The organism is Oceanobacillus bengalensis, from assembly GCF_003628445.1.
GTDB classification, from domain to species: domain Bacteria; phylum Bacillota; class Bacilli; order Bacillales; family Amphibacillaceae; genus Oceanobacillus; species Oceanobacillus bengalensis.
Window position 1 is genome coordinate 1 of sequence record NZ_RBZO01000017.1, and the last position, 57,671, is coordinate 57,671.

A 57,671-nucleotide genomic window follows, 5' to 3' on the forward strand; every position below is an offset into this window, starting at 1 on the left:
TTCCATGTTTATATTTACTTGGATGTACACAATATCACCTCTAGAATATTATGTGATTATTCATCCAAATTGTACATTCTTAAACAATCATTTCTGTACATTCTTAGACTAGCATTTATACCCAGAACGTAATTTTATGTTCGATAGCTTTAATAACATCTAGACACTTTACATAGCGGAGGCAGAATGCGTAGACTCCTGCGGGAATAGCACGTGTCTGAAGACCCCACAGGAAGGGCTCTTCTTCCGAGGAGGGCTGAGGCCGTGCCCTAAGGTCCGCGAAGCATTCTGCCGCAGCGAATTGCAGCACATAACATTAATAAGTGTAAGCGAGCGCTAAACTATACTGAATTAAAGAAATCAACACTTTATACAAAATGTCAATTATAAACAAGCAACAAATTATGCGAAAAGAGCCTTATATTTAGAAATTAGACACCTTAAAATTTCACAAAATACTAAAAATAATTTCCAAATTACTGTATACTTAACTTAGACAGATTTAATGAACTCTAGGTGGTGAACAAATGAAGCACATCAAGACATATTACAAATTGAACCATGAAACAACAAAAGAAGAAATTGTAATCGAAGGTCCAATGCCATCCGCGGAACTTAAGAAATTTCATTTTCATGAACAACTTACAGCATTCAGACCAGCTCCTAAGCAATTCGCTGCACTCATGAGTATTGCAGATTTCCCTGAAGGTAGAATTATCATTGCCAGAACGGCAGATACAATTATTGGATATGTCACCTATTTACATCCCGATCCACTTGAACGTTGGTCAGAATTTAATATGGATGACTTAATTGAACTAGGAGCAATTGAAATTATTCCAGAATACCGCGGGGAGAAAGTTGCTTCCACACTTCTTGAATTGTCCATAATGGATGAATTTATGGAAAACTATATCATTATTTCAACTGAATACTACTGGCATTGGGATTTAGCTGGAACAGGATTAAGCATCTGGAATTATCGTAAGGTCATGGAAAAGATGATGGCAGCTGGTGGCCTGCATCCTTCCCCAACAGACGATCCTGAAATTATTTCACATCCTGCCAACTGCCTAATGGTTCGAATTGGTAAAAATGTACCAGAAGCATCTATAAAACAATTTGATATTTTACGTTTTCTGAGTAGAAACAAAAACCGTTCGATGAGGGAGGGATATTAATGCTTGTTGAAGAAATTATGAAAACGGACGTCATTCGTTTATCACCAGACGAAACGATCGGTCAGGCATTGCATTTATTACAGGAACATCGTATTCGTCATATCCCAATTGTTGATGAAGAAAATCACGTGATTGGTATTGTATCAGACCGTGATGTAAGAGATGCGAGCCCATCTATTTTATCGGAGAAATCCGATAGAACAGCATTTGAAAGAAAGATTAGCACAATCATGAGTCATCCTGTTTTAACCGTTCATCCATTAGACTTTGTGGAAGAAATTGCAAAAGTATTCTATGAAAGAGAGATTGCATGCTTACCAGTAATTAATAACAATAAACTCGTTGGAATTGTTACAGAAAAGGATATGTTATATACCTTCATTCAATTGACTGGCACACATGTTCAAAGTTCATTAATTGAAGTAAAGGTCCCAGACATACCTGGTATCATTCCTGAAGTTACAAAAACATTCGCCAAGCGTAGAGTAAATATCGCATCTATTCTAGTTTATCCTTACAAAAAGGATGCATTATATAAAATTCTCGTATTTCGCGTACAAACAATGAATCCCACACCACTCATTCAAGATTTACGTGCAGCAGGATATCAATTAATGTGGCCAAATAATATTCCGGAGCCAAAAGTATGACGAAAGACGCTGCCTTTATTTATACTGATGCATATTTATCCTACCGTTTTAATGATAAACATCCATTCAATCAACAAAGAGTAATTTTAACGAAGGAGCTATTAGAGCTTTCCGATAGATTATCAGAATCCGACATCATTGTCCCCCGCCGTGCGACAGATGAGGAAATTGCACTTATCCATGACCCTATATATATTGATGCAGTAAAAAAAGCAAGTATTGGCAAGTTGGAAGAAAATGATGGTTATGAGTATGGATTAGGAACTGAAGACACTCCTATTTTCAAGAATATGCATGATGCATCTAGCCTATTGGTTGGTGGAACGTTAACAGCTGTAGAAACAGTTCTTAACGGGAAGGCTAACCATGCTTTAAATCTGGGAGGTGGGCTACATCATGGCTTTAAACGGAAAGCTTCTGGATTCTGTATATATAATGATGGGGCAATTGCAATTGCATATATTCGAAAAAAATATAATCTACGTGTCCTATATGTAGATACAGATGCGCACCACGGAGACGGAGTACAATGGGCATTTTATGATGACCCAAATGTTTGTACATTGTCCATTCATGAGACTGGCAGATACTTATTTCCTGGCACTGGAAATGTTAATGAGCGCGGCATCAAAGATGGACATGGATACTCATTCAACCTGCCGATCGATGCATTCACCCAGGATGAGTCATTTATAGAATTATATGAATCCGCTTTCAAAAAAGTAGCAGAATATTTTAAACCAGACATCATTATTACTCAAAATGGAGCAGATGCACACTTTCTCGACCCTTTAACTCATCTTTGTGGTTCAATGAAAATATATGAAAGTATACCACAAATTGCACATGAAATTGCGCATAAACATTGTAATGGAAGATGGGTTGCCTTAGGTGGTGGTGGTTACGATATGTGGAGAGTTGTCCCAAGAGCATGGGCTCAGATTTGGAATGTTATGAAACATAATAATGTTTTAAGCGGAGAATTACCAATCAAATGGGTAAATAAATGGCAAGGTCAATCTCCCGTTTCCCTACCCAAGAATTGGTATGATCAGAAAGAAAGCCTACCAGACATCCCAAGAAAAGCAGAAATTGAAGAAAAGAATAAAAAAGTATTGGAAAATGCAATGAAATATACGCAAATAAAAGCATTCAAATCTGAATGAAGCGATATTTATATAACTTGAATTCCCTATCTTCTTTTTAGAGATAGGATTTTTTTGTTTACATTCTTTTTTCAATTCTTATTTTTGCTCGGAATTATTAGACATACAATCTAATAAAAGATATAATTAACAGGATATAATTGAACTCTTAATGTACCGATGGAGCTTAATGCACCAATGGTTAGTTCATCCAAGGAGTAGATATAGAATTGAATAATAAAGCGGTCATTTTAGGAAATAACTATTATATAGGTCTAAGTACAATGCGTTGCTTAGGAATTCATGGAATTCATACCGTTGCCATGGACTATTCAGACGAAAATAGATATGGTGCAAAATCAAAATATTGTAATGAGAAACATATTGTTCCTCACTATCAAATGGAAACTGAAAAATTTATAGATGCCTTAATAGACTATGCAAAAAAACAAGAACTCAAACCTGTTTTAATACCATGTCATGACTCTTATTTAGAAGTCATCGATGCTCACTTAGACAAGATAAGAGAATATTATCTTATACCACAAACGAAACAAGGGCTATATACAACTGTTATGGATAAGGGAACTTTGCATCAATTAGCAATTGAAAAAGGAATTAAAGTCCCAGAAACAGTAAATGTACATGATGAGAATTTCCATGACAAGGTTGAAAATGTCATTAAGTTCCCTTGTTTGATTAAACCTGTAGATTCACCGACATTTGTTAAAACATTTAGAAGAAAACTATTTAAGGTCCATTCAATGGAAGAATTAGAAGAAAAGATGGAAATGATAAAAGAATCTGGTCTTGAAGTAATCGTGCAACGAATTATCCCTGGATTTGATGACCATATGTATACGTTTGATGCATATTTAAACCAGGATGCCAAAGTGACACACTGGACAACTTGTAATAAATATCGTCAGTTCCCCGTCAATTTCGGGGCTTCAGTTTATACTGTACAAAAACATGTACCAGAGTTATTTGAATTAGGAAGTAAATTCCTAGAAGAAATTAAGTTTAAAGGATTTGCTGAAATTGAATTTAAAAAGGATGCTGAAACTGGCGAATTTTACTTAATTGAAATCAATGCTCGTATTACTAATTTAAATAGCTTATTATACAAAGTTGGCTTGAATTTCCCATATATTACCTATATGGAATTGACAGGAAAAGCCCTTGAACCAAAGGCTATAACAAGAAATACGAATACTGCATTTTGGTATTTATATGAAGATGCGCTAGCTATTAAAGACTACATTAAAACTGGACAACTTAGCCTGATGTCCATAGTAAAAACACTATTTAGACCTAAAGCCTATGCTATTTGGGATTGGAAAGATCCAAAACCAGGATTAGCATTCACATCTACTATGTTGGACAAAGTTTTTAAAAAAGTTGTTAAACGGTAATTTTATTCGCAAGGAGTCGAAATCATGGAATTAACTACAGTTTTGAAAAACGTACAATTTGAACACTTAAAAGGTAATCTAGATATAAATATTCCCACAATTGCCTATGATTCCAGAGAAATCAGGGAAGGTAGCATGTTTGTTGCAATTACTGGTTTTACGGTTGATGGTCATGTATTTATTGATAAAGCAATCGAAAAAGGAGCAAGTGTAATTGTCTTAGAAAAAGATGTACCTATCCATGATAATAAAGTTACCGTTATAAAGGTAGGAAATCCTAGAAATGCACTAGCGAAAATAGCAGCTAACTTCTATAACCACCCAACGGAAAATTTAAACTTAGTTGGAATCACTGGTACAAATGGAAAGACTTCAACTTCTTATCTTTTAAAGTCTATTTATGAAGAAGCGCAAAAGTCAATTGCCTTAATTGGTACGATTGGTACCGTGATAAACAATAAAGTAATCCAAAATAAAAATACTACCCCAGAATCATTGAATTTGCAGCAATTCTTTACTGAAATGGTAGAAGATAAAATTGAGACTTGTATGATGGAAGTATCTTCCCACGCACTCAATTTAGATAGGGTTGCATATAGCCAATTTAATACAGGGATTTTTACCAATTTGACTCCAGATCATCTTGAGCTACACAAAAATATGGAGGAATATTTTAACGCAAAAGCAAAACTATTTGATATGACGAAGCAATTTAATATTATCAATGCTGATGATTATTATGGACAAAAGTTAATAGACATGTGTAAGAATAAACAGGCTAAGCTTATTACATACGGTATTGATAATCAGGCGGATATATACGCTACGGATATCGAATATTCCTTTGACCGCACTTCATTTGTTGTTAACACTCCTAGTGATAGCTTAAGACTAACGGTAAACCTTCCTGGAGATATTTATGTACTAAACAGTCTCGCAGCGATTGCTTGTGCGTACTATAACGGAATTAGCCTACCTATTATTAAAAAGGGCATAGAAAATGTTAAGCAAATTAGTGGGAGATTTGAAGTAATCTATGAAAAAGATGACTTTCGAGTTGTCGTTGATTTCGCCCATACAGAAGATGCCCTACAAAAGACGTTATCGACCGTCCGCCCATATACAAAGGGTAGAATTATCCTCGTATTCGGCGTATATGCAGATTTAAGTGAGAGTGGAACAGAAAAAAGAAATGGAATGGGACGTGTTGCTGCCGAGTATGCAGATTTCTCTATCGTTACATTAGACAACCCTAAGCACAATAATCCATTCACTGTCATTAACGAAACAAAGCAAGCTATTGAACGAAACAGGGGTAATTACAAAGCAATTCCTGACCGTAAAGAAGCAATAGAGTACGCAGTAAATATGAGTACAGACAAAGACATTATTGTCATAGCTGGCAAAGGACATGAAAGAACGCAAATTATTGGAGATACAGAAGTTCCTTTCAATGAAAAGGATATTGTATTGCATGCAATAGAAAGAAAGTACGTTCAGAGCTAACATCATTATAACTAACCAAAAATACTTCGGGGTGTATGAAATATGACTAGTAAGAAATTAGGAGTCATTGGAGGTATGGGGTCATTGGCAACCATTAATTTTTATGAAAGAGTCATTAAGAATACCGTTGCTGCCAACGACCAAGAACACATAGATATGGTCATCCTAAACCATGCCACAATGCCTGACAGAACAAATGCAATCCTTACAGGGAACGGACAATTATTCCTAAATGCAGTAAAAACAGATATCGAACTATTAGAAATGGCTGGCGCCCAAAATATCGCAATTCCATGTAACACGTCTCATTACTATTATAGGGAAATGCAATCCATGACTGACATAAATATTATTAATATGGTCGAAGATACTGCACGCTTTGTACATGATTATTACGGAGAACAGAGTAAAGTTGGAATTCTAGCGACAGATGGAACAATCTCAACAGGAGTGTATAAAGACGCCTGTACAAATTATCAAGTAGAGGCTTTCCATCCAAATACAGATATTCAAGCGAAAGTAATGGATATTATATACCATATTAAAGCAGATGTAGATTATTCCGCTCTCGAGTTGGAAAAAATCATTCAAGATATGATCAAAATAGAAGGATGTAAATGTGTCATATTAGGCTGCACCGAATTATCCACGATTCGATTAAGTAATGAAATGAAAAAGTATTGTATTGACCCTATGGAAATTTTAGCCGAAAACGCAATAACATTATCTGGTAAAAATGTTAAAAATCCAATTGGTAGTGAGCGGGCATATATTTAAAAGATAGACGTGGTTGATCGGTGTGGAGGCAGTCGACTCCTTGAAAAAGAAAGGTACTTTCTCCCATGAAGATGTCACGTTATTGAAGTATTCCTTGGCCTGCGGGAAAAGCACGTATCCGAAGAGCTTGAAGAAGCGTTAAGGTTCAAAGGCTAAAAACGCCACGTCCTGGGACTGCGATTACTCGTCCCACCGCAAACATTTGTGGCAACGCCTTTGTGACCAACATCCTGTTGGTCCGAGGGCCATGCCCTAAGATGCGCGTACTAATCAACACAGCATTAATTTACATTTTTAGCATTATATAACACAGACAAGCTTTTTTAGAAATGTACCAAAAGAAAAGACGACGTGAAATTATTTTTATCACGTCGTCTTTTCTTTTATCATGTACTAGGTTCATCCAATATAATAATTTCAACTCTTCTATTTTTCGTCATATTTGCCTTAGAATCGTTGGGTGCAATTGGCATTGTTTCACCGTATCCTGCAATCGAGAAACGTGATTGATTGATATCTAGCTCATTAACAAGAAAACGAACAACGACACTAGCTCTTGCACCTGAGAGTTCCCAGTTTGAAGGATACCGGTAACTATTCATTGGGTTAGTATCTGTGTGACCTTCAACTTTAATATCATTTTCAATTCTAGATAAAAGCGTCCCAATCCTTTCTAAGAAAGGAATACCTTCATCAAGGATTTCAGCCTCTCCAGGTTCGAATAGAATACTATCCTGTAATACCAATTCTACTCCACGAGTTGTCCTCGTAGCAGATATAACATCATTCAATTTATTCTCATCTAAAAAAGATTCTACATCATTAATAAGCTGTGTTAGAGAATCTATTTCTGTTTCTTCTGTTTCCTCTACTATATCTCCAGTAGCCTCTTCTTCATCCTTCTCATTACTACCTAAATTTAAAGGATCTTCAAATTCATTAGAAAGTTCGTCTTCCTTCTCATGCTCTGAATTATCTGTTGGATTATCCAATGGTACTGCTGAGGGGAAGAAATCAAATATCATTCGATTTTGAAAAGAGTCAGATACTGCATCAAATTTCTCTTGGCTAATCTGTGACATGGAGAAAAGTAATATGAAGAAAACTAATATAAGTGTAACCATATCCGAATACGTAACCATCCATTTAGGTGCACCGCCATTAGTTGATTTCCTTCTTCTAAGCTTCATTGACACTTTCCCCTACGAATGCATCATTTGTTTCTTCCTCTTGAAGTTTTACTTTATGTTCATTAGATAAAAATGCACTTAGTTTTTCTTCTAAAATTCGAGGGTTTTGACCAGCTTGTACACCGATAATCCCTTCGATAATAATTTGTTTCGTGAAAACTTCTTCTTCTGTCTTTGATTCCAATTTACTTGCCATCGGTAAAAATACTAGATTAGCAAGAACAGTCCCATAAAGTGTTGTAAGAAGTGCCACTGCCATACTAGGTCCAAGTGTAGCCGGATCAGAGAGTTGATTTAACATAAGAACTAGTCCAATTAAGGTACCTATCATTCCCCAGGATGGCGCATACTCTCCAGCCTTCTCAAAAAGGGTTCTTCCTTTATAGTGTCTATCTTCCATAGCTGTGATTTCTGCTTCCATTATGTCCTTTATAACTTCTGGCTCAATACCGTCTACAACAAGAAGAACGCCTTTCTTTATGAAAGGATCTTCAATATCTTCTAACTCATTTTCTAATGCAAGAATACCTTCTCTTCGCGCACGTTCAGCAAGCCTGACAAAAAGCTTGATAAGTTCTGGTAACTGCATATCCTTTTGATATAAAGCCTCTTTTATAATCTTTCCAGTTAATTTAATCTGCTCTAATTTAAATGTAATTAACATGGATGCTATTAATCCACCAATTACAATGAAAATCCCTGCTATATCTATAAACGATGTAGCACCAGCAATTCCCCCACTAGTAATAATTGCTATGATAATCATTATAAAACCTAACGTAATGCCGATAGGAGTAAGTAAATCACGTTTTTTCATAAGCTCAGATCTCCCCATACTCATAAGATGATATTAATAGTGGTTTACTATATTAAACGCACTTTCTTTATATCTTATATCGGCATTATTATTATAAAGTTGAATCTCTTATTTCAATTCGATGAGGTAATACAACATTTTTTTCTGCTACTTCTTCCTTATTCATGTATTTAGTAAGTAGGCGCATGGCAACAGCACCGATATCATACATTGGTTGAACAACAGTAGATAAAGTTGGACGAATCATTGTAGCTAGTCTCGTATTATTAAATCCGAATACTTGGAAATCCTCTGGGACTTTGTAGCCCATATCCTGTGCCCCGTGGATGACACCTAAAGCCATTTCATCTGAGACAACGAAGATTGAAGACGGCTTTTCTTGTAGCTCAATAATCTGCTTTACTGCTTCAATCCCTGAATCATAGGAATAATCGCCTTCCACAACTAAGCTCTCATTAAATGAAATATTTGCTTCTTCTAACGCACGCTTATACCCATTAAATTTATAGCGGTTAATACTTGTTTCCTCACTGCCTGTAACAAAAGCCGGTTGATTGGGCTCTTTTTCTATTAAATGTTTTGTCGCTTCATATGCTGCTTCTTCATAATCAATATTAACAGAAGCCATTTCTTTCGTATCATCGTACGTTGCAGCTAATACAACAGGTACATTTGCAGTTTTAAACTGGTTGATATGATCCTCTGTAATGGTCCCACCCATGAAAAGTATTCCATCTACTTGTTTTTCTAACATCGTGTTGATCAACGTTAATTCTTTATCCTTATTTTGATCGGAATTACTTAAAATAACATTGTATTTATACATGGTTGCAATATCTTCAATCCCACGTGCTAATTCTGAGAAGAAAATACTTGAAATATCTGGGATTATTGCCCCTACAGTTGTTGTTTTTTTACTTGCAAGACCTCTTGCTACAGCATTCGGACGATAACCTAATTGTTCTATCGTTGCTAATACTTTCTTTCTAGTTGTTGGTTTTACATTTGGATTTCCATTTACGACACGAGAAACAGTAGCCATTGATACATTTGCTTCTCTTGCCACATCATATATTGTTACAGTCACTTAATTTCCTCCTAAAAACAATCATTAATCGACTTCTAATATATATATCATACTCCACCATGAAAAAAATTACAAAAATTATTGTATATAAATTGTATAGCCTCTAATATTTTTATTCAAAAGAAAAGGCTAATGCATCCTAAGATGATTAGCCTTGTTTCCTATTTTACTTTAATCGGCGTTCCAAGCTTGATAACTCTTCAAAAAATGCATCAAAAGTTGGAATATCCATTTGTTGTGCAGAATCAGAAAGTGCTACAGCTGGATCTGGGTGCACTTCAGCCATAATTCCATCTGCTCCAATAGCAAGAGCTGCCTTCGCTGTAGGAAGTAACAAATCACGTCTACCTGTGGAATGCGTAACATCAACCATTACTGGCAAATGTGTTTCCTGCTTTAAGATAGGAACTGCTGAGATATCTAGTGTATTTCTTGTTGCTGTTTCATACGTTCTAATACCACGTTCACATAAAATAATATTGCCATTTCCACGGGATAGAATATATTCAGCAGCATTAATAAATTCAGAAATTGTTGCTGATAGTCCGCGTTTTAATAGCACTGGTTTATTTACATCACCTGCAGCCTTTAATAATTCAAAGTTTTGCATATTTCTTGCACCAATCTGAATAACATCGAGATAATCAGCGGCAAGTTCCAAATCTTTTGGTGTAACAATCTCACTAATAACCGCTAAATCATACTCGTCCGCTACACGTTTAAGAATTTGTAAGCCTTCTACTCCTAGACCTTGGAAATCATATGGTGAGGTTCTAGGTTTAAATGCTCCACCACGTAAGAGTTTTAGACCTTTACTCTTGACTGTCTCAGCTACTGCAGCTGTCTGCTCATAACTTTCAACAGCACATGGTCCAAATACATGATTGATATTTCCATCACCAATTTTTACGCCTTTAATATCAATTACCGTATTTTCTGGTTTTTTCTTCCGTGAAACAAGTAGCGCTTTTCGATGATCATCTTCCTGTAGTTCAAGTCCCGCCTTAAAAATTTCTTTAAAGATATGATCTATTGTAGAATTTTCAAATGGGCCTTCATTTCTTGAAGTAATTAAATCTAGCATTTCTCGTTCTCTCACTGGGTCAAATTTCTTCATACTTTGCTTATTCTTCACTTGACCAATTTGCTGCACTAGCTCAGCACGTCGATTAATTGATTCTAAAATTTCTAGATTGACATCGTCCAATTGCTTTCTTAATTGTTCAAGTTGATTACTCATCCATATGCGCCCCCTGAGAATTGTGTTTTTATAATTTTTAATAATTAGTGACAATTATAGCTAAATTTCTTTCATTTGTCACCATTAAGTTTATAATATAATAGGTAAGTTTTTCAAAATCCCATGTAAGAGGATGTTCAAAAAGCTGTATTCCATCTTTGTTCCTGAACATGCACCTGAAAGGAGTTTTATCAATGGGAAATCGCATATTTGCTTTAGATATCGGAACTCGTACGGTTACGGGAATCATATTAGAAAAAAACGATGATAAATATAAGATCAATGATTTTTATACTATCGAACATAAAGAAAGATCCATGCTAGATGGTCAGATACATAATGTCGAAAAAGTAGCTGAAGTAATTCTAGAGGTAAAAAAAGAATTGGAGAAACGGACCAATACGCAGCTAAAAAGTGTATGTGTTGCAGCAGCTGGAAGGGCACTCGAGACAATAGAAGCAAAAGCAAATCTACCTTTGAACCAACAACCAATTAACAACCTGGAGACGATTAAGCATTTAGAGCTTAGTGCTGTACAAGCTGCGCAATTGAAATTAACACAACAGGAAACTAATACTCCGAACCATACTAATTATTATTGTGTAGGTTATTCTGTTATCCATTACCAACTAGACCATGAACAAATCGGTTCACTCCTTGATCAACGTGGTGATGAAGCATCTGTCCAAGTAATTGCCACCTTTCTCCCTAAAGTAGTTGTTGAATCACTTCTAGCAGCACTAACAAGAGCTGATTTGGAAATGGAAGCTTTAACACTTGAACCAATAGCAGCAATCCAAGTATTAATACCTGAATCTATGCGGAGGCTCAATGTGGCCCTCGTGGATATAGGTGCAGGAACGAGTGATATTGCAATAACAGATAAAGGTACGGTAGTTGCTTATGGCATGGTTCCTGTAGCAGGAGATGAAATAACGGAATCGTTAAGCGATGAGTACTTACTCGACTTTCCAGTTGCAGAAAAATTGAAGCGAGAAATTGTAAATAATGGTGAAGCAACTTTTAACGATATCTTAGGATTTGAAACAGAAATCACCTATGAAAAATTAGTAGAGGATATGAACGTTCCGATTACACAACTAGCTACAGAAATCTCTAAAGAAATTATGAAATTAAATGGCAAGATACCACGTGCTGTTATGTTAATAGGTGGTGGAAGTTTGACACCAGAATTAACTTCGATACTTGCCGAAACACTTGATTTGCCTGCAAATAGAGTTGCTGTACGAGGTTTAGATGCGATTCAAAATCTTCATCAAGAAGAAAATATACCTAAAGGTCCTGAATTTGTAACACCAATAGGAATAGCAATTGCAGCAAAACAAAACCCTATCCATTACATTTCGGTAAACGTGAACAATCAAGTCATACGATTATTTGAAATGAAACAATTAACGGTTGGCGATTGCCTCATTCAAGTTGGTATTGAAATTAAAAAGAGCTACGGGAAACCTGGTATTGCCTCCATAATAACAGTAAACGGTCAGCAGACAACATTACCAGGAGAACTCGGGAAGGCTCCAAACATCCTATTAAACGGGAACAAAGTTACAGTAGAAACTCCTATCGCTAATGGGGATGAGCTTCTCATAGAAAAAGGCGAAGATGGCAAGCCCCTACCGATAACACTTCACGAGTTGATTGGTGAAGTACCATCTACAATTGTCTATTTAAATGATCATTCCTATACATTACAAATGAAAGTGTATGTAAATGATGTTCTTAAAGATAAAAATTACATCATTCAAGATAATGATAATATTATCTTCAAGCAACCAAGAACTATTAGCGACTTTCTAACAGATGTATATCCAATAAATCAGAATGAATCATTCATCATATGGGTAAACAATAGGAAACTACATCTAAATGCTTTTGAAACACAATTACTTGTTAATGATAAGGATGTATCATGGGACTATTCGCTTAAACAAAATGATCGCATTACATTAACAACGGCAAAGTCCCCAATAATAGAAGATGTTCTTAATCAACTGGGTTTGTCCTATATGCAAACGGCATCCGTTACATTTAATGGAACATTAATTGAAATACAAAAAAACATACTTTCAATAACGAACGAAGGAGTTAAGTTAGATATAGAGAGTAAGGTTACACCGAATGATAAAATTGAGATTCACGAACAAGAGGTAGAACCATTTATATTTCAAGATATATTTCGTTATGTAGATATTGACCTAACTACCGTGTCAGGCGCCTTTCAAATCTATAATAATGATGAGCCCTCTTCTTTTGATGCTTTAATTAATCATGGTGACAAATTAGAAATCCGCTGGAGCGAGTAATTGATCCCTAATAGATGACTGTTTTCTTAAAGATTACTGACTGTTATCAACTATTGATAATTTAATTTGTAGTTTGTATAGATTGTTGATTTCTTTCATTCAGTATTGTGCGAAACACGTCGTTCCGGAAACACACTTCGCTTTCCACGGGCGGCTGGTGAGCCTTCTTCTTGCTAACGCACTACGTAGTCTCACCTAGGCCTTTCCTCCCGTAGGAGTCTTCGTGTGTTTCCTCCACTGAGTTTAAGTTACTAACCATTATCTCCTACAATACGGAAAGTCAAAAAGCATTGTACTACCTTACTAGGCCGGGTGAGTGGAGGGCGGTGACTCCTCGAAAATAAAGAGCCATTTTCTTCGTGCGATGTAACGCTGACGAAGCTTTCCTTGTCCTGCGGGAATAGCACGTGGCCGAAGACCCCGCAGCGGCGTTTTTTCCGCGAGGAGGCTCGGGCCGTGCCCGTGGAAAGCGAAGTATTCTGCCGGAGCGAAAGACAGCGCATAACATTAATAAGTGAAAGCGAGAGCTACAAAATTCTGAATTAAGCTAGTTCGAAGTTTATATCAGTTGCTTATCATTATAATAAACGCAACAAATGCGAGGAGAGCCTAAAAAAACTACAGTCCCAAATTAGGAACTGTAGTTTTTTTATACTTTTGGTGTTTCTTCGATTTTTGCAACATCAGCAGTTTCTTCAGGAGCCGTTTGCTCACTGTTTTGTTTTAGTTTGTCAGACACTGTTTTAGTAATATCTTTCGTCTTTTTAGATACTTCCTTACTCAACTGTGACGTGGTGTCCATTGCTCTCTTCTTTATTTCAGCTGTTGTTGTAAAGGCTTTATCTTTCCAATCCGAGCCTTTTTCTTGTGCAACCTCAGCCCACTCCCCTGCACGATCTTTAACCTGCGAAGCACTTTGGTTAATGTCGGTTCTTAACTCTTTACCTGATTTTGGCGCAAAAATCAATGCAACAGATGCCCCTACAATTGACCCTACTAATGTACCGATGACAAAATCCTTTGTATTAATATGATTATCACTCATGTTACTCCTCCTTCAGAAATTGTAATTTATTTTTTCTTTCTATTACTCATATATTCAACAATTGATGCTCCCCATTTAACAGCTTGTGCAGTTTTTTCTTGGTCTTCTTTGGACGCACGTGAAATTGTGTTGGAGATTTCTTTTACAGATGAACTAAAGTCTTTTAATGAATCACCTATTCCTTTTGCACCCTCGAATAGTGTGTCAAGTTTAGCTGTTTTCTCATTCATATCATCTGCTAATGTATTTGTTTTATTTAACAGGCTCGTTGTTTCCGTTGTTACTCCTTCGACCTGTTTTTCAAGACTTTGCAATGTTTCTGATACATCTGTTAACGTTTGTTTCGTTGCCTTCAAAGTGATAACAACATAAATCACCAATATAACAAAAGCAACTGCAGCGATTAATGCTGAAATGTACAGTATGATTTCCATTTAATAATCGACTCCTCATATAATATGTAATGTAGGAACACCCAATATAGCATGTCCTTATTTATTCCCTAATTCTAACAACTTAAAACAGCCTATGTATTTATGTTATAAGACCAATTTGATGCAATCCCACTTTATTAGTATATATCTTTACAATAACAATTTCGACAAATACCTCTGAAAATCCTTTGAAAAAAGTAAATTCCTTCAACTAAATGAAAATGAAAAGAGCCTGAAACATATCAGACTCTTTTCATTTTTATTGGATCGTATTGTTACTTCGTGTATCTTCATAGGCTTTTTGGAATTTCTGTATATCACCAGCACCCATAAAAATCAATACGCTATCCGTATATTCCCCTAAACCTTCCGTATGCTCTAATTCAAGAATCTCACTGTTGTCTACTAATTTCTGTAAATCATGAATCGTAAGTTTTCCTGCTTCTTCTCTAGCAGAACCGAATATATCACATAAATAAACATAATCTGCACCATTTAAACTATCAGCAAATTCTTGTAAAAAGGTTTTCGTACGAGTAAATGTATGCGGCTGAAAAATTGCAATTACTTGTTTACCTGGATATTTCTTTCTAGCTGATTCAATCGTTGCATTAATCTCTTTAGGATGATGTGCATAATCATCAATTAATATTTGACTTCCTACTTTCTTTTCTGAGAATCTACGTTTTACACCTGAGAAAGTGGAAATGTGTTTAATATCCTTCGCCTTTACGTTTTCATAATGACAAATAGCAATAACAGCTAATGCATTTAAAACCGTATGATTTCCAAACATAGGAATGGTAAACGTATCGTAATACGTATTCCGGACAAAAACATCGAATGTTGTCCCCTCTTCTGATTCCCTCACGTTTTGTGCTTGAAAATCATTTGTATCAGCAAAACCATAGTAAACAACTGGGACTTTAGCTTGTATTTGCTGTAGTTGTTCATCATCACCACAGGCAATAATCCCCTTCTTCACCTGATCTGCCATCGATTGAAATGCATGAAAGACATCATCAATACTTGTAAAGTAATCTGGGTGATCAAAATCAATATTCGTCATAATCGCATAGTCTGGCTGATAGCTAAGGAAATGCCTTCTATATTCGCATGCTTCAAATACAAAGTATTCACTATCAACGTGACCTTTTCCAGTTCCATCTCCTATTAAAAACGAAATCGGAAACGTCTCACTTAGCGTATGCGAAAGTAAGCCAGTCGTTGAGGTCTTCCCATGTGCTCCTGTGACAGCAATACTCGTAAATTGTTTAAGCCATTCACCTAAGAAATCATGGTAACGATAAAACGTGCAACCCAATCTTTTGGCTTCCTCAATTTCGATATGGTCATCAGGAAAGGCATTCCCTGCAATAATCGTATATTCCGCTTTTATATTGTCTTTTGAGAATGGTAGGATTAAGATGTCTTTTTGTTCTAGTGCCTCTTGCGTAAAAAAGCGTTTATCAACATCAGATCCTTGCACCGTTTCTCCAGAATCATCAAGGATTTGTGCAAGAGCACTCATCCCGGTTCCCTTAATACCAATAAAATGGTAAGTTGTCATAAAACGAACCTCCAACATGTTCATAGAAAGAATTTCATTTATCCATAAAGTAAATAATCATGCATTATTATACCAAAATTCACTTTAGAATAAAATAAGAAATTCTTTATCATAAAATTAACCTTTGATTTTTATTCATTTACTGAAAAATATTCTACTTTTTCCAAACGTTCATTCGGCCTATACCTACGTCCCTGTTTTGCTTCTGGCTGACCATTTAGTAATACGAGGTCACCAGTAAATCCAATATTTAGGCTGAGTAAACTTCTACCGACTCCATACATGTCCACTGGAACTCCCTTTTCCTCAAATTCAAGAATTCTATTTTCTGTGAAGCCTCCAGTTGCCATAATTTTGACATGGTGGTATCCTTCTTCATCTAATGCTTTTCTTAAAGCAAAAATCAGTTCAGAATTCACTCCGCGTGGATCAAAGGAACCCATCAAATGGTGGTTTCTTAAGAAATACCTATCTACCATTGTTCTTGATGTATCTAGTCGAACTGATTTTAATTCATCACCAAATTCCCTTGCAACTTTTAATGAATCTGTAATGACATCATTATTATAATCGACTAATGCGGCTAAATCATCATCAGGGTATACTTCATGATATGCTCTTGTTGCAGCGACAACATCTCCATGGAACATCTGGATTAAAGCATGCGGCATGGTTCCCATTCCTTCTTTCCCCCACCACTCGTTCATTGCATGTGTAGCCTGAGCAGTAGAGCCACCGATATATGCTGCATATCCATCACCAGCTTGTGTTGTATAGTGATCATCTCTGTCACCCATAAAGATAACTGGTTTCTGTTTACCTTGAGACTTTGCGGCTTTTACAACATTGTATACATTTGTTGCCACAGATGTTCTTCTTGCTAAAATCCCATCAATAATTCCTTCTAAATATCCAAAGTCTTGGTATGCCCCAGAAATGGTAAGAACTGTTTCAAATGGTTTTATTTTATCCCCATCTTTTAATGAATGAATTTCTAGTTCTTCAGGATTATCTGCAAAGGTATGAAGTAAAGCAATTACTTCATCGGTTCCACAAAGCACAGAATGATTCTTTTGAAAAAATTGCATTGTTACGTAATTATTTGGAACTTTTTCCTCAGCGATCTTCTTTGTCTTTAAAAAATAGACAGCCGAAAACCATCCTTCTTTAATACGAGAATCAAATTTAAATGTTTTATTTGTTAGACGCTTTATTTCACCATTCATTTTTAAGTCTATTTCCTTCGTCATCATATGTATCTCCTTTAACTGTGAAGTACTACAACTTTTAACTATACTAACACAAAATTTACATATCTTCCTGTTTTTGGCTAATTAATACATCTCTAGGTTTGCTGCCATTTTGCCCTGAAATCATTCCCCTATTCTCTAAAGTATCAATTAGACGAGCTGCTCGATTGTACCCAATTTTGAAATGCCTTTGCAAAAGAGACGTACTTGCACTATTTTGGTTTATTACAAATTCAATTACTTCATCTAAAAGTTCGTCTTCATCTTCATCAACATGTACTTGTTCTAACAACTCTTCTTGCACAAATAAATAATTTGGTTCCGCCAAACTTCTTGCATAATTCGTAATCCGTTCTATTTCTTCATCCGATACGAATGGGCCTTGTAACCTGACACTCTTACCAGCCCCATTTTCAACAAAAAGCATATCTCCCTTTCCTAAAAGTTTCTCTGCACCACTTAAATCGATAATTGTTCGGGAATCAACTTGTGATGATACGCTAAATGATATTCTTGTAGGAATATTTGCCTTGATCAAGCCTGTAATGACATCTACAGACGGTCGTTGAGTAGCTAGAATTAAATGAATTCCACAGGCTCTTGCCTTCTGAGCAATTCGGCTAATCGAATATTCTACATCTTGAGGAGAGGTCATCATTAAGTCTGCTAGTTCATCAATTACGATGACAATAAATGGCATTTTTTCATCTGTTCGTGCTTGTTGCAAGATTTTTTTATTATATCCTTCAATATTACGGACACCTTCATGTACAAATTTCTCGTAGCGGTCTTCCATTTCATTAACAGCCCACTTAAGACTCTGCGTTGCAGCCTTAACGTCTGTTATAACTGGTGCAACGAGATGCGGAATGCCATTGTATGGAGCAAGTTCAACCATCTTCGGATCAATAAGCAAAATTTTAACATCCTCATGACTCGCTTTGTATAGAAGACTAATAAGCATCGTATTAATACAAACACTTTTTCCAGATCCTGTCGCACCTGCAATAAGACCATGTGGCATCTTTTGTATATTCGTAACCTTTGGCTGTCCTTCAATGCTTAGCCCAAGTGCAACCGTTAAAGGTGATGTGCTATCCTTAAATTCCTTCGTTTCAAAGATTTCCTGCAAACCTACCATTCGAGCTTTATCATTTGGTATTTCTATTCCAACCGTATTTTTCCCAGGGATAGGTGCTTCAATTCGTATATCTCTAGCTGCCATATTCAGTTTTAAATCATCACTTAGATTCTTTATCTTGCTTACTTTTACCCCCATCTCTGGGTGTACTTCAAATCTAGTCACAGAAGGACCTTGTGTTGCTTTCACAACTTTTGCTCGGACGTTAAAATGCTTTAATGTCTCCTCAAGTAATTGTTGTTGTTCTTCTATCCATACAAGATTGTCATTGTTCTCCATTACTGGATCATTTAATAAATGGTACGGTAGAAAAGTATCCTTCTGTTCAGCTTGTACGATGCTGCTTCTTACATTTTTATGATTACTAGCATGCTTTTCATTATTTTCTTTCTTAATTGTATTCTCTTGTTGCTTCTTCAATTGTTGCTGCTCAGCAAACCTCTGTTTGTCACGCATTGCTTTCTTGTCACTTGGTGTCATAATGACATTGAACGGAAAAACATTTCTTTTTTCAGAAGGGGAAGTCTCCTCCCCTAAAGATGTGGAAGAATCTTCTTCACTTTCAATGGTGTTATTTTCAGATATAACTTCAACTGTATGAGATATCTCATCTTCAAGATTTATAGTTGCTCCCTCTAACTCTTCCATACTATCCACTTCGGTTGTAGTAGCAATTTCATTATAGGAAGCACCTGGATCAACTTCTATACTGTCACTTGCAGCCTTTTCGTAAGTACTTCCCTCTTCTATATGGTTATGTTCCTGCTCTATCTTTCTATGTAAAGTATCGCTTTCTCTAAAGGCTTTACGCTTAAATGCTGGAATTTCTTCCACATTCGTATCCATTTCTCTTTTCTGAAAGCCATAAATTGGTGAAGGTACATCTGTTGCTTGAAAAGGTTTATCTGTTTTTTTATATATTTTTCTATTTTTTTCTTGGGATTCTTCTTCCATGACCTTATGTTGATCCGCAGGCCCTTTATTTATTTGATGCACATTTTTACGGTTCATCGGTTCTCTTGTTTTTCTGTCATCTTTACTGCTTTTTACTGGTTCATCTGGAATTACCGGAAATCGAAATGATTTTTCTTTCGGATACTCGTAACGAATCCTCGCCTGTACGTCTCGCTTTATCGTCTCTCTTGCTGTATTCGGTAATTGATTCGTTTCCACCTCGTCATCATCCGTAAACAAGGTCTTTAATTTATTTATCCATTTTTCCAACATAAAAAAATCACTCTTTCTATTTCCATCAATTGTAATTTCTATTGTAGCATTTTTTACCACATTTTGTAGTGCATTCAGAAATTGTTATCTAGTTGTAGCGTAAATGAAATACCAAGAAAAGCGCAAATGCCCGTTTAGCAACGTGCTTCTAGACCTTTAGTCCCTGGAGAAAGCTAGGAACCACAAACATAAAAAACAACCCTAGCAGTGAGCCAAGGTTGTCCATTTTAAAATTTAAATTCTTCTCCAACTTGCGCATCATCTTCCAACACATAAATACCTTTTTCTTTTGGTGCATTCGGAAGCCCTAGTTCTTTTTGCGAGCAAATCATCCCATTTGATGGGACGCCACGTAATGCAGAGGCTTTAATTTTCAAACCACCTGGCATCATTGCGCCTACTTTTGCAACAACAACCTTTTGGTCCACGTCAACATTTGGCGCACCACATACAATTTGTAACGGTTCTGATTCACCAATATCTACTTTACACACACTTAATTTATCTGCATTTTCATGTTTTTCTTTACTAACAACGTAACCAACAACGAATTTAGGACTTAAGTCAACATTAAGTTCATCACTTACGTTATTTTGTTGAAAGGCCAATTTAATTTCATCTAATCTTTCTTCTGTTAACTTAATTGTACCCGTTTCTTTTAAATCAAAATAACTTGATGCATTAAAAATATTGTAACCCAGGATTGCTCCTTCATTCGAAGTAATCTTCGTAACATCTCCAATTTTTTCATGCATTATTTCATAGCGATTTCCGTCCTGAATTGGAATAATTAATACATCACCAATACCATTTGGATTATAGAATACATCCATTTCTTTCATCCTTCCTTAGTCTTTCACTGGTCGATTCTTTGCTAAAATAAAGATTGGTTCTAGTTTTTTATCCTCATAAATGAATGGTAGAGAAGTAATTGGAATTCTACCTTCAGCAAAAAATTTCATCATCATCTGTGCTAAAATATCATAACCTGTATTATTTTTTACATCAACCATAATTAACACATCTTGATGCGGAACACCTACAGCAAGATCTCCTTTAGCAGCTGCTTTCATTTCTTCTAAGAAAGCTTCATTTAAGATTCGGCTTGCATCATAGCCATCTTGTGTCGCAACAAAGTAAAAATCATTTCCAGCTACCGTATCTTTTTTCGGCTTGGCACTTAGCGAGCGAACATTAAAGCTAGCAATCTCATCGATTCGCTCTTTTGTCCATCCTTCTTTTTCTAGTAGTTCTTCATCAATCAATTGGTAGGATTTCCCAAGGTCAAGCGCGTAAAATATCCGTGTTTCTGCCGTGTGATCCTTGGTAACGAGTCTGACACCTGATTTTGTTTTTGTAGGAAAAGAAGTAGAACGGATGGTAGGATAAATACTCTTTTCCATACCTCTTAGTTGATGTTCTTCATTCATAATTCTAAGCGCTTCATTGACATGGTCAACTAACTCATCAATCGCCACTTCTCCTCGCTCATTGTACTTGGCAATTACGTTCGGCAAGGAAACTTTCATTCCACGCTTCGATTCCTTCCATTCTATCCGAAACGTATCTTTATCTCGGTTAAAGGATGTTCGATATTGGCTATTATTCAGACGTTCCTCAAGCTTCTTTTTCATTTGAATACTGGTCAATTTCATGCATAGCCCTCCCTTCAATTTAAGTTGCAATCAGACTAGGCTCTTTTCTATAGGGTTGTTGCTTTTTCTTAAAAATAAGCTGTGGCATAAAAGGTATAAAATGTGAAGTAAGCACACGCCCGATTCCGCTGCGGCAGTACGCGCACTTCCCAGAACGGTGTGAACTAGCAAATCCCCATACGTTACTTCACAGTTTATATTAGTAGCAACAATTAATATGAAAGGAGCCACAGTATACACGTAGATTCTTATTTTACGCTGATAATCCTTTTATGAAGTCAATAACTTCCTCTTTTGTTTTACGGTCTTTGCTAACAAAACGGCCTACTTCTTTCCCATCTCTGAAGGCTAAGAAACTTGGAATGCCCATAATACCATTATCAACACAGATATCAATGAACTGATCACGATCTATTTTAATAAATGTATAATCAGGAAAAGCAGCTTCTATTTCAGGTAATTCAGGTTCAAGGAAATGGCAATCTCCACACCAATCTGCTGAAAAGAGCGCAATTACGTTTTCATTTTTAGTTAATTCATTATATTGATCTACTGATTCAAGATTTTTCATATTATCAACTCCCTCATTTATCATACCGTTTGTTACCTTCCGTTTCAATCATCCTGATTACTCGAAATGAATTTCGCCATTTTCATCATTTCTTCTGCATCATTGTCTATTTTACCTTTCGTTGTATAGGTCGTGATTTTCACTCCACCTACCCCAACTTGTAACTCATACCCTTCCCCTTCATCTGGAAGAATGCGAATATAACCAAAAAGATTATCATCGCTAAATGATTCTAATGCTAATGCATCATCTGTCTTAGCCGAGCTGAAATGTAACTCACTGTTCGTTTCTTCAATCGCATTGTTAAACAAGATATACGTTTGATCCCCATCTTCCAGTACTAAATTATTTTCATCCCCACTTTGCACTTCAAGGTTATTTGGAATGTACACTGGATTCTCATTTAATTCATCGTTTGGCTCAACAGTTGTTTCATCATGAAACACTTCTTTTGTAATAGTTGTCGCATCATTTATTGCATCATTCTCTGACTTCATGCTACATCCACTAAAAAAAATACCCATGATGATTAAAGCTACTAAGACTCGTATCGATTTTTTCACAATAAGTCCTCCGATATTAGTTCTTTTTTACCACTATTTATGATACTAATAATTTGTACAAAAATCCATTTGTTTGGTATAACAATAATCCAATCTCTTGGAAATTTCCGATAAATTGTTTACTATAAATATTAGGAATAATTTTGGAGGGGATAAGATGGAGTTAACTGTATATTTAGCCGGACAAATCCATGATAATTGGCGTGATGAAGTAAAACAGATAGCAGCAGAAAGAAATTTGCCGCTTTCCTTTGTTGGCCCACAAACAAATCATGATCGTTCTGACAATATTGGCGAAGCTATCCTGGGCGCTCAGCCTAGTGCTTACTATAAGGACAATGCCGCTTCAGATATTAATAATTTCAGAACACAAGTATTGATGCAAAAAGCCGATGTTGTTATTGCTCTTTTTGGCGATCAATACAAGCAATGGAATACCGCGATGGACGCAAGTGCTGCAATCACCATGAATAAGCCTACTATTATTGTGCGTCCAACTGCTTTAATTCATCCATTAAAAGAATTATCTAATAAAGCAAATGTTACTGTTGAAACCGTAGAGCAAGCGCTTGATGTGTTAGCCTACATATATGAATAAATGTAAGCAGCAGCGGTGAAACCGCTGCTCCATTCTTTTACAAACTTTAGATTATTCATTTTTCTACGTTATTCCAATATTCCCACTGACCCCGTAATAGTTTCACTACATGGGTAAACATCTCTTCCCTTGTAATCAAATCATTTGTAAAAATACCAATCGCACCCTCTTTTTTCCGAACCTCCTGCCGCTTCGCATAATTATCCATGATAAGGCCGAGCTCCTTCCCCGTCCTGAGTGCTTCATCAATTTCACTTGGCAATACGATTCTTGCACCACTGGCTGTAAATACCTTCTCATCTTCTGTGACTAATGCACCCCAATTACACAGATATAACCTATCACCAACATACATGACTCCACCTTCAAGCCCAATACCGATAAATCCTTTAGTGGATAATGCACATTGCATCGCTCGATTAATTGCACCCTCTCTTGTTTCTTCATCAGAAAAAGGTTGTGCAGATACTCTTGAAGGAACATCTAAGGAAGCTACATTCGCTTCCTTGAATATATTACTAACTGCATTAATTTTAGTTGGATTTTTTGATCCTATAACAATATTCAACTTTATACCCCTCATGAAAGAGGCTGAGACAGTTTTTTTACTATGGTAAAATCCGAACTATACTTCGAAATTTTCCATTATAATTTAAATTACTTCGGATTCAACTTTAGAAAGTTAACATTCTACGCTTCCTATCCTATAATCGTTCATCTTTGGAGTCGAAAATTTTAGGTATATCCCAGCCTGTCCAAGCCTCTTCAAGTCTTTTATTTCGTTCGAATTTGATCAACGGTATTTTGATCCGTTGCCTTCACAAGTTTAACTAATAGTTCTTTTGCTGCTGCATAATCATCCACATGAATGATTGAAGCAGAAGTGTGAATATAACGGGAGCAAATACCGATGACTGCTGTCGGTACACCGTTTCCAGATACATGGATGCTACCACCATCTGTACCACCATTAGAAATAAAATATTGATAATTGATCTTATTAGATTCAGCTGTATCAAGTACGAATTCTCGCATACCCTTATGTGTGATCATGGAGCGGTCAAAAATTCGAACCAATGCGCCACCACCTAGCTGCCCAAAAGCTGTTTTATCACCTGAGGCATCATTTGCTGGAGATGCATCAAGAACATACGAAATATCTGGCTGAATCATATTTGTTGCCGTTTTTGCTCCACGTAAACCAACTTCTTCTTGTACAGTCGCACCAGAGTATAGTTCATTAGGGAGTGTTTCACCTTGTAGTTCCTTAAGCAGTTCTATTGAAAGGCCACAGCCATAACGATTATCCCATGCTTTTGCCATAATTTTCTTCGGATTTGCCATAGGTTGGAAAGGTGTAACAGGAACAATGGAATCTCCAGGTTTCACACCAATTTCCTCTACATCTGCTCGGTCATCCGCACCAATATCAATCAACATATTTTTTATTTCCATTGGTTTTTGTCTTTGCGCATCTGTTAATAGATGTGGAGGAATTGATCCAATTACTCCAATAATCGGCCCATTATCCGTCATGATTTGTACGCGTTGAGCGAGCATCACTTGATTCCACCATCCACCTAATGGTTGAAAACGAATCATTCCATTGTCGGTAATTTGTGTGACCATAAAGCCAACTTCATCCATATGTCCTGCGACCATTACTTTTGGACCTTTACCTCGTTTTACACCAAAAATACTACCTAAATTATCATGTATCATTTCATCGGAATATTTTTCAAGTTCTTTTCTCATGAAAGCACGGACACGATGTTCATTCCCCGGCGCACCTTGCAACTCTGTTAAATTTTTAAATAGATCAAGCGTTTCTTGATTCATATAATCCCCTCCACGATATTATGTACATTTTTAGTATAACGGAAAGATATGAAAGCGCAAGCGCCCACTAAGCGACGTATGGACTAACCTGAACCATAGAAGATAAAGGAAACATGCCCATTTATGGGGTATGCCGACGTTGGCGTCTGCCCGCTTTTAGTAAGGGCCTTCCTTTTAACTTGAGTCCATTCCTGCTTTAGATTATCATCCGGTGAGGGCAGTCTCGCTAGATGCTCGGTACTGGACCTAGAAAGGGATAAATATCTTTCCACTTACACATCACATTTTCTTTTTAATATGTTATAAGGTATACTGTTCTATAACTAAAAACACTCTAAAATTCATGAGGTGAAAATAAATGAGTAAGCGAAATGTTCTTCTTGCTTTTGCACTTGGTGCAACCATTGGTTACATAGCAAATCAACAAGTACAAACGTATCAAAAAGTATCACCAGAAAAAGCACTCAAAAGAGCGAAAGAAATATTTAAGAAAACTGGACCGATTAGTGGCTCATGGATTTACATGAAAGCAGAAGAAATAGAAAAAGATGGCCTTCTCTTTAATGCCTATCGTGGTGGTATAACGCGGACAATTGATGGTGAAAACAAACAATATGAATTTTGTATTGATGCTGAAACAGGCGGAATTATTTACAGTGAGGAAACCGTCTAAAATGATCATTTCCTAAAAAAATCGGCTTATATGCCGATTTTTTTAGTTATTCATATTCATAGCGAACACGTTCTAACTCATCTACTTTTTCTCCATTTTGATTAAACTTTATTGCACGGTAGTACGCATCATGATAGAACGTATACCAAGCCCTTCGTTTATATCCATAATCCATCCAACTTTCTTTTTCATGAACAGATGTTACTGGATAATCATCGTAGGCAAGTGCCCATAATTTATTTTGATGCGCATGCGTTGGCATAAGATCCGCCATATGAATAAAACAATCATCTGCCTCTTCAAAAATAATGATTGCGTGTCCATCACTATGACCGCCTGTATAGACCATTTTTAATCCTTTAACAATTTCAATTTCTTCTGCAAAGGTTTCCACCTGTTCCTCAACTGGTTGCCAATTACTTTCCCAATATGTATTTACTGACCTTATATTTGGGTTTCGCATTTCATTCCATTCAATCGCAGTTGTGTAAATCGTGGCATTCTTAAACACTGGCTCGTAAACCTCTTCAGCTATTTTCTTCGTCAATCCACTTGCATGATCAAAATGTAAATGTGTCATTAACAACGCATCAATGTCGTCTACTGTAAGGTCTAATTCTGCTAAAGTTTCTTCTAAGAATGACTCCTCACGAACACCAAAATTACGAATTTGTTTATCCGTAAACTTATCCTTGCCGATTCCTGATTCAATTAAGAGATTCTTTCCATCGACCTGTAAAAGTATAGGATCTGTTCGTAATTCAATTTGGTTCTTCTCATTATGTGGATACTTCTTTCCCCATAATGCCTTTGGTACTACACCAAACATTGCACCACCATCGAGAAAATTCACTCCACCTTTTAACCATGTCAACGTTGCTCTTCCTACTTGTAGTTTTTCCATCAACCCATCTCCCTTCCATGATTTTAGTGTAACTAAATTTGGAATTTTCCACAAATAATAACTTGCAGTATGTATTAACAAAAGGCTCTGTTCCTTTTTTTATTACTATTCATTCACTTCGGCAGAACACTTTGTGAAACTTTTTCGTTTCCTTACGCAGAGGAACCCTGCTCTGAAGCGTTAGCAAGGCGCACCCCTTTTAGTCCATTCATAGCTATTCCCCCATCATATATAATAATTGACCATTTTATATTAATTAAAATACTTTTAATTCAATAAAAACACATCAATAATATAACCACCTGTCAATAGCTATATTCCTAAAAAATGTCTCAAAAATTCTAAAAATTAAAGGAATTTCCAAGCCTAATGTAGAATGTATAAGCAAGGAGGGAGTGCCATGGAAGGTAATAAGGAAATAAACGAGAAAGCATATACTACAAGTGAGATTGCAGCGATGTTGGATATGGGGGTAACGACAGTAAGAAAGTATGCACAACATCTTGAGAAGGCTGGATACGAGTTTTTTAAAACAAAGCATAATGCTAGATTGTTTGTTGAACAGGATATTACTGCATTAACATATATGAAAGACTTACGCAATAAAACCAATATTACTGTAGACCAAGTTACTAAGGTTGTTATTGATAAGATTGGAATAAGTAGTTCAGAACAAATATTGCCTGCCGATGCAACTTCCTTACCAGTGTACCAAGAAAATGCAGGAAGGCATCAGAACAAGCACCACGAGGAACTTAAAGAACTTATCTATAGACAGAACAATTTAATAGAAGAACTCATCCAAAGACTCGATAAACACCAAGAGTCGATAAACGAAAGGTTAAATGAACGTGATAAATCATTGATGCGAACGATCAATGAACGATTAGAAGCACAGAAACAAATTGCAGCAACACTTGAAGATAATAAAGAGAAGGAGCAAAGAACTGTCTTTCAGAAGCTTTTTAAAAAAGTATAAGAGGTTGTTCAAAAAGTCCGGTGAAAGTGACACATCGAGCAAGGGGAAATTCTGTCATGCGACGAACGTCGAAGTCACCACCTCAAGCGTGAGCACGTCGGCTGGCTATTCCGCTACTCAAGCTTTCATTGCATACATTCAACCCGTTAGATCTACGCCACCTTGAACTTCTCTGTCCTTTTTATCCTCCTTTTGAATACGAAGTAAAATGAAGGTCCACTTCATTCTCCCGATGCATATACGGTACGGACATTAGACAAAAGGGTGACATTCCATCGAGAATCTTTCATTTTTATTGTCAGGACCCATTATACTCACGCACCGAAGGAAATTCTTTACATATATAGACAATTAATCATCAGATATAAACCAGTTATTGCTGTATAACGAAAAGGAAAAGAAAAGTATTTTAAATGATGTTGTTCTCTAATGGATTCTTGCCTTTTCCGGAAATTTAGTTGTGCAATAATAAAGGAGAAATCAATTTTATTCATAGCAAAACCACCTATTCTAAAAAAACAGGTGGTTCTCCAGTTCTTTTTATTAAACTTCAACAGATTCTTTTAAAGAACTTCCAACTAGCTTCGTAAGATCTATGACACGATTGGAATATCCCCATTCATTATCGTACCATGCTAGTACTTTAATCTTATTTCCATCCATAACCATCGTTGACAACCCATCAATAATTGATGAATAAGGTGTTGTTGTATAATCAATGGATACTAACGGCTCCTCGCTATATTGAATAATCCCCTTAAGTTCATGCTCAGCTGCCAGCTTAAATGCGTCATTTACCTGATCCATTGTTACTGTTTTTTCCACATCTACTACAAGGTCAACCAGCGACACATTTGGAGTTGGAACACGTAATGCCATTCCATGTAATCTTCCTTTTAAGTGTGGTAACACTTCACCTAATGCTTTGGCTGCACCTGTTGATGTCGGAATAATCGATTGGGTACATCCTCTTGCACGACGCAAGTCTTTATGTGGATTATCAAGATTCTTTTGGTCGTTTGTAAACGCATGTACTGTCGTCATTAATCCGTTTACAATTGAAAAGTTCTCATCTAATACTTTTACAACGGGTGCCAGACAGTTTGTTGTACAGGATGCATTTGAGATCACATCATCAACTTCAGGCTGGTAGGTTCTATCATTTACACCCATTACAATTGTTTTATCAACCTGTTTACCTGGTGCTGTGATTACAACTTTTTTTACGCCTGCCTGGATATGTAATCCAGCACTTTCTTTCGTTTTAAATTTACCTGTCGCTTCTATAACTACATCTATGTTAAGCTTTTTCCATGGTAATTTTTCTGGTTCTCTTGCATTTACAATTTCTATAAATTTCCCATTCACTTTTAATCCATTATGAAATGGTTCCACTTCACCATTAAAAATCCCATGAACACTATCATATTTTATTAAATGAGCGAGGGTTTCTGATGGATAGCTTGCATTAATTGCAACAACTTCAATCGCATCATCTACAATTGCTTGACGAAAAACCATTCGTCCAATTCTCCCAAAACCATTAATAGAAATACGTGTTTTAACCATACGATTCCCATTCCTCTCATATATGCTATACTTTAAATCCCCTTTATATTAAATAGTATAACACATTGAAAGCTAATTGTGATTCTTTTTTTATAAAATGGTGCATATTTTTTCCATTAAAATAAAAATTGATTTGCAAAATATTGTTCCCCATTAGAGGAATAGAATTTTCCTTATTTCATATTTGATATAAAATGAGCAGTAACTTGAGATAATGCTCTTCCTAACGTTCCGGCAATACACTTCGCTTTCCGTGGGCGGCTGGTGAGCCTACTTCGTGCTAACGCACTACGTAGTCTCACCTAGGCCTGTCCTCCCACAGGAGTCTACGTGTATTGCCTCCACTGAGTTTGTGCTATTCAACGTTCTAACGTGATTACTGTTAACATAATTGTTGATTGGAGCGGAGGGCAGCCAGTCGACTCCTGCGGGAAAAGCACGTGTCTGAAGACTCCAGAAGAAGCGCTCTTTGCTTCTTTGGAGGCTGAGGCCGTGCCCGCGGAAAGCGTACTGGCTGCCCGGAGCGGAAATCAACAAAGCACTTACGTCGCATTTTATATCAACAACGAACAAACATTACAATAAAATCCTCAAATAAAAACAGGACTACTTTAGTAAGTAATCCTGTTTAAAAGTTAGTATAAGCAATCCTCTAAAGCACGTTCCACGCTTTTAGAATCTTCTCTAATTGCTCATAAGATTCCTGTTTAGTGCCATTATTGTTAATCACTGCGTCAGCAAGTTCTGCTTTTCCCTTAACGGATAGCTGTGAATTAATTCGTTGTTTGGCCTCTTCTACTGTAAACCCATCACGATCTATTAACCGCTTAAGCTGCACTGTTTCATCAACAGAAACAACAATTATTTTATCAACAAAATGTGTTAATTTACTTTCAAATAATAATGGGATATCGAGTACTACACATTTTTCACCATTATTAATGAAGGCATCTCTTCTTTCCAACATTCTTTTTCTGACGGCTGGATGTGTGATTGCATTCAATTTTTCCAATTTCTCTTTATTTGCAAAAACAATAGAACCTAATTTCTTACGGTCTAGCGTTTTGTCCTCTCGTAAAATTTCATCGCCAAACTCTTCTACAATTTGCGTGTAGGCAGCTTCACCAGGATAAACGACTTCTCTTGCTACCTTGTCCGCATCAACAACAGGTATGTTAAAATCATCAAACATCAACGAAACAGTGCTTTTTCCACTTGCTATACTCCCAGTCAATCCAATGATTAAAGCCATTTTGTTCACCTCTTATTCCCCTGACATATTGGACAAACATGCGTTCCTCGACCCGCTACTTTCATTTTTATTATAGGGCTACCACATTGTGTGCATGCCTTATTTTCCCTGCCATATACAAATAATTCTTGTTGAAACATGCCCATTTCACCTTGCGAGTTAACATAGGATCTAATGGTTGTTCCACCTTGCTTAACAGCATCCCTCAGTGTGTGAATAGCTTGTTCCTGGACTTTTTCAACTTCTTTTTTCGTTAATTTGTTTGCTTGTTTTGTTGGGTGAACACCCGCTTTAAAAAGCGTTTCATCCACATATATATTCCCTAAACCAGTTACAACCGTTTGATCAAGTAATACAGCTTTAATTGTTCGTTCTGTTTTCTTAAATTTGCTATACAAGTAATCGAGAGTAAACGCCTCATCAAAAGGTTCTGGACCTAATTTATTTAATGGAGGATACTTCATTTCTTCTCCAATAGAATAAACATGCATCGTCCCAAACTTTCGAACATCGTTATAGCGTAACTCCATCTCGTCGGTAAAGGAAAATATAACATGTGTATGCTTAGGAACAGATTCAACCCCCTCAACAACACGATACTTCCCTTCCATACGTAGGTGGGAAATTAATACGTAATCATCCAAGTAAAATAGTAAGAATTTCCCTCTCCTCCCAATGTCCCGAATACTTTGTCCTTTCAGTATTTGTTTAAAGTGTTCGACATCATCAGGCTCTTTGATTATTTTTGGCCAGTAAACGTTAACTTCTTTAATTGTCTTTCCTTTAACAAGTGGAAGCAATGTCTTTCGTATCGTTTCAACCTCTGGTAATTCTGGCATTTGTTCTTTCTCCTTATTTAGCGTCAAACCAGCTTTCACCGTAGTTATATTCAACCTTTAAAGGAACAATTAATTCAACGGTGTTTTCCATCATAGCTGGTACAATTTCTTTTAGCTTTTCAATTTCATCTTTAGGTGCTTCGAGAATTAATTCATCATGTACTTGTAAAAGTATTCGTGCTTGCATATTTTCCTCTTTTAACTTTATATCCAAATCTATCATTGCCTTTTTAATGATATCGGCAGCTGTTCCCTGAATTGGGGTATTCATAGCCGTACGCTCCGCAAAGCTTCTCAAATTAAAATTTCGATTCGTGATATCTGGTAAGTAACGTCTTCGATTCATTAATGTTGTCACATACCCATTTTGCTTTGCTTCTTGTACAATTTCTTCCATATAGGTCTTCACACCATCATAAATATCAAAGTAGCGATCAATAAATTGCTTCGCCTCTTTACGAGTTATGCCAATATTTTGCGACAGTCCATAATCACTGATTCCATAGACAATCCCGAAGTTAACTGCTTTGGCTTGGCGACGCATATTATCTGTAACTTCCTCTTCTTTCTCTACATGAAACACATTCATCGCTGTTTGTGTATGAATATCCTGACCAGAACGGAATGCCTCAATCAATTTTTCATCCTTTGCAATGTGTGCTAATACACGGAGTTCAATTTGGGAATAATCAGCAGCAAACATAATCCAATCCTTCTCTGATGGAACAAAAGCTTTACGAATTGCTCGACCTTCTTCAATGCGAATAGGAATATTTTGCAGATTAGGATCAACCGAACTTAATCTCCCTGTTTGTGTTAATGCTTGATTATACCTTGTGTGTACTTTCTGTGTATCCTTATGAATAACTTTTAGTAAACCAACAATATAAGTTGACTGCAATTTTCCTAGCTGTCTATATAATAGTAGCTTTGAAATGATTTCATGCTCGTCTTTTAACTGCTCAAGCACATCTGCAGCTGTTGAATATCCTGTTTTTGTTTTCTTAATAACCGGAAGCTCTAATTTTTCAAATAAAATTGGTCCCAATTGTTTTGGTGAATTTATATTAAAAGTTTCACCAGCTAGTTCATATATTTCATTTTCTAAACGGGAAAGCCGTTCTTTTAAATCATTGCCCATTTGCTCGAGTCTTTCTTTATTTACTACTACACCTTGATGCTCCATTTCACCCAAGATTAGGGCAAGCGGCATTTCTAATTCTTTTAACAAAACATATTGCTCATTTTCTTTAAGTTTTTCTATCATTTCATCCATCGTTTCATGAAGAAAATTAGTCTTTCGAATAATATGTTCTTCCAGTTCAGACTTATCAGGAGCCTTTCGTTTTGCTCCTTTTCCGTATACATCCTCATCTGATAATACATCTCTTTTTCCCATTTGCTTAGCAATCACGGGAATATCATGACTATTTTCGGAAGGATTCAATAAATAGGAAGCTAGTAACATATCGAATGTTATGCCCTTCATATGTATACCAGACCTCAGCAAAGCGACTAATGTCTTTTTCGCATCAAAGACTGCTTTGTACTGAGCAGGATTTTCAGCCCATTCTTTAAAAACTGCTGATTCCGAAGCAATATCGAGTGGGATTAAAAATCTGCCCTTCTCATTTACGAGGCCGAGTCCTAAGATGTCCTCTGCATGGTAATTATCACCAAGCATTTCAACAACGAAACTATCATTTCCAGTAAACATCTCTGCTTTCACTTCATCTACTAACGTATATTCTATTTCCGCAAGCTCTAATGTTTCTTCCTCTACCGTTATACCTTCAAGTTTATTTAGAAGGGATGCGAAGCCTAGTTCTTTAAATACCTGAGCTACCTTTTCGGATTCGTATCCCACGTAGCTCACATCTTCTACCTTCACTTCAATAGGTGAGCTCCGATTAATCGTTGCAAGCTCTTTACTCATAAACGCATCATCTTTATGGGCAATTAATTTTTCTTTCATTTTCTTGCCACTAACTTCTTCAACGTGCGCATACATATTTTCTAAGGTTTCATACTGCTTGAGTAGTTTTGTTGCTGTTTTTTCACCGACTCCAGGAACACCTGGAATATTATCTGATTTATCACCCATCAAAGCTTTCAAATCAATGATCTGTTCAGGAGTTATTTCCATTTTTTCTTTTAGATAGGTAGGGGTATATTTTTCAACCTCACTAATTCCCTTACGCGTGACACTAACCGTTACATTGTCTGATACAAGCTGAAGCATATCCTTATCTCCTGAAATTACGGTCACCTCAACCCCCTCTTCATTACCTTCTTTAGAGAGTGTTCCGATAATATCATCTGCTTCATATTGCTCCAATTGGTAATGCTTAATGTCAAATGCATCCAGTAACTCTTTTAATACAGGAAATTGCTCTGACAACTCTGGTGGCGTTTTTTGTCTCCCACCCTTATATTCCTTAAATGTCTTATGGCGAAAGGTAGTTTTCCCTGCATCAAACGCTACAAGCAAATGGGTTGGTTTTTCCTCTTCAAGGATGCGAAGAAGCATTGTTGTAAAGCCATATACTGCATTTGTATAAACCCCTTTGTCATTATTGAGTAATGGCAGGGCGAAAAACGCGCGATAAATAATGCTATTTCCATCAATTAAAACTAATTTATTCGACATAGGTTTGTCCTCCAATTCCAAATTACACTTACATCCATTTTATCACTCTCTTTGAATAAAGAGAAAAGATAAGGAACATTCTCCTAAATGGAGGATAGTCCTTATCTTGGTAAATAAACATGAACATTCGTTCCTTCGTTTACTTCACTATCAATTGTAATTTTCCCTTCATGAACCTCTACAATATGTTTAACAATGGCTAAACCAAGACCTGTACCACCAGTATTTCTACTACGAGCTTTATCCACTCGGTAAAATCGCTCAAAAATACGTGGAAGAGCCTTCTGTTCTATACCAATTCCTGTATCAGAAACCTTTATGTGTACATAATCAGCCGTTGATGTAACAGTCAATGTTATCTTTCCATTTTCAGGTGTATAATGCATGGCATTGTCCAATAAATTTATAAAGATTTGCTTAAGTTTCTCTTTATCTGCTTTCAATTCGAGCTTGTCTTCAATGGAAACGGTGAGATTTAATTTTTTCTTTCTTGCTTTCAGTAAAAAAGTAGGAACAATTTCATCAGCTAATTCTGATACATCAATTTTATTTAGTACGAGCTGAAAGTTTTCTTCTTCTAACCTGGACAACGTAAGTAAATCTTCTATTAATAATTGCATTCTGTCGCTTTCTTTGTAAATTATTTTGAGAAATTCTTTCGCATTTTCCCTATCATTTATTCCATCCTCAAGAAGCGTTTCTGCAAATCCTTTAATAGAGGTAATCGGTGTCCTTAATTCATGAGAAACATTCGCAACAAAATCTTTACGCATGATTTCAAGTTTCTTTAATTCTGTAATATCGTGAATTACGATAACTGCACCCTTTAAACGATCCTTCTCATTAAAAATAGGTACCCCTATAATTTCAAAATAGTGTTTTTCAATTCCGATATAATGCGAGAATTCCGATTTTATATTTTTTTCATATAAGAATGTATTTTGCACTGTTTTATGAAATATTTCATGCTCTAATACGTCATAGTAGATGTATCCATTATATTCTTTCGAGGTTTTTCCAAACATCGTAATAAACTTTCGATTCACAAGGTGGATATAGCCTTTTTCATCAATTAAAACCAGTCCATTTTGCGTATTATCAATGATGGTCGATAATTGTTCCGACTGTGCCTGTTCCTGAATTGATATTTCACGTAAATTTCTTGATAGCGTATTTATTTTATAACTCAATTTTCCAATATAGTCGTTAGTAGAATGATTAAAGCGTGCTTGATAATTCCCATTACCGATTTCATTAATTACTTCCGTAGCTTTCTTTACGGGTTTCATATAACTTGTATAGATAAACTGCAGAATTACAAGGAAAAGAATAAGATCAAATAAAAGAACAGCAATTAATATGATAAAGTTCTCCACTATTGTAGATAATACGATTCCAGTGAACAGCATTAAGAAGGAAATGATATAAGTGAAGTTTATTAATGGCTTTTTGAACAAGTCCCTCATTGAGAAGGTTCCTCCAATTTATACCCTAATCCTCTAACCGTTTTAATATAAATCGGCTTTTTAGAATTTGGTTCAATTTTTTCACGTAAATGGCTTATATGCACATCAACAATTCGTGTATCTCCAACAAAATCATAATCCCAAACACCACTTAGTAATTGATCCCTCGAAATCACTTTCCCTTTATTTAACGCAAGATAATTAAGTAATTCAAATTCTTTACGTGTAAACACAATTGTATTTCCATTTAATTCAGCTTCATAGCGTTCTGGAAAAATCGTTATCTCTCCAATTCTAATTGATTGAAAATTGGTAGGAGTCGATTTCTGTGTTCTCCTAAGAATCGCCTTTATTCTTGCAATAACTTCTTTCGGACTAAATGGTTTTGTTAAATAGTCGTCCGCACCTAATTCTAAGCCAAGTACTTTATCAAATTCATCATCTTTTGCTGTTAACATTAGAATTGGTGTTTCTATTTTATTCGTTCGTAAATGTTTGCAAACTTCCATTCCATCCATTTCAGGTAGCATTAAATCTAAAACGATTAGATCATACTCATTTGCCTCACACTTTTTTACTGCTTCTAGCCCATCATAAGCAACATCCGTTTGATATCCTGCTTTTTCAATATTATAGTTCAATAGAGTAACAATTGATTTTTCATCATCTACAATTAGTATCTTCTGAGCCATATAAATACCCCCCACATATAAATCACTTCTCTATATATTATTATCTTATCATTGAATGAGTAGGAAAAGAAAAGAATCTACCATTTGTAAATGAAATTTTACACAAATTATAAATTTCTTTCGTATAGTTTGTTGGTATTGATGTAAATAGTGGACTTATTTGATTCATTATTTTGTGAAGCACATCGTTCCGGAAACACACTTCGCGCACCTTAAGGCGGCTGATGAGCCCCCTTCGTGCTGACGCACCACGATGTCTCATCTAGGCCTCCCCTCCTGCAGGAGTCTACGTGTGTTTCCTCCACTGAGTTTAAGTTACAAACCATTATCTCCTGCGATATGGAAAGTCAAAAAGCATTGTACTACCTCACTAGTCCGGGTGAGTGGAGGGCGGTGACTCCTACGGGAATAGCACGTGTCCGAAGACCCCGCAGCGGCGTTTTTTCCGCGAGGAGGGCTGAGGCTGTGCCCGTGGAAAGCATCCGCCCGGAGCGATCCCGGACGGCGAGATTTGCTCCTATTTAAGATAATCTAAATTAAGTTAGTTCGAAGTTTATATAAATTATTAATCAATTATCAACAATAAAGCAACAAGCTATTTAAAGATCAGTCTAGATAAAAAAGCCCTATATGAATAAATCATATAGAACCTTCACTGAATGATTAGGATAATACATGCAGTACATTTTTCACAGATTCAGCCGATTTGTCTAATGCTGCTTTTTCTTCTTCTGTCAGGTCTAGCTGAACAATCTCTTCAATACCGTTGCCACCGAGAATGGTAGGTACACCTAGGTAAATATCGTTATATCCATATTCCCCTTCAAGGTAGGCAATTGCCGGAATCACACGGCGCTGGTCTTTAAGAATCGCTTCTGCCATTACAGTTAATGAAGCTGCAGGTGCATAGTATGCTGAGCCATTACCTAATAGGTTTACAATTTCTCCGCCACCAGTCCGAGTACGTGCAACAATTTCATCCAGTCTTTCTTTAGAAATTAGTTTGTCTAATGGAATGCCGCCAGCATTAGAATAGCGGATGAGAGGAACCATATCATCCCCATGACCACCTAAGACGAAACCATGTATATCTTTAACAGAAAGATTTAATTCTTCTGCTACAAATGCACAAAAGCGGGCAGTATCTAATACACCCGATTGACCAATAACACGTTCTTTAGGGAATCCAGATTCCTTGTAAACTGTATAAGTCATTGCATCAACTGGATTTGTTAATACCACAATTGTTGTATCTGGTGAATATTTCACAATATTCTGTGTTACTGTTTTCATGATTTTAGCATTTGTATTAACAAGATCATCACGGCTCATACCAGGTTTCCTTGCTATACCAGCAGTTATAATAACTAGGTCAGAGTCCTTTGTATCTTCATAGTTAGATGTACCTGTAATTTTGGCATCAAAGCCCCAGACAGGTGCAGCTTCTGCCATATCAAGTGCTTTGCCAATTGTCGCGTTTTCCATATTTGGAATGTCTACTAACACAACATCACCAAGTTCTTTTTGGGCTACCATTAATGCTGTAGTTGCTCCTGTAAATCCAGATCCTATAACTGAAATTTTATTCCTCTTTAACCCCATTAAAATTATCCCCTTTATGAGCATGTTTTGAAGACAGTTATCTTCGTATATAAATAGGTAAATCAAATAAATTGATTTACCTATTATCTAACACTTATTTATGAGTAAACATTTACCCCATATTTTTTATTAATTCATCAGCAAATGCAGAACATTTCACTTCTGTTGCACCATCCATTAAACGTGCAAAATCATATGTTACAACTTTGGATGCAATGGTTTTATCCATAGATTCAGTAATTAAATCTGCCGCTTCTCTCCATCCTAGATGTTCAAGCATAAGTACTGCTGAAAGAATAACGGAAGATGGATTTACCTTATCTAGACCAGCATACTTAGGAGCAGTACCGTGTGTCGCTTCGAAAATAGCATGTCCAGTGTCATAATTGATGTTTGCCCCTGGTGCAATACCAATCCCACCCACTTGTGCAGCTAAAGCGTCAGAGATATAATCTCCATTAAGGTTCATAGTTGCTACTACATCAAATTCTTTCGGACGAGTAAGAATTTGTTGTAAGAAAATATCTGCAATAGAGTCTTTAACTAGAATTTTCCCTTCTGCTAATGCTGCATCTTGTGCTTTGTTTGCTGCATCTTTTCCTTCTTTTTCAACGATACGATCGTATTCAGCCCAAGTGAATACTTTATCACCAAACTCAGCTTCAGCTACTTCATATCCCCAATTCTTAAAAGCACCTTCTGTAAATTTCATAATGTTACCTTTATGTACAAGCGTAACACTCTTACGTCCTTCATCAATTGCATATTGGATAGCAGAGCGTACCAGACGACTAGTCCCTTCTTCAGAAACTGGTTTCACACCGATACCTGAAGTTTCTGGGAAGCGAATATTCTTAACACCCATTTCTTCTTTTAAGAAATTAATTACTTTCTTCACTTCATCTGAACCTTTTTGCCATTCAATGCCAGCATAAATATCTTCAGTGTTTTCACGGAAGATAACCATATCAACATCTTCTGGACGTTTAACTGGTGATGGAACACCTTCAAAATAACGAACAGGACGTAAACAAGTAAATAAATCAAGTTCTTGACGTAATGCCACGTTTAAAGAACGAATTCCTCCACCAATTGGAGTAGTTAAAGGCCCTTTAATAGCAATTTTGTATTCATTAATCTTATCCAATGTATCTTTTGGTAACCATTCACCAGTTTTATTATAAGCCTTCTCACCAGCGTATACTTCTAACCATTCAATCTTTTTTGTTCCGTTATAGGCTTTTTCTACAGCAGCTTCAATCACTCTACTAGAAGCAGCCCAAATATCAGGACCTGTCCCGTCTCCTTCAATAAACGGAATAACTGGGTTATTTGGTACTTTCATTTCCCCATTTTCTACGATAATTTTTTCTCCTTGTGACATAAACAAATACCTCCTAATTGTTATACAAGGCAAATAGCTGGTATAACACAGCTATTTGCTCTTTTCTTGATTGATTTATATAAAATTATATAAAACGCTAAAAGAATAGTAATTATCCACGTTGTGCAATTGGAATGTATTGTTGCTTGTCTGGTCCAATATATCCAGCACGTGGACGAATTAAACGATTGTTTTCATATTGTTCTAGAATATGAGCTAACCATCCTGATGTACGGCTCACTGCAAAGATTGGTGTAAACATATCGTAATCAATTCCTAAGCTGTGATACACAGATGCACTATAGAAATCTACGTTTGCTGGTAGTCCTTTGTTTTCTTTAACATATGCTTCAATCTTAACAGACATGTTATACCATTTTTCTTGCCCCGTAATTTTCGTTAACTGTCTTGACATTTCTTTTAAATGTTTGGCACGAGGATCTCCATTACGATATACGCGGTGGCCCATCCCCATCACTTTTTCTTTATTTCCCAGTTTCTTTTCTATATATGGAATTGCATTTTCTTCTTCGCCAATTTCTAAAAGCATTTTCATAACGTTTTCATTTGCTCCACCATGAAGTGGACCTTTTAATGCGCCAATAGCTGAAGTAATTCCAGAATAAACATCAGATAATGTAGCAACACATACCCTAGCAGTAAATGTTGAAGCATTAAGTTCATGATCTGCATGTAATACCAAAGCTTTATCGATTGCTTCTATTTCAATTTCGTTTGCTTCTTTTCCATTAAACATATAAAGGAAGTTTTCCGCATAACTTAAATCCGCTTTAGGCTTGACAGGTTCTAAACCTTTTCGAATTCTGGAGAAAGCAGCTACGATTGTTGCGATCTTCGCTTGAATTTTTAGTGCCTTCCGTCTATTCGCTTCTGTTTCCATCACATCTGCTTCATCATCGTAAAGACCTAAAAGCGATACAGCTGTACGCAATGCTGCCATCGGGTGCACTTTTGTTAAATCATAAGATTTCAAGTGACTATACACAGCTTCTGGAACTTCCATGTTGTTAGCAATCTCTTTCTTAAAAGCATCTAATTCCTTTTGATTCGGTAGTTTAAGATTCCATAACAAGTAGACTACTTCTTCAAAACACGTATTTTCAGCCAAATCATCGATAGCATAACCAACATATGTTAATTGATCATCAATAATAGAACTAATTGATGTTTCAGATGCTACTACCCCTTCTAGCCCTTTAGTTGATGTTGTCATAAGAAACCTCTCCTTTTTCTATATATTGTTATTAAGAAACAACATTACGACAATATTTATAAGTTGTATTCTATTTCCGCTATCCCCACATAGCAGAATATATATAACTAACAATCTTTTAATCTATAACATTATAGGAAATTTATAAATATTGCCTTCCCCTGTTTCAATTATAAAGTATTATACGTGTTATGTGAAATGAAAACGTTTAATTTTTTAAAATTAAAATAAAAAGTTGTTTATAATACAGTTTGGTCTCGCTATATTATAAGGAATGAATCTGAGGGTTTTCTTCCATTTACTTCTATTCTTGTTCATTACATCATATGTAATTAATAAGCAATAATTCGTACAGGCTTTGGGGGAACCAATATGTCAAATAAATATTTAATGATTAGTTTTCGTTTTGTAATCGTAGTCCTATTCATTCTATCAAGCTATTATTTCTTATCTTACAGCTTAACCTACATTTATCCGTTAATTATAGCTATCATTCTAGCAACAATAATGAATCCTAGTGTGTCTTTCTTACAAAGGAGATTCAGAATACCCCGCGGTTTAGCCACATTTCTTGTCATTATAACTATTTTTATCATGTTAATGGGGACTCTATTTATCATTATTTCAGAACTATATCAGGGCACCGTATATTTAGCAGAAAAGGTCCCAATCTATTTCCATCAATTTTTATACTTTCTCGAATCCATTTTTAATACATTTATCCTTCCGGCTTACGAGAAGATTTTATCGATTTTTCTAACCTTAAATCCTGAACAGCAATTAACAATAAAAGATACGATTAATAATCTGACCAACTATCTATCATCAACAGGGACGAGGCTCCTACAGGATACATTAGAATTTATAACAAAATTTCTATCTACACTGCCTAATTCTGTTACCGTTCTTATTTTCATCATATTTGCTGCCTTTTTAATTACTGCTGATTGGGATCATTTAAAACAACAATATAAGAAACTAATACCTACAAACATCAATGCTTCAACAAGTAATGTAGCTAATCATCTAAAGAAATCGTTCGTTGGTTTTGTAAAGGCACAGTGTATCCTAATCTTTATATCGGGATGTCTCATTTTCATTGGCTTATATTTACTACAAATTGAACACGCTTTAACAATTGCCGTTTTTGCTACGCTCGTAGACTTAATCCCATTAATTGGGACGGGTATTATTTTTGTACCGTGGATAATTTATTTATTTCTTGTGGGGAATTATACTCTTACTATCGGTTTGACAATACTGTATATGATTGTCGTTGTTGTTCGTCAAGTGATAGAACCAAAAGTCCTCTCGTCTAATATAGGAATACACCCTTTATTAGCACTTGTTGGATACTTTTTTGGATTTCAACTGTGGGGAGTACTTGGAATAATCATTGCACCAGCAATATTAATTTTAATAAGTGTACTTCATCAATCTGGTATTTTCAAATGGGTATTAAACTTTATTAAGGGATAACAATGTCTACCATTTACGATAAATAATTGAACCATTATCTATTTTACGTTTAATATATGTTGAAATGACATGCTTAAGTGGTTTCCTTGTAAGGGGTAAGACAAGAATAAATCCTATTGTATCGGTAATGAATCCTGGAGATAGTAAAAATATACCTCCAATTAAAATGCAAATACCATCAATAATATGTTCGGTTGGAGCTTGTCCTTTATTTATAGATATTCTAGCACGTTTCCACGTGTCCATACCTTGATATTTCGCAATTGTAATGCCGATAATCCCAGTGAATAATATAAGCAAAACAACCCACCATGGACCAATAATCCCACCAATCCACAGAAATACACCAATTTCCGATGCAGGTACTATTAATAAAGCTAATAAGAGCCATCGCATATATCTTACATCCTCTCATCAATTATAATAACATTCTTATAATTAATTTTAAAAGAAAAATCGGCCAATATGCCGATTTTTCTTTCACATCTCAAGTTTAAATTTATAAAACCTTTGCATGCCCATTATAAATGTCGCCACTTGTTCCATCAATTGTCACATCTTGGCCGTCTGATAATAGTTCAAAAATATTATTTACGCCAACGATAACCGGAATCCCTAAGCTAAGTCCTACAACAGCAGCATGTGAAGTCAAACCACCCTCTTGCGTCACAAGGCCACCTGCTTTTTCAATTGCTGGCATCATGTCACGATCTGTACCATATGTTACAAGGATGTCTCCTTCTTCTACTTTTTCATTTGCTTCAGCTGCATTTTTTGCGGTAACGACTTTTCCATATGCACTATGTTTACCAATACCTTGGCCTTTAACAATTACATCACCGATAATATGAACTTTTAGTAAGTTCGTTGTTCCACTTTCTCCAACTGGAACACCTGCAGTAATAATGACACGGCTCCCTCTTTGACATAAACCATTTTCTAGCCCACTGTCTACTGCAATATCCAACATTTCATCTGTAGATTGCGCTACCTTCCCCATAACTGCATGAACGCCCCAAACCAATGCTAGTTGACGATTCACTTGATCAGAGAATGTTACTGCAAGAATCGAAGCTTTTGGTCGATATTTCGATATCATTCTCGCTGTAAATCCACTTTCAGTCGGTGTAATAATTGTGTCAATATTTAAGTTCATTGCTGTATGAGAAACGGATTGCGTAATTGCTTCAGTGATTGTCATATCAACATTTTTAGAGCGCTCATCTAAAATCGCTTTATGATCGAGTGCTGATTCTGCTTTTAATGCAATATTATTCATCGTCATTACTGATTCAACAGGATAGCTACCAGCAGCGGTCTCACCTGAAAGCATAATTGCGTCCGTTCCGTCAAATATAGCATTCGCTACGTCAGATGCTTCTGCTCTTGTCGGACGTGGATTACGTTGCATCGAATCAAGCATTTGTGTAGCAGTTATTACTGGTTTTCCAGCATTATTACATTTCTTTATTAATGCTTTTTGCACAAGCGGAACATCTTCAGCTGGGATTTCAACACCGAGATCTCCTCTTGCAACCATCAAACCATCACTAACCTCTATGATGCTATCGATATTATCGACACCTTCTTGGTTTTCAATCTTAGGAATAATTTTAATTTGTACCGCATTATTCTTTTCAAGAACTTCTCTAATTTCTAATACATCTGAAGCTCTACGAACGAAAGATGCTGCAATGAAATCTACATCTTGCTCGATTCCAAATTCTATATCAGAGCGATCTTTATCGGTAATACCCGGTAAGTTAACAGATACGTTTGGTACGTTTACACCCTTTTTATTTTTAATTGTTCCACTATTTAATGCTGTCGTTTTAATTTCTCCAGCGGCTTTATCAACTGAAACAACTTCTAATTCAATAAGACCATCATCTAATAATATTTTAGAGCCTGCATGTACATCATTAATTAATCCATCATATGTTACAGAGAAGCGTTCAGCTGTTCCCTCTACTTCTTGCATCATGACAGAAACAGTACTTCCTTGGATAATTTCGTCCTGACCATTTACGAAATTGTTCGTTCTAATTTCTGGACCTTTGGTGTCTAGAAGTAGTGCAACAGTTTTTCCTTTGTTCTCTGCTGCTTTACGAATATTTTTTATTCGTGCACCATGTTCTTCATAATCCCCGTGGGAAAAATTTAACCTAGCAACATTCATTCCAGCATCAATTAGTTTTTCTAACGTTTCAATTGATTCTGAAGCAGGACCAATTGTACAAACGATCTTTGTATTTCTCATAGTTTTCTATTTCCTCCTCAGGGTGAATCGATTATATCGATAATTCTTTAGATAAATTATACATATCTTCGTTAATATGATGTTTTAGTGAAAGTATTTCATTAATATCATAATCAACGAGTTTATTATTTTGAATACCAACCATTCTACCTGCATTACCATTTATTAATAGTTCTACAGCTTTTGCTCCTAGTCGACTAGCAAGCACACGGTCTTGTGCTGTTGGAGAACCTCCACGTTGAATATAACCTAAAACCGTCACACGTGTTTCTAGGTTTGTTTCTTTCTTAATACGTTCACCATATTCGAACCCACTGCCAACACCTTCTGCTAAGACAATGATACTATGTTTCTTCCCACGCTGATGCCCACGCACCAATCGGTCACAAACATCCTGAAACGGTTCTTCCTTCTCTGGGATAATAATACTCTCTGCACCACCCGAGAGTCCAGCCCATAAGGCAAGATCCCCTGCATTTCTTCCCATTGTTTCAATAATATATGTACGTTCATGAGAAGTTGCAGTATCGCGAACTCTATCAATCGCCTCGATAACCGTATTTAGAGCCGTATCAAAACCTATTGTAAAATCTGTACCTGCAATATCATTATCTATCGTACCAGGAACACCGATACATGGAAATCCTTTCTCGGTTAGCTTTTTAGCACCACGAAAACTTCCATCTCCGCCAATCACAATTAATCCTTCTATCCCGTGTTTCTTCATTTGTTCGATAGCTCTCTGCTGACCTTCGTCTGTTTTAAACTCTTCACTTCTTGCAGAATATAAAATGGTACCACCGCGTTGAATAATGTCCCCAACAGATCCTAAATCCATTTTCGACATATTCCCTTCCATCAACCCTTGGTAACCATACTTCACACCATAAACTTCTACATCATGATATATTGCTTTTCTAACAACAGCGCGAATCGCAGGATTCATACCAGGAGCATCTCCGCCACTCGTTAATACGCCTATTCGTTTAACCATTTTATTCACCTCAATAGATACATTATTTTGATTATTATAAAACTGTATCAAACATAACGAACAAACTGTACTATATCAATATATATAGTAAAACCCTACATTCTAAAGATAAGATAAAACAGTTTAAATATCAATCATTACCACAGAAAAAAGTCGAAAATAGTAATATTCAGAACTAAAAGCGTTTCCAAATTAGAAATGTGCAAGTGATATCAACTACTAACAAAATTTTATATCACCTAAGCAATAAGTAAAGGCTGACAATATACATTATCAACCTTTACTTAAATGAGATTACAGCAATTTGTAATCTCCTATTCTTTTGTATTTTTCCCATCTTTTCTCAAGTAATTCTCCCGAAGAAAATTCTGATAAGTATGTCAGGGATTCTGTGAGCACTTTATCAATCATTTGTGCTTGTCCCTCCACATTTTTATGTGCTCCTCCTTTTGGTTCTGGAATTACTTGATCAACGACGCCTAATTCTTTTAAATCAGCCGCAGTAATCTTCATTGACTCTGCCGCTTTTTTTGCTAAATTTGCATCCTTCCATAGGATAGAGGCTGCTCCTTCTGGCGATATAACCGAATAGGTAGCATTCTCTAGCATATGAATATGGTCACCCACACCCAACGCTAACGCTCCGCCACTACCTCCTTCTCCAATAACGATACAGACAACGGGAACAGTTAGACCTGCCATTTCCATCAGATTTCTAGCAATTGCTTCACTTTGTCCTCGTTCTTCTGCAGCCTTACCTGGATACGCACCTTTGGTATCAATAAAACAAACAATCGGACGACCGAATTTCTCCGCCTGTTTCATGTGTCTAAGTGCCTTCCTATACCCTTCAGGATGTGGCATACCGAAGTTTCTACGAATATTCTCTTTCGTATCTTTCCCTCTTTGATGACCAATAACTGTAATTGGTTTGTCTTTATAAAAGGCAATTCCAGATACAATCGCTGCATCATCACCAAAGGCACGATCACCGTGAAATTCGATAAAGTTAGTAAACAGCTTTTCGATATAATCTAACGTTGTAGGTCGCTCAGAATGTCTAGCCATTTGTACGCGATCCCAAGGCTTCAAGTGACCGTATATATCATTTTCCAACTCAATTAATCTATTTTCAAGTGTTGAAATTTCCTCTGTTAAATCAATATCACTATCTTCCGTGAATTTCTTTAACTCTACAATCTTTTCTTTTAAATTAACAATCGGCTTTTCGAAGTCTAATACTTGCTTCATGTCTTATTTCCACCTTTCTGATGCATGATGAGCAATGTTGTTAAAAGTTCTTTCATATCATGCCGGTGGACAATCTTATCTAATTGACCGTGTTCCATTAGAAATTCAGAGGTTTGAAAATCATCGGGAAGTTTCTCTCGAATGGTTTGCTCTATTATTCTTCTCCCAGCAAATCCTATTAAAGCTTTTGGTTCAGCAAAATTATAATCACCAATTGATGCGAAGCTAGCTGACACTCCACCTGTAGTTGGGTGTGTCATAACAGAAACCATCAAGCCACCTTCATTACTAAATCGCTTAATCGCTACAGACGTTTTAGCCATTTGCATTAAACTTAGTACACCTTCTTGCATTCTAGCGCCACCAGAAGCTGTATATATAATAAAAGGTAATGATTCTTTTCTAGCTCTCTCTACTGCATTTGCTATTTTTTCTCCAACCGCACTCCCCATACTTCCCATACGAAAAAAAGAATCCATAACGGCGAATGCTGTATCTTGACCATTGATTTGACCACGGCCGGTTACAACACCTTCATTCAATCCCGTCTTTTCACGGTCTTTTGCTATTTTTTGCTCATATTCTGGGAAATCTAATGGGTTTGATGAGGTGATTTGTTCATCCCATTCCTCGAAGGTTTCTTCATCAAATAAACTTTCAATACGCTCCCACGCCGTTAGGGGGTGATGATGATTACAATTTGGGCAAACATTTAATGCTTTTTTCAATTCTTTCCGATAGTATATTTTTTTGCATCCGGTACATTTTTGCATTAACCCCTGTGGGACATCAATTTTACTCTGTTCACTAGGAATGGTTGCATATTTCTTGCGCTTGGTGAATATGTCTTTCAGCTGCAAGCTAACTCCTCCTTCACTTTCACAACCTATACGAAAATTAGGTAATGCACTTTATCAATCATATCAAAATAAAATAAAAAATGTTGTCAAAATAAGTCGACAGCATAATAGAAAATAGAGAGTAGAGAGTAAAGATACAATAATCTATCTTCAGATAGGTTGAATCCTATTTCCTCTTAAAACGCTTCATAAACAAGTCTTCAATGGTTGAATAAGTTTTGTTTTCATAGATTTGTATTAATTCTATATATAATGATTTATCATACACTTGCTCATCTAGTGTAGATGAGAATTCCTCCATCAATGACCAAATTCTTTCTAAAAGGATAATATCTGCTTTCATAAAAAGATGGCGAAAGAAAGAACGGTGCTTATCTTTAAGAAGACTAGAGGGATTATGAATAATCTCCTCTAGTTTTAGAATATCTGTATCCGTAATATGAAGAAATGCTGCTTTTGCAGCTTCCTTTTCAATAATATGCTTGGACAAAATCAGATTACCCTTTATTTCCTTTTCTCTTAAAATAAAGGAAGCTAAAATTTCAACTGACTGTAACGAACGATAGGAACTAAGGAATGTCCCTTCGCCAGGACTTGTCTCAATTATCCCTAACAATTCCAACGCTCTTAGCGCTTCACGAATAGATGACCTACTAGCTTGTAGTTTCTCTGCCAGTTCCCTTTCGGAGGGAAGTTTATCTCCAGGATTCAGGTGATGGATTTCTATATAGGAACGAATTTGTTGCAATACTCCTTGATAAACTTTCTGATTACGCAAAGTCACAGCCACTATTCACTCCCTAAGACCATTAGTTCTCTTCGATATTCGTTAATTTTCTCGTTTTCTCAGCAACTTCCTCTGGATCAATTTTCACTCTTGCGACGCCAGAATCCATTGCTGCCTTTGCTACACTTTTAGCAACAATCGGCGCAACACGAGCATCAAAAGGTGCTGGAATTACATAATCATCATGCAATTCATTATCTGAGATTAATGAAGCAATTGCCTCTGCTGCAGCAACTTTCATTTTCTCATTTATACGAGTAGCCCTAACATCTAGAGCACCTCTGAATATTCCCGGAAAAGCCAAAACATTATTCACTTGATTCGGAAAGTCAGAACGTCCGGTACCAATTACTCTCGCCCCAGCTTCCTTCGCATCTTCTGGCATAATCTCTGGATCAGGATTTGCCATTGCAAAAATAATCGCATCATCACTCATTTTCTTAACCATCTCTTTAGACAGAGCATTAGCGACGGAAACACCAATAAATACATCTGCACCTTCAAGTACTTCATCAAGTGAGCCAGCAATTTTATTTCGATTTGTAAATGCGGCAACTTCATCTTTTACAGGATTCATCCCTTTTGGTCTACCCTCATAAATAGCACCTTTAGAATCACACATAATCATATCGTGAACACCGAAACTTTTTAGAAGTTTAATAATCGCGATTCCTGCTGCCCCTGCACCACTCATTACGACTTTTATGTTAGAAAATGTCTTTCCAACAAGTTTTAGAGCATTGATTAAACCAGCAACCGTAACAATTGCCGTTCCATGTTGATCATCATGAAAAATAGGTATATTTGTTTCGTTTTTTAAGCGTTCTTCAATAATAAAACAATTCGGAGCGGCAATATCTTCTAAATTAACGCCACCAAAATTCGGTTCCATCAATTTAACTGTTCGGACGATTTCATCTACATCATGTGTTGCTAAACAAATAGGAAAAGAATCTACTCCAGCGAATGTTTTAAATAACACCGCTTTTCCTTCCATTACAGGGAGCGCTGCTTCAGGTCCGATATTTCCTAAACCTAATACAGCGGAACCATCACTTACGACTGCTACCATGTTTCCTTTCATCGTATAATCATAAACTGTTTCTTTGCGATCAAAGATTTCTTTACATGGCTCTGCAACACCTGGTGAATATGCTAGACTTAAATCATTTGCATTTCTCACCGGTACTTTTGATTGAACGGATAATTTCCCCTTATTAACCTTATGCATATGTAGCGCTTCGTCTTTAAAGCTAGCCATATCGTTATTTTCGCCCCTTTATAATGATAAAAATAGAATAATTTACAATGATATATGGATATATTTAGGTGGTCAGACCACCTATAATGCTACCATTATAACAGATGAATCGTATCTGTAAAGTATTGTAACCAAATAGTTTATGTCTACCTTACCTTTTCATACCCGAATTATCAACCAGTTGGCAAAGCATTACTTTTTTTATTGCAGCATATTTTCATCTTCCAAATTTTTATCAATCACAACAAATAATATGAAAAGAATCTACATAATAAAAATAAGCCACCTCCTCAAAGTTATGGGAGATGGCTTATCTCTATACCTATTCTGTTACGACTAGCTTACCAGCAGCGCCTTTTTGTACATGATTAAATTGGTGAGTAACAAATTTATAAGTTCCTGCTTCTTTGACTGTAAATTCTACTACGGCTCCTCCACTAGCTGGAAGGCCAACCGTTTGCATTCCTTCCATATGGTTTGCTGGGTGTCCGTCTATATACACATCATCAAAAACTGTTCCAATTACATGGAAGCTACTTACTTCATTTGGTCCGACGTTATTAATGTAGAAACGGATTTTTTCTCCGACTTTAGCTTCTAGTGGTTCATCAATAAGTGCTCCAACTGTTCCATTTGTATTAACTTGTCCTTCATGTAATGCTTTTGCTGAGAAAACCACTTGTGAAGGTTCCTCATTTGTCATATCATTTAAGTCATTGTACTTATACCATTCGTTTTGAACAATTACAAATTCCCTATCTACTTCATCATCGGTTGGGTAACCATCTTGTGGCGTGACAATAATGACGCCATGCATACCATTCGCAATGTGAGAAAGAACTGGATCCGTACCGCAGTGATACATAAATACACCAGGACTAGAAGCTTTGTATACAAATGTACCTTCCTCATTAGGAGCAACATCAGCAAAGGCTTTATCAGGTGCAGCGTGTACAGCATGGAAGTCCATACTATGCGGAATAGACGGGTCCATATTATCTAAGGTAAAGTGAATAGTGTCTCCTTCTTCTACAACCACTACTGGTCCAGGTGCTTCTCCGTTAAATGTCCAAGCTTTATAATTGTTATCTTTATCAATTTCAATATCAGTTATTTGTGATGTCATCCTAACAAATACATCTGAACCTTCACGATTTATTTCAAGAGGAACAGGTTCTTGATTTAAATCTTTGTGCGCTGGAATAACTTCGACAGTTGCTTCCTCTGCACTAACCGTCTGTACGTCTTTGTCAGGTTCCACTTCTTCATTCCCACAAGCAGATAACACCAATGCAGTACTAACTAAGCCAACTCCAATAAGTTTTTTTAGCATAACGCTCACCTCATCTTTTTATTAGATAAGGTGTACCACTCAGGTATATATCTTTTCGCCAGTTTGTATGAATGGATTACCTTATCTTTGACTTAAGTATATAATTGTCACTTTGCCCAAAATGTGATTTCTATCACTTATTTACCTTTGTATGTGAACACTTTTTGTCGATGTAAATCATTATATTTACACTGTTTATATGGTAAAAACATTGTTTTTCTATCTTACAATTCACAATCTTTATGTTCAATTATTTACAAGTTTTCCACTAATTGATATGCCTGTTTTCGTTCACATTATTGACACATTTGTATCTTTATGTTAAGTTTATAATATTAAGAAAATTAAACACATATAGAGAGGATGAAATGAATGATTCAAGTTAATGTAACAGTAGATTATGAAGGGCAATTTTATCAAACGAACGTCCTCACAAGCCGAGATACGGAACCGGACGAAATTTTGCAGCTGGCCTTTAGTCAAATAAAAAGACAGTGGGAAGTTCCTGAAAATTAACCTTCCCTCTTCCTATCATTCCACATTTCAACGTGGTATTCAGGGCCCCACATAAATATCCCCCTTTTCTTTCTTCCCAACCTCCTTTTTTAATTTTTTAAGATAATCTAGTAAAGTAGAGCAAATTTTGTTATTATATACTCTGGATAATATTTATTAGAATTTTTTGTTTGTTTTGTGAATATTTTCACTAACTAAATAAACATGCTACGTCTCCTATGTAGAATGGTAATAAGATTTTTGTAAATAGTAAGAGTAAATGTTCAATCCCTAACAAGTTTATAATCCGGAGGTGATATTTTGAAAGCAAATGAAGGAAAATGGGCGTTAGCGATACTTTTTATCATTATCCTTGCCTATGTGCTCCCATATACCATATTTACAAATGTTGCAAAATGGTATGGTAGCTTCTTATTGTGGATTGTGTTGGCACTTATTGTTTTTATTATTAATTATTTTTTAACAAAAGATTGGGGTAAAGAAGAATGAATACATCATTCGTTTGGTGGGCAATCGCTATATATACAATGGTTGCTTTAATTATTGCATTTCTCGCGCGTTCGGGAAAACAAACAAGTATGAATAGTTATTTTCTAGGTGATCGTAAGTTAAATGGTTTTGTTTCAGCCCTTAGCTATAGTGCAACAACATATAGTGCATTTATGTTAGTTGGTCTAGCTGGTCTTACATATAATGGTGGTATTGGCGCACTTGGATTTGAACTCATATATTTAATGGGCGTATCATTGGTTGCCTTTTTCGGACCACGCTTTTGGAAAGTCGGAAAGAAATTCGGGTATGTAACACCTTCTGAGATGCTTGGTGATCGCTACAGTAATAAAACCGTTGCAATTATTGTTTCTCTGTCTAGTTGTATTTTTCTAATCCCTTATAGCGCTGTCCAGCTATCTGGAGTTGGTTATTTATTACAAGGGGTCACTAATAATGCAATCCCCTTCACAACAGGGGTGATTATAGCAACCGTATTGGCTATTTTATTCTCTTATATAGCAGGTATACGCTCTGTTGCTTGGACAGACTCACTACAAGCTTTATTTATGATAATAACTTCCACTATCGTAGTTATTATATTAATTAATGGATTGGGTGGTTTTAACGGATTTTTCAATACATTACAAACCGAGCAACCAGAGAAATTATCCGTTCCAGGAAATGGCTTCTGGAGCTTTATTAACTTCTTAGGAATGACAATCCCATGGTTTTTCTTTAGCCTCTCTAATCCACAAGTTAGCCAAAGATTGTACATGCCCGCTTCTTTGAAAAGCTTAAGGAGTATGTTAATAGGATTTATGGTTTTTGGTCTTGTTTATACCATTGTAGCCGTAATTTGGGGATTCTCTGCGTCAATTATGTTTCCCAATCTAGATAATGCTGATCTTGCTACACCACTTGTATTGCAATCTGATCTCATCCCTCCCATTTTAGGAGTGATTGTCATGGTTGGTATTATGGCAGCAGCAATTTCAACCATCGATTCTATTTTACTTACATTGTCATCATTATTCGCTCGCGATGTGTATGGGAATTTCAATAAAAAAGCAACTGATAGAATGCAGCTTCATGTTGGAAAAATCGTTATTCCAATTATTGCTATTTTATCTTATTTATTCGCTTTAATGGAAGTCAATTTAATTGCCGTTTTATCTGTAGCATCTTCAGCAGGTTTATTAGTTGTTGTACCAGCAATTATCGGAACTTTCTTTTGGAGACGTGGTACAGCTGCCGGAGTAATAACAAGTGTTGTTGTAAGTGGTTTGTTCGTAATTATAATCGAATTTACCCAAACAGAACCGCTTGGACTTTCATCGGGGTTATGGGGAATTCTCCTTTCAACATTTCTATTTATCACAGTAAGCTTGCTTACTAAAGCCCCTAAAAAAGTACCAAAAGAATTTTTTTCATAAAGCTGCCTACCACCCCTGTGATTAGCGATATTTGCCTAACGTCACTTTTTCGTTAAATAATGAAGCAGGTTAAAGTACTAAAATGTGGTAAACTAAAGGTACCAATTCTAGAAAGGAGGTACACAGAATCAGGGATTATGTGATTCTGTTACTACAAATATGGAAATTAACATTACGGAAAGTGCAAATAAATGGTTTCATGAAGAGATGGACCTTGAAGAAGGTGATGGCATCCGCTTTCTAGGAAAACTCTACGGGAAAACGGAGGTACACGACAACTTCTCAGTAGGACTACGCATTGACGAACCACAGGATGTACTTGCTGAAAAGAAAATTAATGGTATTACTTATTTTATTGAAAAAATGGATGATTGGTTTTTCAGCGGATATGATTTCGAAGTCGATTACGATGAAGAAACCGAAGACATTAAATATAAGTTCATTAAACAATAACAAATTCATGCTATTATAACAATACAAAAAGCACCCGCTATTCAATAAGCTGGTGCTTTTCTGTCTATACTATATCTAAAACATTGCAAAATCACATTAATATGATGATAGCCATCTAAACAATGTTGTTTATAAAATGTAGCAGATTTCGTGTGAAATACTAATATGTCGTCCTCTAACAAATTAAACAATGCTTAAATAAAAATAAGATGGTAAACTGTTCTCTATCATTTAAAAGAAGGTGAATAATATTCAGGATATAGCATTAATTAGTATAGTAGTGATTGTTGTTTTAGGTATTTTTTCACAATGGATAGCTTGGCGTATACAATGGCCATCCATTGTCATTATGTCAATTGCTGGGTTATTAATCGGTCCTCTTTTGGGATTAATCAACCCTAAGGAAGCACTCGGTGACCTTTATAGTCCACTGATTTCATTATCTGTTGCTGTCATCTTGTTCGAAGGCAGTACAAGCTTAGATATTCGTGAAGTTAAAGGGATATCTAAGTCCGTGTTTAGGGTTGTAACATTTGGTGCTTTTATCGCGTGGATTGGTGGATCATTAGCAGCTCATTATATTGCTGGATTAAGTCTTGAGATAGCCTTTATTATTGGTGGACTCTTTGTTGTTACAGGTCCAACAGTAATTATTCCGCTACTCCGCCAAGCAAAATTAAAACCAAGGACAGCCGCAGTTTTAAAATGGGAAGGGATTATTGTCGATCCTGTTGGTCCATTGCTAGCTTTATTTGCCTATGAAATCATTAAATTCTCGAAAGATCCAACATTTCAAGTAAGTGAATTATTGTTATTTTTTGGTGGAGCAATTCTCGCAGTCATAGTTGGTTATTTAATCGGTTTGGTAGTAAGCATTCTTGTTAGTAGGGGACTATTTCCAGAGTACTTAAAATCACCGATCATTATATCGTTTGTGCTTTTATGCTTCGGAATTGCAGAAGTTATGATGCATGAAACTGGAATGCTTGCAGTAACCGTTATGGGGTTAACCCTTGCACGCACAAAAAAATATGTTCATTCCATCGGAAGTATTGGTCACTTTGTTGAAAATATTTCTGTATTTCTTACATCAACTATCTTTATTCTACTTACTTCATCCTTAACACGCGAGACCATTGCAGATGTATTTAGCTGGCCAATTATTAGCTTTGTGATTGCAATGCTATTTCTTGTAAGACCACTTTCTATCTGGATATCAACAATTGGAACGGAATTGTCAAATCAAGAAAAAACATTAATTGGCTGGATTGCTCCTAGAGGGATTGTCGCATTAACTGTTTCTGGGTATTTTGCTGAATTACTTTTAGAAGATGGATATGCAGGCGCTTCAATATTGACCGCTTTAACGTTTGCACTGGTGTTCATCACTGTTTGCGCGCATGGATTTTCAATTGGACCTGTCGCTAAGAAATTAGGCCTTGCAAATACGGAAAAACCAGGTGTATTAATTGTCGGAGCTAGTAGTTTCGCAATTGCATTAGCCAATCAACTAAAAAAAATGGGTACTCCCGTTTTAATTAGCGATCAATCATCTGATAGATTAAAACAGGCTGATAACTTCCATATTGATACGTACCAAGGAGAGATTCTTGCGGAGCATTCCGAATTTGATATTGATTTCACTCCTTATGATACGATTCTCGTAATGACTGGGGATGCTGCCTATAATGCGCTTGTTTGTCAAACCTATGTGCCAGAATTTGGATACAACAATACATTTGCACTCCCTGTTCGAACAGAAAGTCTCAAAGAGGTAAAAAGCTCCCTAAAAGCTAATATGCTATTTGGAGAAGAAGAACCATTTAGAGAACTAAATAGAAAAGTAAACATCGGGTATTCAATAAAAACAATTGAAATAAATAAAAAAGAAACATTAAGCAAAGATAAGATGCAACTTTCAGTTACACCCTTATATATCCTGAAAAGGAATGGCAACATTGTATTTGTAACCATAGGTAACAAGCTTAGCATGGAACCAGGAGACAAGCTAGTAATTCTCTCGAAATAAATGCGCCTGTCACTTATAGAAATTTGGAATTCGAACAAGTAACATATAATAAATATGATAAAATAATTAGAAATGAGGCTAATCCTGTCTTTTCGGTGACAGCCTTTGTTGCACTTAGGTAAGGAAGTTTTATACTATCCTACCTACCAAAAATAGGAGGCAAACATAATGTTTAAGAAGTTTATGAAACAAATAAAGCACCTCTCAAGTGGAAGTAGCGAAAGGAAACATCGTCGTTACAATAAAAGTAGCGGTAGACCAAGACGTAGCTACTACGATGATAGCAGCAGTAGGCGTAGGCCATACGGTAGTAGTAGCGGAAAACACAAGCACCATCCAATGAGTGGAAGCAGACGCTATAAGAAGAGAGGTTGGGGGAGTAGTAGCAGCTAATCAATTGCTTCTAAGGCCGCTGTTAAGTCACCACATATTTCTGTTATATTAGAATAAGGCTCGTCAATGCTTAAGAGCCTTTTCAATAAACAAGTCGTTTCTTTCGTTATCGAAAGTTCTTCCGTCCATGGAAGGGCTTTTTTCTTTGTAGTTGAAAAAGTTGTGTAAAGCAAAAAGAGCAAAATATCGCCTAAATCATAGAAATCCTGTAAGATCATTTTATTCGCTGCACGCACGTCACTTTGCATTCTTGCTAGTCCAAAATCGATTAAAAAGACTTCATTGTGATGTAATAATATATTCGGTAGTCGCAAATCAAGGTGATATATCCCCTGACTATGGAGATTTTCTATCAGTTCTAGCAATTTAGAGAATAACAGTAAAGAATCTTTCTCACTATATTTTTCCTTATTTGTAAAAATAACTTTATCCAGATTGTATCCTTCAATATGATTCATTACAAAAAAGTAGTTTCCTTCTTCAGAAAAGTTATCGTAAAGTGTTGGCATATTTCTATGTTGCAGGTGGCTAAGTATATTTACTTCCTGCTGAAACAAGTCTACTTCTTCACTTTTATTCCGTTTACTTGGACGAAGTTGCTTTAAGATTCTTCTCTCATTTTCCTGTAAATCATTACAAAGATATACAATTCCATAACTACCTTTTCCTATCAACTTTACAACTACGTATCGTTCATGAATAATCGTATTCTTTGTTAAAGGTTTATCTACAATAAATTGGTAGATTTTTCGTAATACCCTCATATCGTCACCTGCTTCTTGAAATTCAATACTAAAAATATCTAGTTTTCTAAAATAGCTACAAACTCTGATCGAGTAAGTTTTTTTAAGTCACTGGGCTTCAATTCTACTTGCATGCCTCTTTTCCCAGCTGAGATAACGATTGTATCCATTATTTCTGCTTGTGAGTCCACAAAAGTTAGGAATTGTTTTTTCATTCCAAGAGGTGAACAGCCACCACGAATATACCCAGTTGTTTTTTCCAAATCTTTCATTGCAAGCATCTCTATCTTTTTATTCCCACTTACCTTTGCAAGTGCTTTTAAATCTAATTCATCAGAGGCTGGTATACAGGCGACCATTGTACCAGTTTTGTCCCCGACAGTTACTAGTGTTTTATAGATTTTTTCAAGTGGCATTCCTACCTTTTCAGCGGCAGTTTTAGCATCTAAATGGTCCTCACTCCATGGATACTCATGAATATTATAAGGAATATTCTCTTTATCAAGCAGACGAATTGCATTGGTCTTTTGAACTTTTTTCTTTTTCATTTACATAACCCACTCTTCTGACTTATTGTGACTCCATTCTACCACAATTGAGGTGCCTGTCACTTGTCAGAAATTGTCGAAAAAAGAATAGTGACAGTGAACCTAAAAAGAGGCACAATGCTGTGCCTCTCCTTAAGGAATTTCTATTTTTCCTGTTCGATAAGTTCTAGAGCCTTATCAAACTCTTCTTCTATTTCTTTATTTGGTTTATAAGTTATCAAACTTACAATTACTGTTACAATTAGGGCTAATACGAAACCTGGTACGATTTCATATAAGTAGCCCGACAATGTTTCATTATTACCCCAAACAAATACAGTTACAGCACCAACGATCATTCCCCATAGTGCACCTGTGCCAGTAACTT

54 protein-coding genes (1 of these 54 running past the window's edge) are annotated in these 57,671 nt (G+C 36.1%); 17 read left to right on the top strand and 37 right to left on the bottom strand.

All coding sequences use genetic code 11. The annotated features are described in order from the left end of the window. Positions 1 to 527 precede the first annotated feature (527 nt). The 6 genes from D8M05_RS11480 (at position 528) to cuyB (ending at position 6,674) form a co-directional block, all read left to right on the top strand. On the top strand, positions 528 to 1,181 hold the full coding sequence (locus D8M05_RS11480; RefSeq protein WP_121131903.1) for a GNAT family N-acetyltransferase: 654 nt from the start codon (positions 528 to 530) through the stop codon (positions 1,179 to 1,181). Then, positions 1,181 to 1,831 (top strand): acetoin utilization AcuB family protein, encoded by a 651-nt coding sequence (locus D8M05_RS11485; RefSeq protein WP_121131904.1) that lies wholly within the window; start codon positions 1,181 to 1,183, stop codon positions 1,829 to 1,831. The genes D8M05_RS11480 and D8M05_RS11485 overlap by 1 nt, the downstream gene beginning before the upstream one ends. Then, on the top strand, positions 1,828 to 2,997 hold the full coding sequence (locus tag D8M05_RS11490) for an acetoin utilization protein AcuC (protein WP_121131906.1): 1,170 nt from the start codon (positions 1,828 to 1,830) through the stop codon (positions 2,995 to 2,997). The genes D8M05_RS11485 and D8M05_RS11490 overlap by 4 nt, the downstream gene beginning before the upstream one ends. A gap of 209 nt (positions 2,998 to 3,206) precedes the next feature. Further along, the gene (locus tag D8M05_RS11495; RefSeq protein ID WP_121131908.1) at positions 3,207 to 4,391 is read left to right on the top strand and encodes a carboxylate--amine ligase; all 1,185 of its coding nucleotides are present in this window, start codon (positions 3,207 to 3,209) and stop codon (positions 4,389 to 4,391) included. Positions 4,392 to 4,415: 24 nt separating this feature from the next. Further along, entirely contained in the window at positions 4,416 to 5,897 is a 1,482-nt protein-coding gene (locus D8M05_RS11500; protein ID WP_121131910.1) for a UDP-N-acetylmuramoyl-L-alanyl-D-glutamate--2,6-diaminopimelate ligase, read from the top strand. A 42-nt stretch (positions 5,898 to 5,939) separates the two neighbouring features. Beyond that, entirely contained in the window at positions 5,940 to 6,674 is a 735-nt protein-coding gene (cuyB, locus tag D8M05_RS11505) for a cysteate racemase (RefSeq protein ID WP_121131912.1), read from the top strand. 386 nt (positions 6,675 to 7,060) lie between these two features. Here the strand turns inward: cuyB and motS are convergent, their stop codons facing one another. The 4 genes from motS to D8M05_RS11525 form a co-directional block, all read right to left on the bottom strand. After that, complete coding sequence (gene motS / locus D8M05_RS11510) at positions 7,061 to 7,864, bottom strand: flagellar motor protein MotS (RefSeq protein WP_121131914.1); 804 nt, start codon at positions 7,862 to 7,864, stop codon at positions 7,061 to 7,063. After that, on the bottom strand, positions 7,854 to 8,681 hold the full coding sequence (motP, locus tag D8M05_RS11515; RefSeq protein WP_121131915.1) for a flagellar motor protein MotP: 828 nt from the start codon (positions 8,679 to 8,681) through the stop codon (positions 7,854 to 7,856). Before motP ends, motS begins: the two co-directional genes overlap by 11 nt. Positions 8,682 to 8,772: 91 nt before the next feature. Next, on the bottom strand, positions 8,773 to 9,768 hold the full coding sequence (gene ccpA / locus D8M05_RS11520; RefSeq protein WP_121131917.1) for a catabolite control protein A: 996 nt from the start codon (positions 9,766 to 9,768) through the stop codon (positions 8,773 to 8,775). Positions 9,769 to 9,934: 166 nt separating this feature from the next. Then, a complete protein-coding gene (locus D8M05_RS11525) occupies positions 9,935 to 11,008 on the bottom strand; it encodes a bifunctional 3-deoxy-7-phosphoheptulonate synthase/chorismate mutase (RefSeq protein ID WP_121131919.1) in 1,074 nt (357 codons plus the stop codon). A gap of 194 nt (positions 11,009 to 11,202) precedes the next feature. Between D8M05_RS11525 and D8M05_RS11530 the strand changes: the two genes are divergently transcribed. Beyond that, positions 11,203 to 13,335: a cell division protein FtsA gene (locus D8M05_RS11530; protein ID WP_121131921.1), complete on the top strand. Its 2,133-nt coding sequence runs from the start codon at positions 11,203 to 11,205 to the stop codon at positions 13,333 to 13,335. Between the two features lie 649 nt (positions 13,336 to 13,984). On the opposite strand, the gene D8M05_RS11535 is transcribed toward D8M05_RS11530, so the two are convergent. The 9 genes from D8M05_RS11535 to D8M05_RS11575 all read right to left on the bottom strand — a co-directional run bounded on the left by D8M05_RS11535 (position 13,985) and on the right by D8M05_RS11575 (position 22,791). Further along, positions 13,985 to 14,380 carry a YtxH domain-containing protein gene (locus tag D8M05_RS11535; RefSeq protein ID WP_121131923.1) on the bottom strand — a complete coding sequence of 132 codons (396 nt, stop codon included), beginning with the start codon at positions 14,378 to 14,380 and terminating at the stop codon, positions 13,985 to 13,987. Between the two features lie 26 nt (positions 14,381 to 14,406). Then, positions 14,407 to 14,814, bottom strand: coding sequence for a DUF948 domain-containing protein (locus D8M05_RS11540; protein ID WP_121131925.1), 408 nt, complete (start codon positions 14,812 to 14,814; stop codon positions 14,407 to 14,409). Positions 14,815 to 15,073: 259 nt separating this feature from the next. After that, a complete protein-coding gene (gene murC, locus D8M05_RS11545) occupies positions 15,074 to 16,384 on the bottom strand; it encodes a UDP-N-acetylmuramate--L-alanine ligase (protein ID WP_121131927.1) in 1,311 nt (436 codons plus the stop codon). Positions 16,385 to 16,515: 131 nt separating this feature from the next. Next, positions 16,516 to 17,634: a nicotinate phosphoribosyltransferase gene (locus D8M05_RS11550; RefSeq protein WP_121131929.1), complete on the bottom strand. Its 1,119-nt coding sequence runs from the start codon at positions 17,632 to 17,634 to the stop codon at positions 16,516 to 16,518. A 58-nt stretch (positions 17,635 to 17,692) separates the two neighbouring features. Beyond that, positions 17,693 to 20,002, bottom strand: coding sequence for a DNA translocase FtsK (locus tag D8M05_RS11555; RefSeq protein ID WP_121131931.1), 2,310 nt, complete (start codon positions 20,000 to 20,002; stop codon positions 17,693 to 17,695). A 227-nt stretch (positions 20,003 to 20,229) separates the two neighbouring features. Then, positions 20,230 to 20,835 (bottom strand): YtpR family tRNA-binding protein, encoded by a 606-nt coding sequence (gene ytpR, locus D8M05_RS11560; RefSeq protein WP_121131933.1) that lies wholly within the window; start codon positions 20,833 to 20,835, stop codon positions 20,230 to 20,232. 15 nt (positions 20,836 to 20,850) lie between these two features. After that, complete coding sequence (locus D8M05_RS11565; protein ID WP_121131935.1) at positions 20,851 to 21,657, bottom strand: DUF1444 domain-containing protein; 807 nt, start codon at positions 21,655 to 21,657, stop codon at positions 20,851 to 20,853. 253 nt (positions 21,658 to 21,910) lie between these two features. Further along, entirely contained in the window at positions 21,911 to 22,228 is a 318-nt protein-coding gene (locus D8M05_RS11570; RefSeq protein ID WP_121132036.1) for a thioredoxin family protein, read from the bottom strand. A gap of 44 nt (positions 22,229 to 22,272) precedes the next feature. Beyond that, positions 22,273 to 22,791 carry a hypothetical protein gene (locus tag D8M05_RS11575; protein WP_121131937.1) on the bottom strand — a complete coding sequence of 173 codons (519 nt, stop codon included), beginning with the start codon at positions 22,789 to 22,791 and terminating at the stop codon, positions 22,273 to 22,275. Between the two features lie 157 nt (positions 22,792 to 22,948). Between D8M05_RS11575 and D8M05_RS11580 the strand changes: the two genes are divergently transcribed. After that, positions 22,949 to 23,389 (top strand): YtoQ family protein, encoded by a 441-nt coding sequence (locus tag D8M05_RS11580; protein WP_121131939.1) that lies wholly within the window; start codon positions 22,949 to 22,951, stop codon positions 23,387 to 23,389. 55 nt (positions 23,390 to 23,444) lie between these two features. Here D8M05_RS11580 and D8M05_RS11585 read toward each other — a convergent pair whose 3' ends face one another. Both D8M05_RS11585 and D8M05_RS11590 read right to left on the bottom strand, forming a co-directional pair. Next, positions 23,445 to 23,957 (bottom strand): DUF84 family protein, encoded by a 513-nt coding sequence (locus D8M05_RS11585; RefSeq protein ID WP_121131941.1) that lies wholly within the window; start codon positions 23,955 to 23,957, stop codon positions 23,445 to 23,447. A gap of 206 nt (positions 23,958 to 24,163) precedes the next feature. Continuing rightward, positions 24,164 to 25,228 carry a M42 family metallopeptidase gene (locus D8M05_RS11590; RefSeq protein ID WP_121131943.1) on the bottom strand — a complete coding sequence of 355 codons (1,065 nt, stop codon included), beginning with the start codon at positions 25,226 to 25,228 and terminating at the stop codon, positions 24,164 to 24,166. A gap of 358 nt (positions 25,229 to 25,586) precedes the next feature. On the opposite strand from D8M05_RS11590, the gene D8M05_RS11595 reads away from it, so the two are divergent. Beyond that, positions 25,587 to 25,901 (top strand): PepSY domain-containing protein, encoded by a 315-nt coding sequence (locus D8M05_RS11595; RefSeq protein ID WP_121131945.1) that lies wholly within the window; start codon positions 25,587 to 25,589, stop codon positions 25,899 to 25,901. Between the two features lie 46 nt (positions 25,902 to 25,947). Here the strand turns inward: D8M05_RS11595 and D8M05_RS11600 are convergent, their stop codons facing one another. Next, the gene (locus tag D8M05_RS11600; RefSeq protein ID WP_121132038.1) at positions 25,948 to 26,805 is read right to left on the bottom strand and encodes a YtnP family quorum-quenching lactonase; all 858 of its coding nucleotides are present in this window, start codon (positions 26,803 to 26,805) and stop codon (positions 25,948 to 25,950) included. A gap of 400 nt (positions 26,806 to 27,205) precedes the next feature. Between D8M05_RS11600 and D8M05_RS11605 the strand changes: the two genes are divergently transcribed. After that, positions 27,206 to 27,784 (top strand): MerR family transcriptional regulator, encoded by a 579-nt coding sequence (locus D8M05_RS11605; protein ID WP_121131947.1) that lies wholly within the window; start codon positions 27,206 to 27,208, stop codon positions 27,782 to 27,784. A gap of 335 nt (positions 27,785 to 28,119) precedes the next feature. Here D8M05_RS11605 and D8M05_RS20215 read toward each other — a convergent pair whose 3' ends face one another. The 10 genes from D8M05_RS20215 to citZ all read right to left on the bottom strand — a co-directional run bounded on the left by D8M05_RS20215 (position 28,120) and on the right by citZ (position 40,472). After that, positions 28,120 to 28,278, bottom strand: coding sequence for a hypothetical protein (locus tag D8M05_RS20215; protein ID WP_183072780.1), 159 nt, complete (start codon positions 28,276 to 28,278; stop codon positions 28,120 to 28,122). 49 nt (positions 28,279 to 28,327) lie between these two features. Next, positions 28,328 to 29,353, bottom strand: coding sequence for a glyceraldehyde-3-phosphate dehydrogenase (locus tag D8M05_RS11610; protein ID WP_121131949.1), 1,026 nt, complete (start codon positions 29,351 to 29,353; stop codon positions 28,328 to 28,330). 652 nt (positions 29,354 to 30,005) lie between these two features. After that, positions 30,006 to 30,605: a dephospho-CoA kinase gene (gene coaE / locus D8M05_RS11615; protein WP_121131951.1), complete on the bottom strand. Its 600-nt coding sequence runs from the start codon at positions 30,603 to 30,605 to the stop codon at positions 30,006 to 30,008. Between the two features lie 5 nt (positions 30,606 to 30,610). Then, a complete protein-coding gene (gene mutM / locus D8M05_RS11620; RefSeq protein ID WP_121131953.1) occupies positions 30,611 to 31,444 on the bottom strand; it encodes a DNA-formamidopyrimidine glycosylase in 834 nt (277 codons plus the stop codon). 13 nt (positions 31,445 to 31,457) lie between these two features. Further along, positions 31,458 to 34,094: a DNA polymerase I gene (polA, locus tag D8M05_RS11625; protein ID WP_121131955.1), complete on the bottom strand. Its 2,637-nt coding sequence runs from the start codon at positions 34,092 to 34,094 to the stop codon at positions 31,458 to 31,460. A 101-nt stretch (positions 34,095 to 34,195) separates the two neighbouring features. Continuing rightward, positions 34,196 to 35,560 carry a two-component system histidine kinase PnpS gene (gene pnpS, locus D8M05_RS11630; RefSeq protein ID WP_121131957.1) on the bottom strand — a complete coding sequence of 455 codons (1,365 nt, stop codon included), beginning with the start codon at positions 35,558 to 35,560 and terminating at the stop codon, positions 34,196 to 34,198. Continuing rightward, a complete protein-coding gene (locus D8M05_RS11635; RefSeq protein ID WP_121131958.1) occupies positions 35,557 to 36,252 on the bottom strand; it encodes a response regulator transcription factor in 696 nt (231 codons plus the stop codon). Before D8M05_RS11635 ends, pnpS begins: the two co-directional genes overlap by 4 nt. A gap of 663 nt (positions 36,253 to 36,915) precedes the next feature. Beyond that, positions 36,916 to 37,854 carry a malate dehydrogenase gene (mdh, locus tag D8M05_RS11640; protein ID WP_121131960.1) on the bottom strand — a complete coding sequence of 313 codons (939 nt, stop codon included), beginning with the start codon at positions 37,852 to 37,854 and terminating at the stop codon, positions 36,916 to 36,918. A 112-nt stretch (positions 37,855 to 37,966) separates the two neighbouring features. Beyond that, positions 37,967 to 39,238: an NADP-dependent isocitrate dehydrogenase gene (gene icd, locus D8M05_RS11645; protein WP_121131962.1), complete on the bottom strand. Its 1,272-nt coding sequence runs from the start codon at positions 39,236 to 39,238 to the stop codon at positions 37,967 to 37,969. 112 nt (positions 39,239 to 39,350) lie between these two features. Continuing rightward, positions 39,351 to 40,472 (bottom strand): citrate synthase, encoded by a 1,122-nt coding sequence (gene citZ, locus D8M05_RS11650; protein ID WP_121131964.1) that lies wholly within the window; start codon positions 40,470 to 40,472, stop codon positions 39,351 to 39,353. Between the two features lie 372 nt (positions 40,473 to 40,844). Here citZ and ytvI point away from each other — a divergent pair, with 372 nt between their 5' ends. Then, positions 40,845 to 41,951, top strand: a complete 1,107-nt coding sequence (gene ytvI, locus D8M05_RS11655; RefSeq protein ID WP_121131966.1) for a sporulation integral membrane protein YtvI — start codon at positions 40,845 to 40,847, stop codon at positions 41,949 to 41,951. A 6-nt stretch (positions 41,952 to 41,957) separates the two neighbouring features. Here the strand turns inward: ytvI and D8M05_RS11660 are convergent, their stop codons facing one another. From D8M05_RS11660 to D8M05_RS11695, 8 genes are all read right to left on the bottom strand, one after another. Then, entirely contained in the window at positions 41,958 to 42,347 is a 390-nt protein-coding gene (locus D8M05_RS11660) for an FxsA family protein (RefSeq protein ID WP_121131968.1), read from the bottom strand. 103 nt (positions 42,348 to 42,450) lie between these two features. Beyond that, a complete protein-coding gene (gene pyk / locus D8M05_RS11665) occupies positions 42,451 to 44,211 on the bottom strand; it encodes a pyruvate kinase (protein WP_121131970.1) in 1,761 nt (586 codons plus the stop codon). A gap of 31 nt (positions 44,212 to 44,242) precedes the next feature. After that, positions 44,243 to 45,205 carry a 6-phosphofructokinase gene (gene pfkA, locus D8M05_RS11670; RefSeq protein WP_121131972.1) on the bottom strand — a complete coding sequence of 321 codons (963 nt, stop codon included), beginning with the start codon at positions 45,203 to 45,205 and terminating at the stop codon, positions 44,243 to 44,245. Between the two features lie 294 nt (positions 45,206 to 45,499). Then, on the bottom strand, positions 45,500 to 46,456 hold the full coding sequence (gene accA, locus D8M05_RS11675) for an acetyl-CoA carboxylase carboxyl transferase subunit alpha (RefSeq protein ID WP_121131974.1): 957 nt from the start codon (positions 46,454 to 46,456) through the stop codon (positions 45,500 to 45,502). Beyond that, positions 46,453 to 47,316 (bottom strand): acetyl-CoA carboxylase, carboxyltransferase subunit beta, encoded by an 864-nt coding sequence (gene accD / locus D8M05_RS11680; RefSeq protein ID WP_121131976.1) that lies wholly within the window; start codon positions 47,314 to 47,316, stop codon positions 46,453 to 46,455. The genes accA and accD overlap by 4 nt, the downstream gene beginning before the upstream one ends. 166 nt (positions 47,317 to 47,482) lie before the next feature. After that, positions 47,483 to 48,106: a FadR/GntR family transcriptional regulator gene (locus tag D8M05_RS11685; RefSeq protein ID WP_245985320.1), complete on the bottom strand. Its 624-nt coding sequence runs from the start codon at positions 48,104 to 48,106 to the stop codon at positions 47,483 to 47,485. A 19-nt stretch (positions 48,107 to 48,125) separates the two neighbouring features. Continuing rightward, complete coding sequence (ystJ, locus tag D8M05_RS11690) at positions 48,126 to 49,364, bottom strand: NADP-dependent malic enzyme (RefSeq protein WP_121131978.1); 1,239 nt, start codon at positions 49,362 to 49,364, stop codon at positions 48,126 to 48,128. Positions 49,365 to 49,686: 322 nt separating this feature from the next. Next, positions 49,687 to 50,697: a multicopper oxidase domain-containing protein gene (locus tag D8M05_RS11695; RefSeq protein ID WP_121131980.1), complete on the bottom strand. Its 1,011-nt coding sequence runs from the start codon at positions 50,695 to 50,697 to the stop codon at positions 49,687 to 49,689. Positions 50,698 to 51,069: 372 nt separating this feature from the next. Between D8M05_RS11695 and D8M05_RS11700 the strand changes: the two genes are divergently transcribed. From D8M05_RS11700 to D8M05_RS20755, 6 genes are all read left to right on the top strand, one after another. Continuing rightward, the gene (locus D8M05_RS11700; protein ID WP_121131982.1) at positions 51,070 to 51,213 is read left to right on the top strand and encodes a BA3454 family stress response protein; all 144 of its coding nucleotides are present in this window, start codon (positions 51,070 to 51,072) and stop codon (positions 51,211 to 51,213) included. Between the two features lie 300 nt (positions 51,214 to 51,513). Beyond that, a complete protein-coding gene (locus tag D8M05_RS11705) occupies positions 51,514 to 51,702 on the top strand; it encodes a hypothetical protein (protein ID WP_121131984.1) in 189 nt (62 codons plus the stop codon). Next, positions 51,699 to 53,138 carry a sodium:solute symporter family protein gene (locus D8M05_RS11710; RefSeq protein ID WP_121131986.1) on the top strand — a complete coding sequence of 480 codons (1,440 nt, stop codon included), beginning with the start codon at positions 51,699 to 51,701 and terminating at the stop codon, positions 53,136 to 53,138. Before D8M05_RS11705 ends, D8M05_RS11710 begins: the two co-directional genes overlap by 4 nt. 159 nt (positions 53,139 to 53,297) lie before the next feature. Continuing rightward, positions 53,298 to 53,591, top strand: coding sequence for a HesB/YadR/YfhF family protein (locus D8M05_RS11715; protein ID WP_121131987.1), 294 nt, complete (start codon positions 53,298 to 53,300; stop codon positions 53,589 to 53,591). Positions 53,592 to 53,841: 250 nt separating this feature from the next. Beyond that, positions 53,842 to 55,620, top strand: coding sequence for a cation:proton antiporter (locus D8M05_RS11720; RefSeq protein WP_121132042.1), 1,779 nt, complete (start codon positions 53,842 to 53,844; stop codon positions 55,618 to 55,620). Positions 55,621 to 55,828: 208 nt separating this feature from the next. Continuing rightward, a complete protein-coding gene (locus D8M05_RS20755; protein ID WP_281271910.1) occupies positions 55,829 to 55,963 on the top strand; it encodes a hypothetical protein in 135 nt (44 codons plus the stop codon). Between the two features lie 46 nt (positions 55,964 to 56,009). Here the strand turns inward: D8M05_RS20755 and D8M05_RS11730 are convergent, their stop codons facing one another. The 3 genes from D8M05_RS11730 to putP all read right to left on the bottom strand — a co-directional run. Further along, positions 56,010 to 56,777, bottom strand: coding sequence for a serine/threonine protein kinase (locus D8M05_RS11730; protein WP_121131991.1), 768 nt, complete (start codon positions 56,775 to 56,777; stop codon positions 56,010 to 56,012). A gap of 38 nt (positions 56,778 to 56,815) precedes the next feature. After that, positions 56,816 to 57,304 carry a Cys-tRNA(Pro) deacylase gene (ybaK, locus tag D8M05_RS11735; RefSeq protein WP_121131993.1) on the bottom strand — a complete coding sequence of 163 codons (489 nt, stop codon included), beginning with the start codon at positions 57,302 to 57,304 and terminating at the stop codon, positions 56,816 to 56,818. 143 nt (positions 57,305 to 57,447) lie between these two features. Then, positions 57,448 to 57,671: the 3' portion of a sodium/proline symporter PutP gene (gene putP / locus D8M05_RS11740; RefSeq protein WP_121131995.1), read on the bottom strand. The gene runs 1,261 nt beyond the window's last position; the window shows 224 of its 1,485 coding nt (coding positions 1,262–1,485); the start codon falls outside the window, past its right edge; it ends in the stop codon at positions 57,448 to 57,450.

What these genes read in the sequence shown, in the direction of transcription:
- D8M05_RS11715 (WP_121131987.1), top strand. Translation starts at nt 53,298, where the DNA reads ATGGAAATTAACATTACGGAAAGTGCAAATAAATGGTTTCATGAAGAG.
- mutM (WP_121131953.1), bottom strand. Translation starts at nt 31,444, where the DNA reads ATGCCAGAATTACCAGAGGTTGAAACGATACGAAAGACATTGCTTCCA.
- D8M05_RS11730 (WP_121131991.1), bottom strand. Translation starts at nt 56,777, where the DNA reads ATGAGGGTATTACGAAAAATCTACCAATTTATTGTAGATAAACCTTTA.
- D8M05_RS11590 (WP_121131943.1), bottom strand. Translation starts at nt 25,228, where the DNA reads ATGAATCAAGAAACGCTTGATCTATTTAAAAATTTAACAGAGTTGCAA.
- D8M05_RS11635 (WP_121131958.1), bottom strand. Translation starts at nt 36,252, where the DNA reads ATGGCTCAGAAGATACTAATTGTAGATGATGAAAAATCAATTGTTACT.
- icd (WP_121131962.1), bottom strand. Translation starts at nt 39,238, where the DNA reads ATGTCACAAGGAGAAAAAATTATCGTAGAAAATGGGGAAATGAAAGTA.
- D8M05_RS11605 (WP_121131947.1), top strand. Translation starts at nt 27,206, where the DNA reads ATGGAAGGTAATAAGGAAATAAACGAGAAAGCATATACTACAAGTGAG.
- D8M05_RS11500 (WP_121131910.1), top strand. Translation starts at nt 4,416, where the DNA reads ATGGAATTAACTACAGTTTTGAAAAACGTACAATTTGAACACTTAAAA.
- D8M05_RS11570 (WP_121132036.1), bottom strand. Translation starts at nt 22,228, where the DNA reads ATGAAAAATCTTGAATCAGTAGATCAATATAATGAATTAACTAAAAAT.
- D8M05_RS11485 (WP_121131904.1), top strand. Translation starts at nt 1,181, where the DNA reads ATGCTTGTTGAAGAAATTATGAAAACGGACGTCATTCGTTTATCACCA.
- D8M05_RS11660 (WP_121131968.1), bottom strand. Translation starts at nt 42,347, where the DNA reads ATGCGATGGCTCTTATTAGCTTTATTAATAGTACCTGCATCGGAAATT.
- D8M05_RS11555 (WP_121131931.1), bottom strand. Translation starts at nt 20,002, where the DNA reads ATGTTGGAAAAATGGATAAATAAATTAAAGACCTTGTTTACGGATGAT.
- polA (WP_121131955.1), bottom strand. Translation starts at nt 34,094, where the DNA reads ATGTCGAATAAATTAGTTTTAATTGATGGAAATAGCATTATTTATCGC.
- D8M05_RS11540 (WP_121131925.1), bottom strand. Translation starts at nt 14,814, where the DNA reads ATGGAAATCATACTGTACATTTCAGCATTAATCGCTGCAGTTGCTTTT.
- D8M05_RS11565 (WP_121131935.1), bottom strand. Translation starts at nt 21,657, where the DNA reads ATGAAATTGACCAGTATTCAAATGAAAAAGAAGCTTGAGGAACGTCTG.
- motS (WP_121131914.1), bottom strand. Translation starts at nt 7,864, where the DNA reads ATGAAGCTTAGAAGAAGGAAATCAACTAATGGCGGTGCACCTAAATGG.
- ybaK (WP_121131993.1), bottom strand. Translation starts at nt 57,304, where the DNA reads ATGAAAAAGAAAAAAGTTCAAAAGACCAATGCAATTCGTCTGCTTGAT.
- D8M05_RS11480 (WP_121131903.1), top strand. Translation starts at nt 528, where the DNA reads ATGAAGCACATCAAGACATATTACAAATTGAACCATGAAACAACAAAA.
- ystJ (WP_121131978.1), bottom strand. Translation starts at nt 49,364, where the DNA reads ATGGCTAGCTTTAAAGACGAAGCGCTACATATGCATAAGGTTAATAAG.
- pyk (WP_121131970.1), bottom strand. Translation starts at nt 44,211, where the DNA reads ATGAGAAATACAAAGATCGTTTGTACAATTGGTCCTGCTTCAGAATCA.
- D8M05_RS11490 (WP_121131906.1), top strand. Translation starts at nt 1,828, where the DNA reads ATGACGAAAGACGCTGCCTTTATTTATACTGATGCATATTTATCCTAC.
- D8M05_RS11595 (WP_121131945.1), top strand. Translation starts at nt 25,587, where the DNA reads ATGAGTAAGCGAAATGTTCTTCTTGCTTTTGCACTTGGTGCAACCATT.
- D8M05_RS11535 (WP_121131923.1), bottom strand. Translation starts at nt 14,380, where the DNA reads ATGAGTGATAATCATATTAATACAAAGGATTTTGTCATCGGTACATTA.
- D8M05_RS11710 (WP_121131986.1), top strand. Translation starts at nt 51,699, where the DNA reads ATGAATACATCATTCGTTTGGTGGGCAATCGCTATATATACAATGGTT.
- D8M05_RS20215 (WP_183072780.1), bottom strand. Translation starts at nt 28,278, where the DNA reads ATGAATAAAATTGATTTCTCCTTTATTATTGCACAACTAAATTTCCGG.
- D8M05_RS11550 (WP_121131929.1), bottom strand. Translation starts at nt 17,634, where the DNA reads ATGACGAAGGAAATAGACTTAAAAATGAATGGTGAAATAAAGCGTCTA.
- accA (WP_121131974.1), bottom strand. Translation starts at nt 46,456, where the DNA reads ATGAAGCAAGTATTAGACTTCGAAAAGCCGATTGTTAATTTAAAAGAA.
- D8M05_RS11530 (WP_121131921.1), top strand. Translation starts at nt 11,203, where the DNA reads ATGGGAAATCGCATATTTGCTTTAGATATCGGAACTCGTACGGTTACG.
- ytpR (WP_121131933.1), bottom strand. Translation starts at nt 20,835, where the DNA reads ATGGATGTATTCTATAATCCAAATGGTATTGGTGATGTATTAATTATT.
- D8M05_RS11695 (WP_121131980.1), bottom strand. Translation starts at nt 50,697, where the DNA reads ATGCTAAAAAAACTTATTGGAGTTGGCTTAGTTAGTACTGCATTGGTG.
- pnpS (WP_121131957.1), bottom strand. Translation starts at nt 35,560, where the DNA reads ATGAGGGACTTGTTCAAAAAGCCATTAATAAACTTCACTTATATCATT.
- mdh (WP_121131960.1), bottom strand. Translation starts at nt 37,854, where the DNA reads ATGGGGTTAAAGAGGAATAAAATTTCAGTTATAGGATCTGGATTTACA.
- murC (WP_121131927.1), bottom strand. Translation starts at nt 16,384, where the DNA reads ATGACAACTTACCATTTTATTGGTATTAAGGGAACCGGGATGAGTGCT.
- motP (WP_121131915.1), bottom strand. Translation starts at nt 8,681, where the DNA reads ATGAAAAAACGTGATTTACTTACTCCTATCGGCATTACGTTAGGTTTT.
- coaE (WP_121131951.1), bottom strand. Translation starts at nt 30,605, where the DNA reads ATGGCTTTAATCATTGGATTGACTGGGAGTATAGCAAGTGGAAAAAGC.
- D8M05_RS11600 (WP_121132038.1), bottom strand. Translation starts at nt 26,805, where the DNA reads ATGGAAAAACTACAAGTAGGAAGAGCAACGTTGACATGGTTAAAAGGT.
- citZ (WP_121131964.1), bottom strand. Translation starts at nt 40,472, where the DNA reads ATGACAACATCAACTAAAGGGCTAGAAGGGGTAGTAGCATCTGAAACA.
- D8M05_RS11700 (WP_121131982.1), top strand. Translation starts at nt 51,070, where the DNA reads ATGATTCAAGTTAATGTAACAGTAGATTATGAAGGGCAATTTTATCAA.
- D8M05_RS11610 (WP_121131949.1), bottom strand. Translation starts at nt 29,353, where the DNA reads ATGGTTAAAACACGTATTTCTATTAATGGTTTTGGGAGAATTGGACGA.
- cuyB (WP_121131912.1), top strand. Translation starts at nt 5,940, where the DNA reads ATGACTAGTAAGAAATTAGGAGTCATTGGAGGTATGGGGTCATTGGCA.
- ytvI (WP_121131966.1), top strand. Translation starts at nt 40,845, where the DNA reads ATGTCAAATAAATATTTAATGATTAGTTTTCGTTTTGTAATCGTAGTC.
- D8M05_RS11580 (WP_121131939.1), top strand. Translation starts at nt 22,949, where the DNA reads ATGGAGTTAACTGTATATTTAGCCGGACAAATCCATGATAATTGGCGT.
- D8M05_RS11525 (WP_121131919.1), bottom strand. Translation starts at nt 11,008, where the DNA reads ATGAGTAATCAACTTGAACAATTAAGAAAGCAATTGGACGATGTCAAT.
- pfkA (WP_121131972.1), bottom strand. Translation starts at nt 45,205, where the DNA reads ATGGTTAAACGAATAGGCGTATTAACGAGTGGCGGAGATGCTCCTGGT.